The organism is Segatella hominis (genome assembly GCF_004535825.1).
Classification (GTDB): domain Bacteria; phylum Bacteroidota; class Bacteroidia; order Bacteroidales; family Bacteroidaceae; genus Prevotella; species Prevotella hominis.
On sequence record NZ_SGVY01000017.1, the window covers coordinates 1 to 57,671 of the forward strand.

Sequence of the window (57,671 nt, forward strand, 5' to 3'; positions counted from 1 at the left end):
AGTCTGGATTGGATAAGCGCTGAAAGCATCTAAGTGCGAAGCCAGCCGCAAGATGAGAACTCCATAGAGGGTCGTCATAGACGATGACGTTGATAGGATGCAGGTGTAAAGACAGCGATGTCAAAGCCGAGCATTACTAATTGCCCGAACACTTTCTTTTGAAAGTTCATAGTTTCAACTGTATGTTGAGTTCATTATTGTTTTGCTTGTGTGCAAATACGTCATAACCCATTATCAGGTGGTTATTGCGGTGGGGTTCCACCTCTTCCCATTCCGAACAGAGAAGTTAAGCCCACTTGCGCCGATGGTACTGCAATGCAATGCGGGAGAGTAGGTCGCCGCCTCCTTTCAATGAAGAGCCTCAGATTTCGAAAGATTTCTGAGGCTTTCTTGTTTTTCTTCCCGCGGATCTTTTTCTTCTCCGCTGGTTTTTTCTTCTCGCTGAATATTAGTTTGTCACGCAGATTTCGCAGATGACGCAGATTTTTTCTCATTGATTATTTTAGTCCCACAGATTTCACGGATTCCCACAGATTTTTTTCATTTATTATTTTTCTCATGGATTTACACGGATTTTCTCTGGTTCTCTTCTTTCCCTGTCATTTCTTCTTTTTCCTGTCATTTCTTTATTTCGCAGATTTTAGACCTGTCGGTCTGGGATAGATTTCGCAGATTTTTCTCACAGATTATTTTTCTCCAAATTTTATGAAAAATTTCTTTAGTTTTCTTCTTTCACCTTTTTGTGTTTTGTCTTTAAGTTTACGTTGTTTTCTTGCTCTCTTTTCTTTTCTCTTCTGTATCTTGATATCATTCTTTTATGTATGAATCTTTATTTTACTTCATAGTTTGTTTTATTCCTATATCTGCAATTGGGTTTAAAAACCTTGCTGAATTTGTTGATATTCGTCAATCTAATGTGTTTAAAAGTGTTTCTTAATTATAAAATAGTGCTGATAATCAATAGATTACTTGCATATTTGAGTTTTTTTTTGTACCTTTGCAAACGATAAGAATAAGGATAGTTTTTTCTATATTTTGAGATAACTGTCCGTTAAGGTATCTAACGGAACTGAGACTGACAACCGTTCTTTTTCTCATAAGTTGTCATCGCGAAATCACTGATGTTGTAGTTCAGCTTTTCAGGTTCCATAAAATAATTAATATGAAGAGAATAACAATGGTTTTAGTTAGCATTTTTATGCTGACATTAAAAGTAGTTTCAGCGTCGGCTGAAACAAATTCAATTGAAAATGCATCCTCTAATGAATTTGATTGGAATCCAGTGATGGAGGCGATAATTCAGGTAGAGAGTGGAGGTAACCGATACGCAAAAAGTGGTTCCTCTGTGGGAGTTATGCAAATTACTCCTATCTGTGTTGCTGAATGCAATAATATTCTTAAAAAAAGGAATAGCAAGAAGCGCTATAAACTATCTGATAGATTTAGTATTTCAAAGTCTAAGGAAATGTTTCTGCTTTTGCAATCAGCTTACAATCCTCTTAATAGTATAGAACGTGCAATTCGCGCTTGGAATGGTGGTAATCATTATAATGTGAAGAGAACGCAACGCTATTTTGAGAAAGTCATGAAACTTTTGAAAAAGTAATTAGTTTTTTGATATGATCCGATTTGCTTCTGGCAGATCGGATTTTTTTAATGATCTTCTTTAATATCAAGGTCATTCTATCATTTTATCACTTATTTTATATGAAATTTCTGTTTTTATGCTAATATAATTAAGGAAAAGGTTAAAAGCGGTTAAAATATTGATTTTTTGATATTTTTATTTGGTTAGATTAAAAAAAAATAGTACCTTTGCACTCGCAATTCAGAAATGAATGTTATATCGCGGTGTGGAGCAGTTGGTAGCTCGCCAGGCTCATAACCTGGAGGTCGCATGTTCGAGTCCTGCCGCCGCAACTAAATGATGGTAAGAAGTTTTCTTCTTACCATTTTTTTGTTTTATATCTCTATAGTTTTTCTTCATTGCCTAATAATTTTACCCATGTGCAAAGATTTAACACTTATTTTTTGTTTATGTCGAATAAAACTACTACTTTTGCACATTGATAAATTATTGTGCAACTAAAATCAATATGGAGGTATCTGATCATGTCAATATCCAAAACAAGACAGAAATTGGTAGATGTCGCTAGACAACTATTCGCTAAGAATGGTATTGCTAATACTACCATGAATGATATTGCTGTGGCTTCTGGTAAAGGACGTCGCACTCTTTATACATATTTCAGTAGAAAGGAAGATGTGTATTATGCTGTGATAGAGTCTGAATTGGAGCGCCTTTCTGATAAACTGGATGAGGTTGCTACAAGTAAAATCCGACCACAGGATAAGATTATTGAGTTGATTTATACGCATTTAAGTATGATTAAGGAAACCGTAGTGCGTAATGGAAACTTGAGAGCTGAATTCTTCCGTAATATATGGATGGTGGAAAAGGCAAGAAAAAACTTTGATGAAGATGAAATAGAACTTCTCAGACGTGTTTATGCCGAAGGCAAGGAAGAAGGAGAATTCGACATAGATAATGTTGACTTAGTGGCGGATATTACGCATTATTGTATTAAAGGATTGGAAGTTCCATTTATTTATGGCAGATTGGGACATGGATTGAATGTTGAGTCTAGTAGGCCTTTGGTTGCCAAAGTTGTATATGGTGCTTTAGGAAAATCCGGTCTGAAACTTTAATTATTTCGAGAATTTTTTATTATCTGATATTATCTGAATAGATAAAGAAGTACTAATTCAATTAAAATATTTACAAAATGGGATTATTAACAGGTAAGACAGCCCTTATAACAGGTGCTGCACGCGGCATTGGTAAAGCTGTCGCTATGAAATTTGCTTCTGAGGGTGCTAATATCGCCTTTACAGATCTTGTACTCAATGACGAAATGGCAGCTGGTTTGGAGGCTACCCGTAAAGAAATTGAAGCTCTTGGAGTAACTTGCCGTGCTTATGCAGGTAATGCTGCTGATTTTGAGGAGACACAGAAGACCGTTAAGCAGATTCATGAAGACTTTGGCTCTATTGATGTCCTCGTAAATAACGCAGGTATTACAAAGGATGGTTTGATGCTTCGTATGAGTGAGGCTCAGTGGGATGCAGTTTTGAATGTTAACTTGAAGTCTGCTTTCAATTTCATTCATGCTTGTTCTCCTATTATGCTTCGCCAGCGTGGTGGTTCTATCATTAATATGGCTTCTGTTGTAGGTGTACATGGTAATGCTGGTCAGTGTAACTATGCTGCTTCTAAAGCTGGTATGATTGCGCTTGCTAAGTCTATTGCTCAGGAGTTGGGTCCTAAGGGCGTACGTGCTAATGCCGTTGCTCCTGGTTTTATTGAGACTGCTATGACTGCACAGTTGCCAGAGGATATCCGTAAGGATTGGATGAAGAAGATTCCTTTGCGTCGCGGTGGTCAGACTGAGGATATCGCTAACGTTTGCCTTTTCCTCGCTTCTGATATGTCAAGCTATGTAAGTGGTCAGGTTATCCAGATCGATGGTGGTATGAATATGTAATCTATCCTTTATTAAAAAAATAATGCAGGTAGTTTACGAAGACAACCATATTATAATAGTCTCCAAGAGAAGTGGTGAAATCGTTCAAGGTGATAAAACCGGTGATGAGCCTCTCTCGGAGACTGTGAAAAAATATATTAAGGACAAGTACCACAAACCGGGAAATGTTTTCCTGGGTGTGGTACATCGCCTTGATCGCCCTGTTGCTGGGCTTGTAGTTTTTGCCAAAACGTCTAAAGCTCTTTCGCGTTTGAATAATATGTTCCGTGATGGAGATGTGCATAAGACTTATTGGGCAATAACAAAGAATACGCCTAAGGAGTCTGAGGCGACTTTGACTCATTGGATTGTTAGAAATGAAAAGCAGAATAAAAGTTATGCTTATGATCATGAGGTGAAAAATTCCAAGAAAGCAATTCTAAAATACAAAGTAATTGGTCGTACAGACAATTATACATTATTGGAAGTGAACCTTATGACTGGCCGTCATCATCAGATAAGATGTCAACTTGCTAAAATGGGGTGTCCTATCAAGGGAGATTTGAAATATGGTTCCCCACGTAGCAATCCTGATGGAAGTATTTGTCTTTTATCTCATCATGTTGAATTCCTACATCCTGTATCTAAGGAGTTGATATCAATTGAAGCTCCGTTGCCGGATGATAATCTATGGCGAGCGATAGCACCAATTTAGAAGTGTTTTAGTCATCTAAACCTTTATGCCTATGAAGAAGTATATCAAATGGAGTGTTTTCATTCTCTTTTCTCCGATACTCCTCATCATGATACTTGCTGTTATGCTTTATTTGCCACCCGTTCAGAATTGGGCAGTAAGGCATGTGGTAGCGTATGCTTCTGAATCTACGGGCATGGATGTTACTGTGGATCACGTAAAGCTGGTATTCCCTTTACGGCTTGGCGTGGAAGGTGTGCAGGTTCTGCAACCTATAGACTCTCTTAAAAATAGCACTAATCTTTCATTGCGTGGAAAAAAAGATACTATTGCTGACATTAGAAAAATGATAGTTGATGTTCAACTGATGCCTATTTTCCATAGTCAAGTGATGGTTGATCAGTTGGATTTCGATGGAATGAAAGTGAATACTGCCAATTTTATTCATGAGGCGCGTATCAAAGGAAATGTCGGAAAACTTAGTGTCCAGGCACATGGTATTGATTTAGCCAATGAGCATGTTTTAGTAGAGAATGCATTGCTCGCTGATGCTAAATTGGCTGTTGAACTAAGCGATACTGTACCTGCAGATACTGCCCCAAGTGAAAACTTTTGGAAAATCAATCTACAAAAGCTGAAATTAAAAAACACTAATCTTACGTTGCATATGCCTGGGGATACTCTTCAGGTAAGTGCTTATTTTGGAAATGCGTTAGCTCAAGAAACGTATCTTGATCTTTTCAAAGGATTATATCAGGTTAAGAAGTTGGATTGGGAAAACGGATGGGTCTCTTATGACAATAATTTCGAAAAGCCCGTTTCTGGTATAGACTTCAATCATCTGGCTTTATCTGGGATGAATTTGAAGGCGGATTCGTTCTATTATTGTGATTCCAAAATAGATGTCAAAATTCGTGAGGCGCAATTTAAGGAAAAGAGTGGCTTGTCTATATCGCAAATGAATGGTAGATTCGTGATGGATTCTACCAAATTAGCATTGCCGGATTTTTATCTCAAGACTCCTGTATCACAGTTGAAGGCTACTGTGGATATGGATATGGATGCTTTCGCTGAGAGTAATCCTGGACATCTCGCTGCATTGATTGATGGAAGTCTGGGTAAATCTGATTTGATGCTTTTTGCAGGCGATGCAATGCCTGAAAAAATGAAAAAACTGTGGCCTTATTACCCTCTTAAGTTGAAAGGATCGGTAAAAGGAAACTTGCAGCAATTGGCCTTTGATGGGTTGAAGGCTGTCTTACCTTCTGCCTTTGAAATTTCCGCCCATGGAACATTGGGCAGTTTGACAGATATGAATAAGTTGAAGGCAAATGTCAACTTAAATGCTCGTACCTACAACTTAGGTTTCATTACAGCCATGTTGGAGCCTTCTTTGATGAAAGAAATATGTGTTCCTAATGGTATTGGAATTAAGGGAAATATAAATGTTGATGGTCAACGATATGTTACCAAGTTGGCTTTAACTGAGGGTAGAGGTAGTTTGAATATAGATGCTTCTGTTATCGCAAAAACCAACTCTACTGGTGGAATAGATTTGGGACGTCTGGCTTACGATGCCAAAATTCAGGCCAAGAATGTTCAGGCGAAGCATTTCCTTCCAAAACAGGATTTGTATGCTTTTAGTGGTAATATAAAAGCCAAAGGAGTGGGTACTGATTTCTTGTCACCTTCCACCCGTTTGGCTGCTAAGGCTCAAGTATCTTCAGTTCATTATGGGAAATATAAGATAAATAATGTACTGGCGATTGCTCATGTTGCTCACGGAAAGGTGCATGCTGATGTGGATAGTAAAAATCAATTTCTTACAGGGTTGGTAAGTTTAGATGCACTGACTAATACGAAGAAGGTGCAGGCAACTATAAAAGCTGATGTCCGACAGGCAGACCTTTATCTGTTGCAATTGGTCGAAAAACCGATGAAGGCAGCTTTGTGTGGCTACATGGATGTCAATACTGATTTGAAAGATTTTTATAATCTTCAAGCTTCTGTGGGTGATATTACTTTGCGTACAGCAGATAAAGTTTATCGACCTGTAGATGTTCTCTTGGATGTGTTCACGCGTAAGGATACAACTCATGCTATTGTAGATTGTGGTGATTTTCATCTTAATATGGATGCTCATGGAGGGTATAAAAAACTGCTTGGACATATAGATGGATTGCAACGAGAAATATTCAGTCAGATGAAGAATCGCAAGATAGACCAGATTCGTCTTCGCCAGAATTTTCCTTTAGGGCATATTTATCTTTCTTCAGGAAAAAATAATTTTATTTCCCGTTACATCGAATATTGTGGATATCAGTTTAAAACTATAGAGATGGATCTGAGTGCCTCTCCTGTTATGGGATTAAATGGATTTTTTCATGTTGATTCTATGGTGGTCCAAGGTGTTCAGTTGGATACGATACGTGCTCTTGTGCATACTAAGGGTGACACCATCCGCTATTCTGCAAGAATTGAAAATAATAAGAAAAATCCACAATATGTTTTCCGTGCCTTGGTGGATGGTGAATTACAGGAAAAAGGTTCTGATATTAAGGCAAAGCTCTATGATGCCAATAATAAATTAGGTCTTGATGTAGGATTAGCGGCTTTGATGCAGGATAATGGAATCAAAGTTTCACTTACGGATACGCATCCAATTCTTGGCTATAAGAAGTTTAAGGCTAATGCTGATAATTACTTGATGCTCTCTGATGACCAGAGAGTATCGGCTAATCTGTTGTTGACAGCTTCTGGTGGTATGGGCGTGCGTGTCTATTCTAATGATGAAAATGAGGACGCATTGCAGGATATAACGGTCAGTTTGAGTAAATTCAACCTGGATAAGGTTCTGAGCGTCATTCCTTATATGCCTGATATTTCTGGCATCATGGATGGTGACTTCCACGTTATTCAGACAAAGGAAGAATTTTCTGTTTCTTCTAATCTGAAGATTGATAACCTTGTCTATGAGAAATGTCCGATGGGCGATGTTGGGTCTGAATTTGTCTATATGCCTAAGAGCGATGGTTCTCATTATGTAGATGGCATTCTGACTTATGAGGGTGAGGATGTGGCAACAGTTAAGGGTACCTATCAGTCTGAAGGAGCCGGATATCTTAATGCTACTGTAGGGCTTGATAAGATTCCGCTTCACTTTATCAATGGATTTGTTCCAGACCAGTTGCTTGGTTTGAAAGGATATGGGGAAGGTGAACTTGCAGTAAAGGGTGCTCTGAATAAACCGCATGTAGAAGGTGAGGTTTATCTGGATTCTGCATATCTGATAAGTGAACCGTATGGAATTTCTATGCGTTTTGACGATGATCCAGTGCGTATCGTAGATAGCAAGTTACTCTTCGAAAACTTCATGATGTATGCAAACAATGAGAGTCCGCTAAATCTGCAAGGAAATCTGGATTTCTCTAATGTGGACAGAATGATGCTCGACTTACGTATGAGAGCTCAGAACTTCCTTTTGATAGATGCTAAGGAGAATTTGCGCTCTGAAGCATTTGGTAAGGCTTATGTCAATTTCTTTGCAATGATGAAAGGGCCTTTGACCAGCCTTCAGATGCGTGGAAAATTGGATGTGTTGGGAAATACAGATATGACTTATGTCTTACGTGAATCAGAACTGTCAACCGATTCTCAGTTGGATGAGTTGGTGAAGTTCACTGATTTTAAGAGTGGTAAGGAAGAGACTATTGTGCGTCCAGCCATTGAAGGATTTGATATGATGCTCAGTATGTCTATTGATGAATCTGCTCATATTCTGTGTGCTCTGAATGAAGAAAAGACGAACTATATAGATTTGATGGGTGGCGGTGACTTGCAAATGAAATATAACCCTGTCGATAATATTCAGTTGACTGGTAAATATACATTAAATAATGGAGCGATGAAGTACTCATTGCCAATTATTCCATTGAAGACCTTTACCATACAAGATGGCAGTTACCTTGAGTTTACGGGTGATCCTTTCAATCCTATTCTTAATATTACTGCGACAGAAAATATGAAATCTACTGTTAATGAGGGACAGGGAACAGGTCGCTCTGTGGATTTTGTGTGTGGTGTGAAGTTGACCCAGACATTGAGTAAGCCAGGTATTCAGTTTATCATTTCTGCTCCTAATGATATGACAATGCAGGATGAATTGAATACAATGAGTATTGAGGAACGAGGTAAAATTGCAGTTACGATGCTTGCATCTGGTATGTATCTTTCTGGTGGAAATACCAGCGATTTCTCTATGAACAGTGCCTTGAGTAGTTTCTTGAACTCGGAAATCAATAATATTGCAGGTTCTGCCATGCGATCTTTGGGACTGGATCTTGGTATGAGCGTGGATAATTCTACGAACGCTTCCGGAGCTTCGCATACAGACTATAATTTCAAGTTTGCCAAACGTTTCTTCAATAATCGTTTGAGTTTCACCATAGGTGGAAAAGTTTCTTCTGGAGCAGAAATGGAGAATGCTGGAAATAACGATTCGTTCTTCAATAATGTAGAGCTGCAATATAGACTTAATGAAGGTGCTTCGCAGTATATCCGTGCTTTTTATAACAACAACACATATGATTGGTTGGAAGGCCTGGTCGGTGAATATGGCGTTGGTTTTATGTGGCGCAGAAAGTTACAACACTTCAAGGATATTTTCCGTTTCAAGACGGAAAAACAAGATGTTCCAGTTGAAATTGTCAGAAAAGATACTATAGTGAGAAAAAAAATGGAGGATAGTACTTCTGTAAAGCCTCGATTCTTTGATCCGTTGAGAGAGAAGCTGTAATAAAATACCTCTTGGTTATCTTTGGTTAATGAATGATTATGAGAAAGAGTAAATTATACATTATTATATATGTGTTGACATTAATAATGTCAATACCTTTTTTGCTGGCATGTTCTTCTACGAGTGCATTAAAAGAGGGGCAGCAGCTTTTTACGGGATTGAAGCCTATTGAATATTCTAATTACGAAAAATCGGGCTATGCAGATTCTACAATGTTGGAAATGGAGAATGTGCTGGCTTCGGCTCCAAATGGTGCTCTTTTTGGAAGTAGTTATTATCGTACTCCTTTCCCCGTAAGATTATGGATATGGAATGCCTTTTCGCAGTCAGAAGGAGGTGTTGCTAAATGGATAACAAAGGCTTTTGGTTCTAAACCGAAGCTGATGTCGAATGTAAATCCTCAACTTCGTGCGCAGGTTGCAGAAAATCAGTTGGACAAGTATGGTTATTTTAATGGTAAAGTTACTTACGATGTTGTTACTGACAACAATCCGAAAAAAGCTAAAGTTGCTTATCATGTAGATATGGGACATCTTTGGACGCTTGATACTGTCAAGTATCTTGGATTCCCGAATGAAGGTCAGCAACTGATAGATTCTACCCGAAACCTGGCTGTTATCCGAACAGGTTCGCCATTTAATGTCTCTCGGCTCGAAGAGGAACGTCAGCGTATTACCCGGTTGTTCCGTAATAATGGTTATTATTTTTATAAAAATGGATATGCATCTTATCTGGCTGATACTTTAGGAACGCCGGGTAAGGCAGAAGTTCGTCTGATTATGGCCGACAGCATTGATACTATGGCTTTGCGCAAGTGGTACATTGGTCATGTGAAATTCAATTTTAAAAGAAATTTTATGGAAGAATTGAAAGATTCTTTCGTAAGGGGCAAGCTGGAATTTTACTATAATGGACGAAAGATGCCGATACGTGCAGGAGTTGTTTTGAAAGACTTAAAGCTTTTCCCAAACCGTCTCTATAAGATAGAAAATGAGGAGGCTGCTAAAAATCATCTGCAGGCAATGGGATTGTTTAGCTATACCAGTATTCAGTTTTCGCCACGTCTTTCTTCTAATGACAGGGTGTTGGTAAATGATTCCTGTGTATCCCTGTGTGATACATTGGATGCGACTATCGATTTGGTATTTGACAAACCCTATGATTTCTATATAGAGGCGAATGCAAAGGGAAAGACTACAGGACGAGTAGGACCTGAACTTGTGATAGGTTTGACAAAGAGAAATGCCTTTAAAGGTGGAGAAAAACTGGATATCAACTTGCATGGTTCCTATGAATGGCAGACTATACAACAAGAAGGTGCAAAATCAACTCATATAAATTCCTATGAGTATGGTTCGGATATTTCATTATCTTTCCCACGAATCATAACTCCTTGGAATATGTTTCGCACAATGGCTCAGAACGAGCGACGCTTCAGGGCGGGGCGTTTTCCACGGCGTTTTTATGGAACTCCGACAACTACCGTCAAGACTTCTATGAATGTGCTAAATAGGGCAAGTTATTTTCGTCGTCATGTTGTGTCTGGCGAATTGACATATAACTGGTCCACTTCTTCCCAGCATCATCATTCATTCAGTCCTCTTGTCCTTTCTTACGAGTACATGAATGCTCGAACGGCAGCTTTTGATAGCGTACTATCAAAGCATCCGTATCTCCAGATATCTATGCGCGATCAGTTTGTGCCAAAGATGAGCTATACCTATACCTATAATAGTCCGCTCAACTATCGTCATCCTATCACCTGGTCTACTACGGTGAGCGAAGCTGGTAATGTCTTGGCAACAGGTTATCTGATAGCAGGCAAAAAATGGAATGATAAGGATAAGCAGATGTTTAAAAATCCTTTTGCACAATTTCTTAAATTAGAGACTGATTTCGTAAAATATTGGAAGTTGACCGAAAAATCCACGCTTGTTGGGCATTTGAATGCTGGTGTAGTCTGGAGTTATGGAAATACGGAAAAAGCTCCTTATTATGAGCAGTTCTATGTAGGAGGAGCCAATAGCATCCGAGCTTTCAATGTAAGAAGTATCGGACCGGGCAAATTTGCGCCTACTAATAGTAAGTTCTCATATATAGACCAGATGGGTGACATAAAGTTTGTTGCCAATCTGGAATATAGACCAAGAATTTGGGGTGATTTGTATGGTGCAATATTTCTGGATATGGGTAATGTCTGGAATATCCATGAAGAGGAGTATAGTGAAAATGGAAAATTTTATGCCCGAAACTTTTTTAAACAGATGGCTGTGGGTACGGGTGTTGGTGTCAGATATGACATGGGAATGTTTGTGATTCGTCTGGATTGGGGACTTGGATTGCATCTTCCTTACGAAACTGGCAAGAACGGATTTTATAATATTCACCGATTCAAAGATTCGCATAGTTTCCATTTTGCCGTGGGCTATCCTTTCTAGAAATGCCGGAATTTTAGAAATACCAGAATAAGTTTCTGCAGATATCGACAAAAGTTTCTATAGATGTCAAAAATTATTTTTGAACATCGCATTTAGAATGTTGTAGGCGTTTCTCGGAATACAGAAAAATGTTTTTCTGAATATAGTAAATTGTTCATTGAATGCTATAAAACGACAGAACTTTTACTTTTATTTGATTTAAATCAAAAAAAAAGGAGAAAACATAGTGGCACTCGCAAAATTTTTAGTACTTTTGCAGTCGGTATTAAACTATCAACTATTAATTAATAAATAATATGAAGCCAACACTATTGCTTTTAGCGGCAGGCATGGGTAGCCGCTACGGTGGTTTGAAACAGCTTGATGGTCTAGGTCCTAACGGTGAGACTATCATGGATTATAGCATTTATGATGCTATCCAGGCTGGTTTCGGTAAAATTGTTTTTGTAATCCGCAAGGATTTCGAGGATCAGTTCCGTGAGAAGATTCTTTCAAAATATGAAGGACATATTCCTGCAGAACTCTGTTTTCAGTCTTTGGATGCACTTCCTGAAGGCTTTTCTGTACCAGAAGGCCGTGAGAAGCCTTGGGGTACCAATCATGCCGTATTGATGGCTAAAGATGTTATCAACGAGCCTTTCTGTGTTATCAACTGTGATGATTTCTATAATCGTGATTGCTTTATGGTAATCGGCAAGTTCCTTTCTGAACTTCCAGAGGGTAGCAAGAATCGCTATGCAATGGTAGGTTTCCGTGTAGGCAATACTTTGAGCGACAATGGTACTGTTGCACGTGGTATTTGCTCTAAGGATGCAGATGAGAATCTGACTACTTGTGTAGAGCGTACAGAGATTATGCGTATTGATGGTAAGGTATCTTATAAGGACGAAGAAGGACAGTGGGTAGCTGTAGGTGACAATACTCCAGTTTCTATGAACGTATGGGGCTTTACTCCTGACTATTTCGAGCACAGTGAGGCTTATTTCAAAGAGTTCCTGAGCGATCCTAAGAATATGGAGAACAAGAAAGCTGAGTTCTTTATCCCGTTGATGGTCAACAAACTGATTAATGAAGGTACTTCTACAGTCAAGGTTTTGGATACTACAAGTAAGTGGTTTGGTGTAACATACTCAGCAGACCGCCAGAGCGTAGTTGAGAAGATTCAGAGTCTGATAGATGAGGGTGTTTATCCAAACAAACTTTTCTAATAAGTACTTTTGATAAGATAAATTCGTTTATCCTAATCTTTTTCAGTAAATATATTTCTTTCATGGAGATAAATATATTAAAAGAACAAGAAGCCGCTACCCTTCGAGAGATGATAGCGGCTTCTCATCGTATAGTAATATGTTGTCATAAGTCACCTGATGGTGATGCGATAGGTTCTTCCTTGGGCTGGTTTTATTATTTGCAGTCCTTGGGCAAGAATTCCACGATCTGTGTACCAGATATGATACCAGATGCCATAAGTTGGCTTCCTGGAACAGAAGAAATTATTCGCTATGATAAGCAACCGGAAGCAGTTAAAGCAGCCTTTACTAATGCAGATCTGGTTTTCTGTTTGGATTTCAATGGTGCCAGCCGTCTTGATGAGATGGAACCAGTTCTTACATCTTATCAGGGTAAGAAGGTGATGATAGACCATCATCTGGATCCTTTTATGTCTGTAGATTTACTTATTTCTCATCCTCATATGAGTAGTACGAGTGAATTGATATTCAGAATCGTTTGGCAACTTGATGGTTTTACTCAGATGGGTAACCAATGGGCTACATGCATTTACTGTGGCATGATGACAGACACAGGAGGTTTTGTCTATAATTCTAATGAACCCGTTATCTATCTTATTATCAGTGAACTGCTAACCAAAAACATAGATAAGGACAAAATTTACCGCAAGGTTTTCAATAATTATTCTACCAATTCTATCCGTTTCCGCGGGCATATCATGGATAAGAAACTGCGTGTTTTTGAAAATTTACATGCCTCTTATTATTGTGTTACTCGCAAGGAGATGGAGCAATATCATTTCATAAAAGGCGATTTGGAAGGATTGGTAAATGAACCGCTGCGTATTCGTGGCCTTAAATTCTCGATATCTTTGCGCGAAGACACAGAGGTAAAGAACCGTGTGCTGGTGAGTCTTCGTTCGGTAGACGATTTTCCTTGTAATGAGGTTGCTGCCAAGTTTTTCAATGGCGGAGGTCACCTTAATGCCTCAGGCGGTAAGTTGATGACTACGATAGAAGAGGCAGAACAGATAGCATGCAAGGCAATAGAGGCCTATGCTCATTTGTTGCAATAATAGCGATAATTATGTTAAGTATTGGATAAAGACTATCGTTTGGATGGTAATAAGTGATAAATAATAATAAAATCACCTATTATCTCTCGGTAGTCTGTTATCTTTTTTGTACCTTTGCCGCTAAAATGAATATAATTTAGGTAATGAAGAAATTTTTATTTATAGTAATAGCCTTTGCTGCCCTCTTTTCGATGGCGGCATGTAACGATTCAGAGACATACGCAGATCAGCGAAATAGAGAGCGTGATTCTATCAATGCTTTCCTCCGTAATGAAAAAATTACGGTGATAAACGAGAAGCAATTCAAGGAGCGCTGGGAAGCTAAGAAGACAAATCCTGCTATTGTTTTGACTGATACCTCTGCAGAAAAGAACGAATATGTACTCTTTGAGAGTAATGGTATCTATATGCAAGTAGTAGAGCAGGGCTGCGGTGACTATATACAGCAAGGTAAATCAGAGGAAGTTTTGGTACGTTTTGATGAGTATAATGTCAATACGCGTGCCAATATATCAGATGAGTCTCTTTGTCTGAGCAATAATCTTCCAGCGTATTCATACTATATTGATAAATTGAAGGTAACGAATACTTCCGGTACATTTACAGGCATGCTTGTTGAGCCTAAGAAGAGCGTTTTTGGCTTGGCTTATAATTACAGTTCTTATACTGGTAGTTATAGCAGTACTATTCCTTCCGGGTGGCTTATTCCATTCAGTTGGGTAAAGATAGGTCGTGGAAATGCTGAGGGCGAGAAAATTGCTCATGTGCGTCTTCTGATTCCTCATACTTACGGTTCTACTCAGGCATCAGCTAATGTGAATGCCTATTTTTATGATATGACATTGCAGAAGGGTCGTTAAAGGCCTTTCTGCATCTTTATTTTCTATAGTAAACGATAAAAATATTAAATAAGGTGTTTTATGACATTAATTAAGTCAATCTCTGGTATCCGTGGTACTATTGGCGGACCAGCAGGCGATACGTTGAATCCCCTCGATATCGTGAAATTTACTTCTGCTTACGCTACTTTCATTCGTCGTAGTGGTGCTTCTAAGAGTAATACAATCGTAGTAGGACGTGATGCGCGTATCTCAGGAGATATGGTAAAGAATGTAGTTTGCGGTACTTTGATGGGCATGGGCTACGATGTGCTTAACATCGGTTTGGCTACTACTCCTACTACCGAACTTGCTGTTACTATGAGTGGTGCAGCCGGTGGTATCATCATCACCGCTTCTCATAATCCCCGTCAGTGGAATGCTCTTAAACTTCTTAACGAGAAGGGTGAGTTCTTGACTGCTGCTAATGGTAATGAGGTGTTGAGTATTGCTGAGAAGGAAGATTTTGAATATGCCGATGTAGATCATCTTGGAAAATATACTGAAGACAATTCTTACAACAAGCGTCACATTGATTCTGTACTTGCTCTGAAACTTGTGGACGTAGAGGCTATTAAGAATGCTCATTTCAAGGTTTGTGTAGATTCTATCAACTCAGTAGGTGGTATTATACTTCCTGAATTGCTGGATGCTCTTGGTGTTGAATATACTTTCCTGAATGGGGTTGCTAATGGCGACTTTGCTCACAATCCTGAGCCATTAGAGAAGAACCTTGGTGGTATCATGGATGAATTGAAGAAGGGTGGATACAATATGGGTATCGTTGTGGATCCTGACGTTGACCGACTGGCTTTCATCTGTGAGGATGGCAAGATGTTTGGCGAGGAATATACCTTGGTAAGCGTTGCAGATTATGTGTTGAGCAATACTCCTGGCAATACAGTTAGCAACCTTTCTTCTACTCGTGCGCTACGCGATGTAACGGAGAAGCATGGTGGCAAATATACTGCTGCAGCAGTAGGTGAGGTGAATGTTACTACCAAGATGAAGGATGTCAACGCTGTAATTGGTGGTGAAGGCAATGGAGGTGTTATCTATCCTGAGAGTCACTATGGTCGTGATGCCCTTGTTGGTATTGCTCTTTTCCTGAGTAGTCTGGCTCATAAGGGATGCAAGGTTAGTGAGCTTCGTGCTTCCTTCCCTAACTATTTTATCGCAAAGAATCGTATCGATCTTACTCCTTCTACCGATGTGGATGCCATCTTGGTGAAGGTGAAGGAACTGTATGGTCAGGAGAAGGATGTTACTGTAACTGATATTGATGGTGTAAAACTCGATTTCCCTGATAAGTGGGTTCACTTGCGTAAGAGTAATACTGAACCTATCATCCGTGTATATAGCGAGGCTTCAACAATGGAGCAGGCAGATGAACTTGGTAAGAAATTAATGCAGGTAGTTTACGATATGCAGTAATCTGTATCTATCTGATGTTTAGATAAAAAAAGAAGAGGTCATACCGTAATTTACCGTATGGCCTCTTCTTTTTTATTATTTCCTTTTCTGTCTTCTTATTATTTTTTCTTCCTTTGGTCTTTTTGGGCTCTCTATCTCTATTTTTCTTTTCCTTGGTATGTTTTTCTTTCTTTTTTCTTTTGTAAGATTTTACTCTTCTGCCAGTTCCTTCATGGCATCATTCAGCGTATTAAATAATACGTTGATGTTCTCCTCTTCATTCTTGCAGGCTTCCTTGAAGAGTGCTACTGGGTCTTCCGTACTGCTTGTGAGCGGAGTTTCATTGAGCAGAATGTTCACATTGTTGAGAAGCATTCCATGCAGGGTAGGCATGTGGAGTTGATGTTGTTCGCCTTCCTTGCTACCGCATTTCAATCCTGCAGCATATGCCTTTACGATGATGCGTACCAACAGATGGATGGCCATAGGTTCGTCAGCGAGGCTGATGAGGATGCCATGGGTGTAGTCGCGCACATGCTCTTCGAGAGTAGTGAATTTACCTTGTAAGAGCCAGGTAAAATTGCGCTTATATTCACTTTCCATTGCTTTGTATAGTTGTGGACTCTTGCAGGCGATACGTAGGTAGTCGAGCATGCTTGGCTCAAAGGTGGGATCGGCTGCCTTCATTCCTTCGAAATTTTTCTTCATACGTTCGTTAGCTTCCTCTGCTGTCTTATAGTTGAGACGAACAAGTGTAGAGAACATAACATCGAAGAAATATTGATTAACCTCTCCATAGTGGTCGAGCATCAGCTGTTTGATTTCTTTCGGATCATTCTTTTTCTTGAAGTCATCTCCACCTACGGTAGCGTCGATGATACCGCGTGCGTACGCCTCGAAGAAAGCCCTCACAAAAGAAGCTACGGCCTTGTAACTATTTATTCTTTTCATTGTTTCTTATTCAAAAGTCTTAAATTCATAGCCTTGTTCTCTTAGCCATTCGATGGATTGAGGCAAGGCTGTTTTCAGTTTTTCTATACTTTTCAGTGAGTCGTGGAAGGTGATAATACTGCCGTTTCTGGCATATCTTTTCACGTTGTTTACCACATCTTCAGCTGTGAGCCATTTAGAATAGTCTCGTGTCACCAGATCCCACATGATTACCTTGTAGGTGCGGTGCAGCCACCAGTATTCGCTTGGTCTCATCCATCCATGTGGAGGTCTGAACAAGTGGGCGTGAATCAATTCGTTTGCTTTATTGGTATTCAGCACATAGGAGATGACACGGTGTTTGAAAGCTCCGATGTGATTGAATGTGTGATTTCCCACCTGGTGTCCTTCTTCTACTATCTGGTTGTACAAATCGTGATGGCGCAGTACGTTTTCTCCTACCATGAAAAAAGTTGCTTTCACATTGTATTTCCTCAAAATTTCGAGAATGATGGGTGTGGATTCTGGTATCGGACCATCGTCAAAGGTCAGATAAACGGAATGTTCTTTTTTGTCCATTCTCCAGATTGCCTTCGGATAAAGCCATCGGAGCCATTTTGCTGGTTGCTCTATGAACATTTGATTCCTATTTTTATGAATTGATAAAACTTATTGGCTCTATGATCTAAAGAAATCCTCTTGATGGGAGCCTTTTGCTTATAGACTCTTTTCCCGTGAGAAACCTCTTAATTAGAGTTTTTTTAAACTAATAGGCTCTATTACTTGTGAGTTTGGAACCTTTTAGTAAATTTATAGAGTTACAATACTTGATTGATGCCTGCAGTTTTTGGAACAGGGCCTTTATAATTATCTGTATAACATGATAGGGCAGTTTTCAAGCCGCCCTATCATGTTATTCTATATATAGAGATACATTTACTGGAAATTTTCTGGAATCTTGCCAAGAGAATTCTTTTAATAACTCTCTTTATAGGGAAACCTTGTTTAGGATTCCCATGAAAATCCCAGTTGAATTTTCCTAATGGCTTTCTTTATTAGAAAGTTTCTCCTTGTAAAAGTTTCTCTTAATTTCCTGCATTTGGCATCTGACCTCCTCTGCCGTGATACAAAGTATAGAGCTTGTTGAGTTGGTCTTCATACTTCTTGGCAGTCTTCTGATCTACCATGCTTGCTACCTCGCAGGTGCTCTGCATAATCATGATCTGACGGATGCAGTCGTTCTGTGCCTGAGCGAAACGGTTGGCATCGAGTGACAGATAGTAGCTCAGATACTGGCTGGCAGTTTTCCAAACCTTGCCTACGTATTCAGCAGCCTTCTGCTTCTGCCCAGCGAGAATCCATCCACGAGCCATATCAAGACCACCACTCATGTAATCGATTGGAACATTATAGTCTGGTATCTCAACATCAGCTTTCTTCAGAATGTCGATAGCCTTCTTGTTTTTATGCTCTGAAAGCAACTGGAGGGCTGTCTGGGCGAGCAGGCGACGGTGCGTATAGCACATACGCATAGTTGTCTCGTCGATGTAGAGTCCTTTCTGTTTCAGATTGCCGAACTTGAAACGGGTCATGATGTTATGATAAGCCTTCTCGGTATCGAAATTCTTAGCACCTGGTTTGTTGGTGGTGAAAGGAGTAATACGGTTTACGAGACCCTCCTGTACGAAGTTGTCACCCAGATTCATGTAGTTGTCCTCACCTACAGTCAGTGCTACGTAGATAGGGCGTACCCAGTTGCATTGAGCTATCATTTCCAGCATCATCAGGTCGCCCTTGTAGAGTGCGGTCTTTCCTGCGAGAGAGATAACCATCTTGTCTGGTATTGTATCAGAAGCCATCATCATGCCACTCTTCTTTACAGCCTCCTTGTCGATAGTCACGTAGAGGGTATCTGTTGGAATAATGTGCAGGTCTGGATTCTTGCTTCTTACCCAATATTTCAGCACATTCTTTAGTTCGAACGGTTCATCGCCAAACTGTTTCTTGGCTGCTTCTGGATTCTGCTTATAGAATTCGAGAATCTGCTGCTTTGCTCCTGGTTCTACAGTTACGTACTCATTGGTTCCAGAACAGAAATCAAGTCTTGGCCATGTGATTGGCACTGAAGGAGAGTTGTAGGCAGGGCGTTTCATCTGGTCGATGTACCAGTCGGTCTGCAAGTAGCTCAGGTTACAAACGCGTGCATCTGTACCTACGCCTTCTACTTCCTGATTGTACCAGAGTGGGAAGGTATCGTTATCCCCGTTAGTGAAGATGATAGGATTTCCCTTCTCCTGGAGTGACATCAGATAGTTCTGTCCGAAATCACGGCAAGTATAGCGGTTGCTGCGGTCGTGGTCATCCCATGTCTGGGAAGCCATTTGTATTGGCACGAGCAGAGTGATGACGGCAACGATGGCAGAGATGGCGGTACCGCTCAACTTTGCTTTCTCTTTCAATAGGTTGATGATAGCAAGTACACCCAGACCACACCAGATGGCGTATGCATAGAATGATCCTGCGTATGCGTAGTCGCGCTCACGTGGCTGCATTGGAGTCTGGTTCAGGTAGATGACGATGGCAAGACCAGTCATGAAGAACAGGAAGAACACTACCCAGAACTGCTGGATACCGATAGGAAGGATTTCTTCTACTTCCTTTCCGTTCTTGATTACCTTGCGCTTGCGTGTGTACCATGCTTGCCAGAAGAGACCGATGAGACCGAGTATCAGAGGCATGCAGTAGAATACGTTGTGCCCCTTGTTGTTCTTCAGGTCATCCGGAAGTTTACTCTGATCACCGTAGAGCGAGTCGTCGATGAATGAGAAACCGGTTATCCAGTTTCCGTGCTCAGGTTCTCCGTTGCCCTGGATGTCGTTCTGGCGACCAGCGAAGTTCCACATGAAGTAACGCCAGTACATAAAATTGCACTGGTAGGAGAGGAAGAAGCGGATGTTGTCCACCTGTGAAGGAACCTTCACCATGATGTTTTCACCGCATCTGTCGTAAGGCACTTCTGTGCCATCTACGCCACCCATCCAGTCCTCGTAAGCCTGTGCATGTGCTGCGTCATACATACGAGGGAAGAACATATTCTGAGCGTACTGGTATTTGTTCTTATGGCTTACGATGAAGTATGAGTCCTTCTCGTCTGCAGTTGCTTTTTCCTTGCGCTGATATACTGGTGCACCTTCCTTCATCTCAGGTTTGCACATGTCGCCTTCCACCTGGAGTGCCACCTGCGATGTGTATGCCTGACCGTAGAACAGCGGACGGTCGCCATACTGGTCGCGGCTCAGATAGCTACCTAAGGTAAAGATATCCTCAGGAGAGTTCTGATCCATAGGAGGGTTGGCAGAAGAACGGATTACGATGAGTGCATAGCTGGAATAGCCGATCATCAGCATCAGCATGCAGAGCAGAGCGGTGTTTTTGATGCGCGCAGAAACGAGAGGCAAGAGTTGCATCTTTTTCTTAGTGATGCCCGTTGTCTCGTCCACGCCTGTTGTTACTTCTTGCTTGCGCTTGTATCCCAGTATAAACCAGAGGATAGCCATTACTATCACACCGCAGATTACTGCGCTCCAGCCGTATCCGTAGAATGGAATGCCGAGCATGCCGAAGCCCAGAATGAAGGCGATATTCTGTCGCTTTACGTTCTTGTCTGTTGCATTGTATGTTTCGTAGATGCCCCAGATAACGGCAGCCACGAGGCAGATGATATAAACGATTTCTCCTGTATTGAATGGGCAACCGAGTACGTTGACGAAGAACAACTCAAACCAGCCGCCTACAGTGATGATACCAGGTACTACTCCATAGAGTACTGCTACAACTACTGCAAAAGAGAGAATCAATGCGAGCAGTGAACCCTTGAGATTGGCATGTGGCACCTTCTTATAATAATATACGAGTACGATGGCCGGGATACAGAGCAGGTTGAGCAGGTGCACACCGATACTCAGACCTGTCATATAGGCGATGAGTACAAGCCAGCGATCGCTGTGAGGTTCGTCGGCATGGTCTTCCCACTTCAGTATCAGCCAGAATACTACAGCTGTGAATGCAGATGAGAACGCATAGACCTCACCCTCTACTGCAGAAAACCAGAAGGTATCGCTGAAGGTGTAGATGAGTGCGCCCACCATACCTGAGGCTTCAATGGCAATCAGTTTGCTGGTGGTCATCTCTTTCCAGTCGCTGATGATGAGTTTACGTGCCAGATGTGTGATAGTCCAGAAGAGGAACAGAATACAAACGGCACTCAGGAGTGCGCTCATCGTGTTCACCATCTTGGCTACCTGTGTGGCATCGCTGGCGAAATGTGTGAAGAAATTGCCTAAAAGCATGAAGAATGGTGCCCCAGGAGGGTGACCGATTTCTTGCTTGTAAGCAGTAGTGATAAACTCAGGACAGTCCCAAAAACTGGCTGTCGGTTCAATTGTGGAACAATATACGAAGGCTGCAATGACAAATGCGACCCATCCAAAGATATTGTCCACTAATCTGTACTGTTTCATTATGGTTTATAAACTTTAATGTTTTATATTTCTATATAACTTTATTTTCTATGTATATAACTTTATTTCTATATAACTTTGCAAAGGTAATAAAAAGAAAAGATATAATTGTTGGCGAGTTGCGTTTTTTAGATTATATTATACATTTTCTGTTCTTTACCTGCCTTCGCTCCTAAATTTTGCTAATTCTCAATGCTACAATGTATGTAGCAAAGAGTAATGAGCATCATCAGTATTCTTTCTAAACCTTCAGGAAATGTTCCTCCAGTTTTTCTTTTGGCATATCTGTCGTGTCATGATAGTGCAGGTTGTGGTTTACACAGGCCACGTGTTTTACATTATTGAGAACCTCCGCTATGTCGTGACTTACGATGATGATGGCACATTCCTTGTTGATCTGTTCCAGCATTTCGTACATCTGCTTTTGAAATCTGCGGTCGATGTAGGTATTCGGCTCGTCGAGAATGACGACATCTGGCTTGGAAACGATGGCACGTGCCAGAAGTACGCGCTGGAGTTGTCCGCCGCTCAAAGCTCCTATGTGCCTGTCTTTTAAGTCGGATATCTGCATTCTTTCCAAGGTTTCTGCCACTTGTTGGTGGTGTTGCTTGGTATATCTGGCAAAGAGGCTCTTGCTCTTGCTCAGTCCTGAGAGAACTACCTCATATACAGAGATAGGAAATTGCTTGTCTAAGTCGTTATATTGTGGGAGATATCCCATTGATATTTCTTTTCCCTCGCTGCAGAAATGAATACTTCCCTCGGTTGGCTTCTTCAGTCCCAAGATGAGGCGCATAAGTGTGGTCTTGCCACCGCCATTGGGACCGATGATGCCAAGATAATCGTCCTGATAGACGGTCAGATTGATATCCTTGAGCACCTGTTTTCCGTCGTATTCTGCAGATACATGTTCGATTTGAATGATTGGTTTTGACATATTTCCCTTTTTAACAATAGCACTTATTTCTTTCCCGATTGGGCTATTTCTTTTGTAATCAGGAGCATCTGTCCCTCCCAGTCGTAGCTTAGCGGATTGATTTCCACGGCTTTCGAATGGGTAGCATCGATGAATACCTGAATATTTCGGTTTGAGAATTCTTTTTGTACGAAGATGAGGTTGATATCTTCGCTCTTGGCACGCTGTATAAGTTCTTTCAACTGCGTAATGCTTGGTTCCCTTCCTTCTTCTTCTATCGCATACTGCTTCAGTCCGTTTTCCTTGGCGAAGTAGGTTAGGGTAGGATGGTAGATAACGAAACTTTTCTGTTTCTCTCCCTTGATGGTGGACTGATACTTGTCTATCTCGTTCTGCAGTTTATCCAATTTGTTCTTTCTGAAATCCCTCAACCTTTTCTTGTATTCCTCAGCCTTTTCAGGATATTTGTCCATCAGGGCTTTGGCGATGTTGGAAGTGATGATATCAGCACTTTTGATGCTCATCCAGGTGTGTGGATCTATATTTCCGCTCTGCGTTTCGAGCATTCTGATACCTGTGGATGTGTCTATCACTTTCATATTGGGTGCATTCTGTTGCAGTTTCTTCATCCAAGTTTTTTCAAATCCTATCTGTCCTACTTTAAAATAGAATACGCTTTTCGAGAGATCAACCATTTGTTGTGGGGTAGGCTCGTAAGTCTCTGGACTGCTTCCGGCAGGCACCATCACGTTGACATTCACATCGTTGCCAGCTATTTGTTCCACGAAATATCTGAATGGTTCTATAGTTACAGTTACGGTAGGCTTGTTTGGATCTAAGCCATCCTTTCCATTGTTGTAGCTATTTACATTCTTGCAGCTTGCCAGCATGCAGATGCATCCTGTTATCATGCAGCTGCTTAATATAATAAGGTGTAGGAATCTTTTCATTTTATCTTCTCTTATTGTTTAATTTTTAATGTTGTAAAGTTTTTTAGATAAGACTTTCTGTCATTTCTTTGGTTGGACTTTCGTTCCTTTCCTCTTTTTAGAACTTTTAGCTCTTGTCTTATAATTCGCTTTTGCTTTATTCCTCTTATAGAATCATTTGTTTTCTACTCAGAAGCGTTTTATTCAGAAGATAAAGCTCAGCCCATATACAAGCAGCACATATCTCAATACTTTACCGATTGTTATGCTGAAGATAGAGATGGGGAGGTTGGCTCTTGTGAGTCCGAGTACGATCGTGATGGCGCTTCCTAGTAGCGGCAGAAAGGCGAAGAATCCCATCCATGCTCCGCGACCTGCCATGAATCGCTCCGCTTTGTCGAGACTTTCTTTCTTCACGTGGAGATATTTTTCTATCCATTCCATCTTTCCCATCCTTCCGAATCCATAGTTGAACATAGAGCCGAGTACGTTTCCGATGCTTCCGTAGATGATGAGTGGCACGGGCTCGAGTCCGGCTGCCTGTAGGCCTGCCATTACAGCCTCGCTGCTGAATGGAAAAAAACTGCCTGCCAGAAATGCTGCCAAGAGCATTCCCCAATATCCCCATTCTACTAATAATCCTATAATCAAATGCACTTTATTTACTTTTTAAAACTGATATTGACTTCGCTCTTTTATCTTTTGCTCATCCTTTTCTGCTTTATTGCAGCAATACTACAGGCGGCACGAAGATGTTGAACAACGTGATAAACATCGTGATCAAGATAATGGCGATGAAAGCAATATTGGTAATCTTTCCTTTGGTAAAGGTGATAAAATGGGCGATGAGTGGAGCCGTGTTGGCTATCATGATGCCGCAAAGTTCGTTCTCGTGCTGGGGCTGAAGTATCATGAATACCCAAGTCACAATGCTCAGCGTGATGAATGAATCGTAGATCATGCGTGTGCGTATCTTATCGGCATAGCTTGAATGGATGAAATGAATGGTTCCGAGAAGACCCAAAATGACAATAAAACCGTAATTGATGAGCTGATGAAGGGTGATCTGGGAGTAATCGAACAGTTCCTGATAATCGATGATAGCCGTAAAGTGGTCGGAAAGTGCCTGAAGATTGTCTGTATAGGCGAAATAGCCGGATACAAACCAGTAGGGAGCTATTACTCCTATCAGCGAAGCTAAGAATGTGCGGGCACTGAAACAGTTGGAGAAGAATATCATGCAGAGCCAGAGTATCGGCAGATAGTAGAAGACCTGTATGAACACCAGAGAAGCCAGACCGATGCAAAAATAGGCATAGAAAGCCCATCCCGCTGCATGACGGTCCTGATAACAGTTCCAGATGATCAGCGTGAAGGCGATGAAGCACATGGTCACGATGCTGGCTTTCATCGATGGATTGGGCAGGCTGGCCATGGTGATGAGCACCAGAAAACTGCAAGATACCATGCGGCTATAGGTGCGCATGAGTGAATTGCGATTATTCAACTCTACCATGAGCAGGGTAGAGATGATGGTAAAGGCGAACTGTGCCCAGATGTTATCCATTATAAAGCCTACTGCAACCCAAACCAGAGCGGCAAGGGTTGCAGTGACAGGTAATGAGAAGCGGCTTGCCGCTATCTTGTTTTGTAATCTTTTCTTTCTTAACATCTATATCAATGTTAAATGTCAAATGCTAAGTGCTAAATTGTTAAATTTCTAAATTCACATTAAAAACTAAAGGTCCTGACCGATATCAGAGCGGAAGTACTTGTCGGTGAACTGAATCTTCTGAGCCTCTGCGAAGCTCTTCTTCAAAGCCTCCTCCTTGTCCTTGCCATAGCTGCTTACGCAGATTACTCGACCGCCGTTGGTTACCACCTGACCGTCTTTCATGGCTGTACCGGAATGGAATACTACAGAGCCTTCTACCTGGTCGATGCCTTCGATAGGGTATCCCTTCTTGTATGCCTCAGGATAGCCGCCGCTCACGAGCATCACGCAGACTGCTGCACGCTCGTCAAACTCGATGGCTCTCTGGTCGAGGTTGCCTTCTGCTACTCCCTCAAAGAGGTCCACGATGTCGCTCTTCAGTCGGAGCATTACGCTCTCGGTCTCTGGGTCGCCCATACGGCAGTTATACTCGATGACCATAGGTTCGCCCTCTACATTGATCAGACCGAAGAAGATGAAGCCCTTATAGTCGATATTCTCCTCTGCCAGACCCTCTACGGTAGGACGGATGATGTGGTCTTCCACCTTCTGCATCCACTCCTTGGTAGCGAAAGGTACTGGGGTTACGCTGCCCATACCGCCTGTGTTCAGACCGGTATCGTGCTCGCCGATGCGCTTGTAGTCCTTAGCTTCTGGCAGAATCTTGTAGTTCTTGCCATCGGTAAGTACGAATACTGAGCATTCGATACCGCTCAGGAATTCCTCGATTACTACGCGGGCAGAAGCATTGCCGAACATACCTCCGAGCATCTCTTTGAACTCCTTCTTGGCCTCTTCGAGGGTAGGGAGGATGAGTACGCCTTTGCCAGCGCACAGACCGTCGGCCTTCAGTACGTAAGGAGCCTTCAGGGTCTCCAGGAACTTCAAACCTTCCTCTACGTGCTCGCCGTCGAAGGTTTCGTATTGGGCTGTCGGGATGTTGTGGCGCTTCATAAACTGCTTGGCGAAGTCCTTGCTGCCTTCCAGTACGGCACCTGCCTTGGATGGTCCGATCACAGGGATGTTGTGGGTGCGAGGATCGTTTTTGAAGTCGTCGTAAACACCCTTTACCAATGGGTCTTCCGGACCAACGATTACCATATCGACTGCATTTTCTACTGCGAAGTTTTTGAGAGCTTCGAAGTCGTCAGCCTTGATATCTACGTTCTCGCCGACATTCTGTGTACCGGCATTACCTGGAGCGATAAAGAGTTTCTCCACTTTCTCGCTCTGAGCGATTTTCCATGCTAAGGCGTGCTCACGGCCACCGCCTCCTAACAATAAAATTTTCATTTGCTGTAAGTTATTGTTTGTTATTGATGTAGGAGTAAACTCCTCTTTCTCGGGGAGCTTACTCCTAAGTATTTACTTGAGATAATCGAAGAAATAGTTGCTGATGCGCTCATGCAGGTGAGTGCTCTGGTGTCCGCGCATATTGTGAGGCTCACCTGGATAGACGAAGAAGTCTGGCTGAGTGCCGGCTGCGATGCAGGCTTTCAGGAAGGTGAGACAATGCTGAGGCACCACTGTTACGTCGTTGAGACCCTGGATAATCTGCAACTTGCCTTTCAGATTCTTGGCCTGATAGAGCAGAGAGGTCTTCTTGTAGCCCTCAGGATTGGTCTGAGGAGTATCCATATAGCGCTCGCCATACATTACCTCGTACCAGTGCCAGTCGATGACTGGGCCACCTGCCACGCCTACCTTGAATACCTCTGGATAGTGGGTCATCAGCGAGATGGTCATGAATCCGCCGAAGCTCCATCCGTGTACTCCGATTCTGTCGGCATCCACGTATGGCAGGGTCTTCAGATATTCCACGCCCTGCATCTGGTCTTGCATCTCCACCTGTCCCAGCTGGCGGAATGTAGCCTGCTCGAAAGCCTTGCCACGGTTCTCGCTGCCTCTGTTGTCGAGGATGAAGAGCAGGTATCCCTTCTCTGCCATGTAGGTTTCCCATCCGCGGCTGGAGTAGTTCCAGCGGGCATCCACATTGTGGGCGTGAGGACCACCATATACATATATTATAGTAGGATACTTCTTGTTAGGGTCGAAGTTCACTGGCTTCACCATGCGGTAGTAGAGGTCTGTCTCGCCGTCGTTGGCCTTGATGGAGCCGCAACTGTACTCTGGCACGTTGTATCCCTTCCAAGGGTTTTCGGCTGTGAAGTAAGCCGTGCGCTTGCCGTTGGCAGTATTTACGATAGCTATCTTGCGAGGCAGGGTCGGTGTGGAGTAGTTGTCGTAGATATACTCTCCGTTCTGGCTCAGCGTAGCGTTGTGCCATCCCTTGCCGCAGTCGTCTATCATCTTTCGCTTGCCGGTCTTGGTATCCACGCTGAAGATATTGCGCTGGATAGGTGAGCACTCGTTGCTGGCGATGATGATGCTCTTGTTCTTGGCATTGAAGCCGAGCACGTCCATCACTTCCCACTTGCCGCTTGTCAGCTGCTTGATTTCGAGCGACTCTGTGTTGCTTGCCATGCGGCTGCCGTGCTTGCCTAAGGTGCAGAGATAGAGGTGGTTGTAGCCATCCTTGCGGCTCTGCATGATGAAGCTGCTGCTGTCCCAAGGCAGGAACTGGATAGGGTGGCATGGCTCTACGTATTTCTCGTCGGTCTCGCGGTACAGTTCGCCTGTCTTCTCACCCGTCTCTGCGCTGTAGGCAGTCAGGCGGCAGTCGTTCTGGTCGCGGTTCAACTCAAACATATAGATGGTCTTGCCGTTTGGGCTCCATGCGATATTGGTGAAGTAGCGGTCTGTAGGGTCGCCAGCTTTCAGATAGATGGTCTTTCCGGTGAGGCAGTCGAATACGCCTACGGTCACCTTGTGTGAGGTCTCTCCTGCCATCGGATATTTGTCTGGTGCCGGAGTAGCGATGCAGCTCTGAGTCTCTAGATGGTCGAATCCGATTTCCGGGATGTCCACCTGCGGATAGTCGGTCACCATGCTCTGATCCATGCGGTAGAATGCCAGCTTCTCTCCGTTCGGGCTCCAGAATGTGCCCTTTGAGATGCCGAATTCATCGCGGTGAACGCTCTGCCCATATACGATTTCGCGGCTTCCGTCGGTAGAAATCTGGAAATCGTGCGATTTCTTGTCCTTGGTCATGGCATTGTAGTTGGCCACGTCGAAGGTGCGCACGTACAGGTTGCTGCCCTTGAGATAGGCGAATGCATTCTGCTGGGCATTGGCTTCCAGCAGGCTTTCGCCTTCAGCATATTCCATTTCGCTGATGAGCTTGTGCTTCTTGAAGTCGATGGTGAACAGCTTGCTGCCGTTGCTCACCATTACGATGCTTTTGCCTGCGAATGGGAACTGTGCATTGTATAGAGCTCTTACCTTGATATCCTTGGTAGGGGCTATCCACTGGTTGATCTGGTCGATGCTGAAGAGCTTGGTCTCCTTGCCCGTCGTCTTGTTGACGAGATAGCAGGCGTCGATGTCCTGTCTTACGAGTTCATCGCCCCACCAGGTGCACCAGCGGTTTTTCGCTACCATGTTGCGGTAGTTGTTGCCTCCGAAGTTCAGGTCTTCCAGTGTGAAGGCCTTGTCTCCCTTCTGGGCAGCCACTACTGGGAATGTTTCTGTATGAGTCTTTGAAGCCTTGCCCTGTGCCGAAGCCTCGCCGGCATTCATAGCCATCATTGAAATCATAGCGGCGAAAGTTAATTTATAAATTGAATTCTTTAGAATCATACTTTTTTGAAAATATTTTTGTTATATTCTCTCATCATGCAGCGTAACATTGCGTCATGTATGATAACCAGCTGATAATCAGATGGTTGGTACGTGACACCCTATTTCGCTGCATGAGGTCTTAACTTATTCTTTCTTAATCTTCATCGTAGTTGGAGAAGTCACGCTTTCCTCCGCGCTTGAAATCTCTGCCGCCCTTACGGTCGCCCTTGAATCCGCCGCGCTTTCCGCCGAAACTCTTTCCTCCAAAGTCCTTTCCTTCGAAATCTCTGCCACCCTTACGGTCGCCCTTGAATCCGCCACGCTTTCCGCCGAAGTCCTTGCCGCCTTTACGGTCGCCTTTGAATCCACGGCCTCCGCGCTTGTCGTCGTCATCATCGCCTCTGCGGCTGTCGCTGATGCGAGGTCTGCCTCCACGGCGAATTTCCTCGCGGCGCTTCTCGAAGTCCTCGAGTCGGTGGGTATGGAACTTGAATGAACGGATGTCGTCTTCCTCGTTCTCAGTCTCCTCAGTGATGCGCTTCTTGAATTCGCGTTCCTTCTTGAATCTGTGCTTCTGAGCCATCTCTTTCTTCTCGGCATCAGTCTTCACTACGCCGCCCTCAGAGCGGAAGTCCTTCATCTTGCCGTCGAACATTACGTACTTTCTGAATTCGCATTCCAGACTGCCGTTGAATACCGGAATCTTGATAGAAGGCTTCAATCCTATCTGCTCGAAACATTCCTCGCGGTAGCTCAGCACCCAAGCCTCGTTGCCGGCAAAAGCCTTCTTGAATCGCTCGCCTATCATCTTATAGGTGTTGAGGAGGTTAGGGGTAGAGATGCGCTCTCCGTATGGAGGATTCATTACGATGATGCTCTTCTCGGCAGGCTGCTGGAAATCCTTGAAGTCCTGGTGCTGGATGGTGATATCCTTGGTGAGACCTGCTGCACGCACGTTGAGGTTGGCAGTATTCACGGCCTTCATATCCACGTCGTAGCCGTAGATGTGGTGCTCGAACTCGCGCTCCTGTGAGTCGTCGTTGTAGATGGCATCGAAGAGATCCTTGTCGAAATCATTCCACTTCTCGAATGCGAATTCCTTGCGGAATACACCTGGAGAGATGTTGCGGGCTATCAGGGCAGCCTCGATGGCGATGGTGCCTGAACCGCACATTGGGTCGATGAAATCGCACTCGCCCTTCCAGCCGGTCATCAGGATCATGCCTGCTGCGAGCACCTCGTTGAGCGGTGCTTCTACCTGCTCCTGGCGGTATCCGCGGCGGTGGAGGCTCTCGCCACTTGAGTCGAGGCTCAGTGTGGCCTTGTCTTCAGCGATGTGGATATTGAGACGGATGTCTGGGTTGGAAACGCTGATGTTAGGACGTGTGCCCATCTTCTCGCGGAACCAATCTACGATGGCATCCTTTACCTTATAGGTTACGAATCGGGAGTTGCGGAACTCCTCTGAATAGACTACAGAATCTACCGAGAAAGTCTTCTTTACGTCGAGGATGTCGTCCCACTTGATTTTCTGCACTTCGTCGTAAACCTCCTCTGCGCTACGAGCCTTGAAGTGCTTGATAGGCTTGAGAATACGGATGGCAGTGTGCAACTGGAAGTTGGCACGATACATCATTTCCTTGTCGCCTGTGAAAGATACCATGCGGCGACCTATTTGTACATTGTTGGCACCCAGCTGGGTGAGCTCCTCAGCCAAGACTGGTTCCAGACCCATAAAGGTCTTGGCAATGAGTTCAAATTCCTGTTCCATTATTGAATTCTATATCTAATAAACTTTGTTTTTCTTTCTTATACTTTTTTGTTTTCGGCTGCATATCCTTGGTCACCCATACGTTGGCTCCCACTACGCATCCCTTGCCGATAGTGATTCTGCCCAAGATAGTGGCGTTGGCATATACGATGACGTCGTCTTGCAGGATAGGGTGGCGAGGTATTCCCTTGATAGGGTTGCCGTCCTTGTCGAGCGGGAAGCTCTTGGCTCCGAGGGTTACGCCCTGATAGAGCTTCACATTGTCTCCGATGATGCAGGTGGCTCCTATCACTACACCCGTACCGTGGTCGATGGTGAAGTGCTTGCCGATGGTGGCTTCCGGGTGGATGTCGATGCCCGTTTCAGAGTGGGCCAGCTCGGTCATCATTCTCGGTATCAGCGGTACGCCCAGCTTGTAGAGCTCATGCGCCAGTCGGTAGTTGGTGATGGCCTTGATGACGGGGTAGCAGGAGATGATCTCTCCCTGGCTCACTGCCGCCGGATCGCCCTCGTAGGCAGCTTCTATGTCTGTGGCGAGTATCTTTCTGAGTCTCGGAAATTCCATGATGGCTTTGGCGGCGATGACTCCGGCTTTAGCCCTCTGGTGCTGCAGCTCTGCAGGGGTTTCGTGCTCGCAGTCGTTGGCAAAACAGAGACCGGCAAGAATCTGTTCGCTTAGCTTTTCATAGAGTTTTTCAACTCTTACTCCGATGTGATACTTGATAGTGGAGATATTGACGGATGAGTTGCCGAAATATCCCGGGAAAAGGATGGAGCGAGACAGACTGATGATTTCTTCGAGCGCCTTGCCCGAAGGGAGTGGATTTCCGTCTCGATGCTGATGAAACAGACCTTTCAGTGACTCTGGGCATGAAAGTTCCTCGATGGTCTCAGTCAGCTGATGAGTTAATGTATCTTTACTCATTGTTATTCAGTGTGTCAATAAATTCGTTGCAAAATTACAATAAAAGATTGAAATCTCCAAATCAAAAAGCCGAGATAAGCGATTTTTTTTCAAAACTGACTTTAAAAATATGTTAAAGAGTAGAATATTGGGGATATTTTGCTGGATTTGCTTGTTTTTCTGAGTGTTTTTTGAGCATTAGGGATGTTTTTTTTGATTATTTGTGTAGTTTGTTCTTCACCAGTTTTTGAGTTATTTCACCGGAATCTCTCCTGCTTTCTTTAATCTGTTCATATCCCTGAAAGCACTCCAGGCGATAGGAATGGCCATGGTAAAGCTGCATGCATCTGCCCAAGCCTGACACATTTCCACGCCCAGCAGATCAAAGAAATGAGGCAATATAAAGATGAGCGGAATGAAGAAAAGTCCGCTTCTGGCTGCTGCCACAAGATTGGCACGGATAGGTTTGCGGATGGTCTGCATCAGCATATTGGTGAGTACAATGGTTGATACAAGCGGAAAGCTGAGCACCTGCCATTGCAGAGCTGCAGCTCCTACATGGATCACGTCTGGATCGCTACGGAACAGGCCGATGATGGACTCGGAGAAAACAAAGCCTGCCAGCGCACATACAGAGAGAAATACTGTACCGCATTTGATACAGAAATAGAAGGCTTCCTTCACTCGCTGGTACAGATGGGCGCCATAGCAGAAACCGCAGAGTGGCTGGAAGCCCTGTCCCAGTCCGATGACGATTGCATAAGTGAAGAAAGAGATGCGCGTTACGATGCTCATGCCCGCAATGGCAGCATCACCGTAGGCTCCGGCTGCCACGTTGAGCAGAATGGTGGATACACTGCCCAATCCCTGTCGCGAAAGGGAGGGCGTGCCGCCAAAAATGATTTCCTTCGCAAGTTGTTTATTAGGAGTAAAGTCTTTTAGGCGGATTCTGATATTCTGCCCCCTTCTACTCATCAGAAAGAGCATCAGGCAACCGAAAATCTGGCTGATGAGGGTGGCAATGGCGGCTCCGGTAATGCCCATACAGAAGTAGATGATGAGCAGCGGAGCGAGTACCAGATTGAGCAAAACTCCCGACAGGATGCCCTTCATCGCCGACATTGTGTTGCCCTGAAAACGCATCTGATTGTTCAGTGTGAGCGACATTGTCATGAAGGGAGCGCCGAGCATGACGATGCCTAAGTAGCGCTCTGTATAGGGCAGGATGGTGGGTGTGGAACCCAGGAAGATGGCGAGCGGAGTGATGAAAATCTGTCCCAGGATGGCGATGAGAAGCCCGGCAAAGAAGCTCAGTATAAAGCCCGTAGAGGCCATCTGCTCTGCTTTCCGGTGCTCCTTGGCTCCCAACTGGCGGGAAATATAATTGCCTGAGCCGTGACCGAAGAAGAAGCCTACTGCCTGAATGATGGCCATCACCGAGAAGGAAATGCCCACGGCAGCTACGCTTTGCGTATTGATAGTGCCCACGAAATAGGTGTCGGCGAGGTTGTACATGCTCGTCGACAGCATACTGATGATTGTAGGGATTGCCATCGTGAAAATGACTCTATGAACTGGTGCATGAGTCAGGAAAGTGTAGTTGTCTCTCTCTCTTTTCATGCTGCAAAGGTAAGAAGTTTTGTCGTAAGAGCCAAGAAAGTATGTTTAAATTATCTGAAATGAAAAATAATTTAGTTATTTAGGTTTTATTCTTGCGGACAAGTGTTTGTCGTATCAGAAATTTATTGTACCTTTGCATCCGTTAAAAATATTAGTTTGTGTCATTAAAGGGGTGTCTGCGTCTCTATGAATGTTGTTTTGTATCCAAAGTATGTTCAAAATACAGGAGTGCTGATACGTTCCTTTATATACATTCTACTGAACTTTCGCATATCAGGAAGTTTAAGGAGTTAAGGAAGTTAAGGAGTTAAGACGTATGTCTTGTAGCTTAATAACTACGCCAAAAAGCCTATTGTCTTAACTCCTCAGCGACCGTAGGGAGCGATAACTCCTTTAACTTCATTAACTTCTGAACTTGCGAAACTTGAATAAAAAATATATTAAACAACAATATAATATGAAATTTGCAATTATTGCTGCCGGTGAGGGCAGCCGCCTTGCGCAGGAAGGCGTAGAGGAGCCAAAGCCCTTAGTTTCTGTATGTGACCAGCCGATGATAGAGCGCCTGATGCGTATCTTCGTGGATTGTGGAGCATCAGAAATCGTGGTCATCATCAACGAACAGAGTACCAGCGTGCATCGTTATCTGAAGAAGCTGGATCTGCCTGTGCCGCTCAAAATCATTGTGAAAACTACCCCAAGCTCTATGCACAGCCTTCATGCCCTGTCGCCTTATCTCAGGGGTGAACGCTTCTGCCTGACTACTGTTGATACGATTTTCCGTGAAGAGGAATTCAAGAAATATATCCGCCATTTTGAGCGCGTCAAAGATATCGACGGCTGCATGGCTGTGACTCCTTACGTGGACGACGAGAAGCCTCTCTGGGTAGGCGTGAAGGAGCAGACCGGCGCGGAGGGGGAGAGTCTCATAGACCAGCAGGGATACCGATGCAAGCCGCTTATCACCGGTTTCCACGACCAGTGCGAGGGCGACGACCATCTGATTTCTGGTGGCATCTACTGTCTGGGCGACAAGGCCCTCGATGTGCTCGATCATTGTATGGAGCAGGGCATGAGCCGAATGCGCAACTTCCAGCGCCAGCTTGTGGCTGAAGGGCTGCGCCTGGAGGCTTATCCTATCGATAAGATTCTCGATGTGGATCATAAGGAGGATATCGCCAAGGCAAGAAAATTCCTGCTGCCTTTGGAAGGCAAGATTATCGATGGTATCATGCGCGATAGCAGTTTCTCACCCAACTGTGTAAATAGCGACGCTGCCATCTTTAATGCTGTGAGTGAGCAACTGAAGGCTCTCGGAGCGACAGTTTATCCATGCCGTGAGTATTCTAATGATGAGCAAGTTAGTCACTTTACAAAGCCTGAAGAGTATTCTGAGTTTATGAACACGGTTTGGTTTGTGAACGATGTGGCTGGCTATTTCAGTATGGCTCGCAGCAACAATGCACTCAAGATGTTGGAAGTAGCTATGGCCGATGGCCTTCCTGGACTGAACACTCCGGTGGGCGTGATGAACTGCGTGAGATCGGAGATGACCAGCCTGCTGATGGAGGACGGTATCCCGATGCCGAAGAGCAAGATAGTGGAATCTTTTGACGGTCTGGGCGACTGGGATATCTATCCATGCTGGCTGAAGCGTGGGAATGCCTGTGCACAGCAGAAGGAGGATACCTGCTATGTGGAGACCCGCGAGGAAGCTGAGAAGGTATTGCAGAGTTTCGATATGAGAAACATTTCTCCGGTGGTTCTCAATGAACATCTGAAGGGTGACCTCGTGAAGTTTTATGGCGTGGAAGGCACTGATTTCTTCTACTGGTTCTATCCGTCAAAGTGCGGTCATCGCAGCAAGTTCGGTCTTGAAGTAATCAACGGCGATGCGCAGGGTATTCCATTCGTGGTGGAGGATTTGAAAAAGACTGCCGACAGGGCTGCCACGGTGCTCGAGACTCCTATCTACGGCGGCGACTGCATCATATCCGAGGATGGCAGTTTCAGAATTATCGACTTCAACGACTGGCCAAGCTTCGCTCCTTGCCGTGATACTGCTGCTTATTATATAGCCAAGCGTCTCTGCATGGAATTCGAAAAGCATCCGTTTATTGAGGGCGTAACGGATTTCGAGAAAGCAGAATAGAGAAGGGAATCCCTGAGATAATCTCTTTCTGAAGTCCTTGAGATTGTTTCTTGCGAAGGTCTCAGAGATTATCTCTTTCGAGACTCCTTGAGATGATCTTTTTCGAGAATTCAGTAAATATAGAAAAAAAGAAAATCCTTTATAATATATAAATAGGTATAGCTATTATTTATTAAGGTATAGTGATAATATATAAATAGGTAGATAATATATAAATAGGTATAGTAATTCAAAAAGAAATGGCAAATCAGGAATATCAAGCTTCTCTGAAGTCTGCAGACACCGAGGAGCATATTGACATTTATTTCTATCGCCCCATAGGCTATCAGTGGGCGAGATTTTTCAGAATGCTGCACGTTACGCCGAATGTAGTAACCATCCTCTCCATCTTCCTGGGGGTGGGAGCGGGTATCTGCTTCGGTTTCAACGATTTGAAAATCAATATCGTGGGCATTCTGCTGCTCGTATGGGCGAATATGTACGACAGTTGTGATGGACAGCTGGCGCGACTCACCAATCAGAAAAGTGCGCTGGGACGTATCCTCGACGGTGCTGCCGGCGATCTGTGGTTCATCTCCATCTATGTCTGCATCTGCATCCGTCTGATGCCAGAGTGGGGCTTCTGGATATGGGGACTGGCTGTCGTGAGCGGTCTGCTCTGCCACTCCCGCCAGTGCCGTCTGGCCGACTACTATCGCCAGATACACCTCTTCTTCCTGAAGGGCAAGGAGGGGAGCGAGATGGATGATGCCATCAAGCAGGTGGCTATCTACAAGCAGATGAAGTGGAAAAGGGAGCCGCTGCAGAAGTTCTTCCAGTTCTTCTACAAGAACTATACGCTGGCGCAGGAGAAGGAGACACCATGGTTTCAGAAACTCAAGAAAACCATTCGCCACAAGTATCCTAACCAGTTGCCGGATAATCTGCGTGCCGACTTCCGCAAGGGCAGTCTGCCGCTGATGAAGTATGCCAACTTCCTGACTTTCAACTGGCGCAGCTTTACGCTCTTTGCGAGCATCTTAGTGGGTATGCCATGGATATACTTCTGTGTGGAGATTGTGGTCTTCACAGCCGTATATTTCTATATGCATTATCGCCACGAAAAGCTCTGTTGTGAGATTTTAGTTAAAATAGCTTCTTATGAATAATCGGTTCAGAAATATCTTCATGGCCTTCGGTATCATCGCCATCGTCATCATGCTCTGTACGATGGATATGGACTATACCGACATCTGGCGATATCTGAAGCAGGCGGGCATCTACTTTCCGCTGATACTCGCCCTGTGGCTGGTGGTGTATATGGTGAACACGCTCTCTTGGTATCTCATCATCAATGACGAGGGCAAGGTGAAGGGGCTTTCCTTCTGGCGTGTGTACAAACTGACTGTGAGCGGATTTGCACTCAACTATACTACGCCCTGCGGACTGATGGGCGGCGAGCCTTACCGCATCATGGAGCTGAAGCCTTATACGGGAGTGAGCAAGGCCACCTCGTCGGTTATCCTCTATGTGATGATGCACATCTTCTCGCATTTCTGGTTCTGGTTCTTGTCGATATTCCTCTTCGTGGCAATGTATCCGGTAGGCGTTCCGATGGGCATCATGCTGGTGCTGATAGGCGCATTCTGTCTGCTGGGCATCTACTTTTTCTCTCGCGGTTATCGTACGGGCATGGCTCAGAAGGGCATCCGAATCCTTACGCATATCCCGATGGTGAAGAAATGGGCGAGAGGCTTTGCGGAATCTAAGAAGGAAACGTTGGAGCAGATAGACGACCAGATAGCGATGCTCCACGGTCAGCACAAGCGTACGTTCTATCTCTCGTTGTTTTCCGAGGTGGCAGCGCGCGTGCTTCAGAGTGTGGAAATCTATCTCATCCTGAAGGCTTTCGCTGCGGATGTGAGCATTCTCGACAGTATTCTGATATTGGCATTCTCTTCGCTCTTCAGCAATCTCATCTTCTTCTCTCCGATGCAGTTGGGAGCGCGTGAGGGTGGTCTGGCTCTGGCGGTGGACGGGTTGCATCTTACGGGTGCATTAGGCGTCTATACGGGTCTCATTACCCGCCTGCGAGAGTTGTTCTGGATAGCTGTCGGCATCCTGCTTATCAAGATAGGAAATAAGGATTTGAAACAGAAAAATGATGAATAAGAAACTGGATGTAAAGGGAATTATTTTCGACTATGGCGGTACGCTCGATACCAGGGGCGACCACTGGTCGGAGGTGTTGTGGAAAGGCTACGAGCACTTCGGTATCGGCGTGAATGCTGATGAGGAGGTGGAGCCGGGTGTATCCATCGGCAAGTCTTCTTTCCGTGATGCTTACGTGTATGGTGAGCGTGTGCTGGCAGTGCATCCGCTGGTGAAGGCTGAGGATCACTTCGAGGATATCCTCCGCTTGAAGATACATTTCCAGTTGTCTTTCCTCGCCGGTGCACCTTTGTTGGAAACCGGTAAGGACGATGCCCAGAAGCAGCAGGCACTTGCTGAAAGGCTCGAGTTGAGTGAGTCGGAGATAGCAGAAATCTCTGCATCGATGGCTGCCTATATCAATAGTGAGACCCAGCAGCTTTTGGCTGAAAACAAACAGGTGCTGGAGCATCTGAAGCAGGCGGGTTATCCGATGGTTCTTGTGTCCAATTTCTATGGCAATATCAATCAGGTGTTGAAGGATGCGGGCATCGACGGTTATTTCTGTCGCGTCATAGAGTCGGCGGTAGTGGGTGTTCGCAAGCCAAATCCTGCTATCTTCGCCCTGGGTGTCTGTGCTTTGGATTTGCCGGCTTCGCAGGTGCTGGTGGTGGGAGATACCTTCAGCAAGGATATTCTTCCGGCCCGTCAGCTGGGTTGCTATACGTTGTGGATTAAGGGATTGCAATGGGAAAAGAAGGAATATGACGAGAGTGTGCCTGACGGGCTTCTGACGAAACTCTCTGATATGGAGGCTTATCTGCTGTAATACATTGCTTGAGGTGGGCTGATGGCTCTCTCTCTTGAGCTCAGTTGGTTCCTTCTCTCTCTCTTGAGTTTAGTAGGTTCCTTCTCTCCCTCTCTTGAGTTCAGTTGGTTCCTTCTCTCTCTCTCTCTCTTGAGTTCAGTTGGTTCCTTCTCCCTCTCTTGAGTTCAGTTGCAGACTTATTTTTTAAGTTGAATTTTAGATTCAGCGATATCAATATCAGTAATATCAGTTTTAATTTGGATATAAATCTGAAAAAATAGGCGGCAAAGCATTTAAATCTTATAAAAAACTTAAATTACTAAATAGTTTTCGCAGATTTTCAGAAGAATATTCTTAACTTTGCAGCCAGAAATAGAAAGTTGACGAAAAAACAGTTAGTAGTCAAGAGTTAAGTTAAGGGTGGGGCATCGCAGTTATGCCCTCCTATATATTAATAAGGTATGAAGGTTTTTAGAAAATTGTATTTTGTAGTTGTGCTGCTGCTGGTTTCTACACTCCAGCTGATGGCCCAACAAAAGATAACAGGACGAGTCATAGATGAGGATGGATTTGCCGTTTCCTATGCCAGCGTGCAATATCGCGGGCATAAGATAGCCGTGTCCAGCGACAGTCAGGGTAAGTTCTCCATCGAGAAACATCCAGGCTGGGTGCTCACAGTATCTGCCCTGAGCTACAAGTCGCAGACCATCAGCGTAAACGAGAAAATGGATTTCATAGAAGTAAAGCTGAAGGACGACAGCCATAAGCTCAACGAGGTGGTGGTGAAGACCAAGCGAAGCAAATATAGTCGTAAGGACAACCCTGCCGTGGAGCTGATGAGGCGAGTGATAGCTGCCAAGAAAAAGACCGATCTCAGCAATCATGATTACTATCAGTATGACAAGTATCAGAAGATAACGCTTGCCCTCAACGACCTAAAGAAAGAGCAGCTGGAAGGCAAGTTCTTCAGCAAGCGACAGTATCTTCTGGACCAGGTAGAGACCTCTCCCTATAACGGAAAGCTTACCCTTCCGGTGAGCATCGACGAGACGGTTTCGCAGCACATCTATCGCAAGGATCCGAAGACAGAGAAAGACATCATCAAGGGCCAGCAGAGCAATGGTATCGGACAGGTAATCCAGACCGGCGAGATACTCAATACAGCCCTCAAGGATGCCTTCACCGATGTGGATATCTACGACGACTACGTGCGCCTGCTGCAGTATCCGTTCCCTTCGCCTATCGGTAGAACGGGCATCTCCTTCTATCATTATTATATAGAAGACACGGTGTATGTAGAGCGAGACCTCTGCTATCATCTCCAGTTTATACCTGCCAATTCGCAGGACTTCGGCTTCCGTGGAGAGCTGTACGTACTCGCAGACAGTTCGCTGCACGTGAAGAAATGCAATCTCTACATGCCTCACAATACCGACGTGAACTATGTGAAGAATATGAAGATAGAGCAGGAATACACCAGGCTCGACAATGGCGAATGGGTGCTCTCGAAAGACGATATGATAGCCGAACTGCATGTGAACAGTATGCTGCAAGACCTGCTCGTGGTGAGGAACACCCGACTTACCGACTATGCCTTCGATGAACTGCCGAAGATACTCTTCAAGGGTAAGGCCAAGGTAAGGCACGATATGGATGCCATGAACCGCGACGAGGCCTACTGGAACAAATACAGGCAGGTGGACCTCACAAAGAGTGAATCGTCGATGGACAGCTTTATCCACCGCATGGAAAACTCGAAGGGATTCAAGTATATCATCTTCTTCGTGAAGGCCCTGATGGAGAACTACGTGGAGATAGGAGGCGGTACAGACGGCAAGAAGAGCAAGTTCGATCTCGGACCGGTGAATACCTACATCTCCAAGAACTTCGTGGATGGTATCCGACTGCGACTGGCCGGTAGAACCATGGCTGCCCTCAATCCGCATTTCTTCTGGGACGGATATGCAGCCTACGGTACCAAGAGCAACGACTGGTACACGGGCAATATCTTCACTTATTCGCTCAACAAGAAGAAGAACAGTCCGTTTGAATTCCCGATGCGCAACCTCACTTTCGAGGTGGCCCGAGATGTGACTTCTCCTTCAGACGAGAACCTGCTGCACAATAAGGACAACTTCTTCATGACCTTCCGTGCAGCCACTCAGGACGAGATGTTCCTCTACCACCGCCAGAAGTTGGCATTCACCTACGAGACCGACTGGGGCTTCCGATTCAATACGAGTCTACGCTTCCAGAGCAACCGCACGGTGGGCAATCTCCACTACTATCATCTGGATGGTACCGAGGTGAAGAAGATCCGCATGACCGACCTCAACGTGGGCATCAACTATAATCCGGGTGTTACCTATGTGAATACCAAGCAGCAGCGACTGCCAATCAATCTCGACAGTCCGGAAATCGGACTCTCGCATACGATGGGCTTCAGAGGCTTCATGGGCGGTCAGTATCACAGTAATATCACCAAGTTGAGCATCTACAAACGCCAGTGGCTCGGCAGTTGGGGTTATCTCGACTTCCATGCCATCGGACAGGCACAGTGGAACAAGGTGCCGTTCCCGATGCTCATCCTGCCTCCTATCAACCTCTCTTACTTTGAGCAGGAGACAACAATCAGTTTGATGAAAGACTGGGAATTCCTCAACGACCGCCAGGTGTTCTGGGCACTCTCTTGGGATATGAACGGCAAGCTGCTCAACCGCATTCCGCTCATCAAGAAACTCAAGTGGCGCGAGTGGTTTGCCATCAAGGGCGTGTGGGGCCATCTTACCGACAAGAACAATCCATATCTGGAGAAGAACCAGGGAGACGGAAGGCTGTTTAAGTTCCCTAAAAACTCTCATGTGATGAATGATACACCTTACTGGGAGTGCGTGGCTGGTGTGCACAACATCTTCAAGTTCTTCTCAGTAGAGTATGTGAGACGACTCACCTATCTGAATAACAACAACATCGACAAGTGGGGTATCCGTTTCGGCTTCATGATGTCGTTCTGATATACGAGAAAAATAACCCATAGGCGACTCCTCAAAGTAGCCTATGGGTCGTTTTGCATTATAGAGATATATCAATGGTATAAAAATCGAATAAATATCAGTTGAATATCGAACCGGTATCATCATCCTCCAAATCAATCGGGGAGCGATGGCTACAGTGCGCAAACAGAATATATAAGGAGAATAACAACATAAAAAAATAGGAGAGAATATAACTATGAGAATTTTATTAGCAGACAGACAGGACATCACCCGTGCGGGCATGATATACGTGCTGCAGGGGATGGAAGGACTGGAATGGAAATATACGGATGACAAGGCCGAACTGATGCTGGCGCTGAAGGAGAACGACGATACGGTAGTGGTCTTAGACTACACTTCATTCGATATCAACGATGCCGATGAACTGCTGATACTCCAGCAGCGATTCACTCACACACGCTGGCTGCTCTTCAGCGAAGATCTGAGTGCCGAGCTGGTAAGGGTATTGATAGCTAGTAGCATGCAGTTCAGTATTCTGCTGAAGGAGTGTCCGCTTTCAGAAATCAAGGAAGCCATCAAGTTCTGCGTGCATGGCAACCGGTTCATCTGTCAGCGCATGATGGAAGTGCTTCTGGCTCCTAAGCATGAGGTAGAGGAGAAGGTTAACCTGACGAAGACAGAGACGGAGATACTGAAAGACATAGCTCTCGGCATGACGACCAAGGAAATAGCAGACAAGCGATTCTCAAGTTTCCATACCGTGAACACCCATCGCAAGAATATCTTCCGCAAGCTAAATGTGAACAATGTTCATGAGGCTACCAAGTATGCGCTGAGGGCAGGACTCGTGGATACTGCAGAATACTATATCTGATTTTGGGAGAAAGTTCTTCTGAAAATAGTAGATTATTCTGAAAAGGAGTTCGGAGAAAGAAACTAAAGATAATTCTCAAGGGGAACCTCACGGGGTCTCCTCGAAAGTTTCTCGCGGTTCTCTTCAAGGGATTCTCAAGAGGACTCTTCAAGAGGCTCCTCGGAAGTTTTTTTCAAAAAATAAGAGGATAAGTTCTCGAAAGAGGATTAAAAAAGATTCTTCAAGGAATTCAGAGTAAATCCAGAATAAGAGAGAAATCAGAAGAGAGAATTCAGAAAAAAATAGGCTTAAACTTGTCCTCACGACAAATCTAAGCCTTACCTGTTTCTAACTAACTTATTATCAACTATTCATTACTTTCATTTGCAAAATTAGTACATTTTTAGTGATAATCTTTCTAAATTTGTGAAAAAACACACGTAAACGTTTGCGCCTTTAGAGAAAAAATACTATCTTTGCAGAGGAAAAAGTGTACTCACTGGTTTGATAAAGTTTTTACTAAACAAAGATGCTTGTGAGGTGTAATTAAATGAACTCTTATTTGACTACAAATCAGCAACTATATGAAACAACGTAGAACCTCTTTGAAGGATTTGGCAGCCCAGCTTGGTGTCAGCATTGCTACCGTTTCACGGGCTTTGCGCAACAGCCACGAAGTGGGCGAGGAGATGACCAAGAAGGTCAAAGATCTGGCCAAGGAACTCAATTATAGACCTAACCCGTTTGCGCAGAGCCTCCGCAAGGAAGCACCGCACGTGATAGGTGTCATCGTCCCTAATCTGGTGACCCACTACTATGCTGCCGTTCTCGATGGTATAGAAGATTATGCAACCAAACACGGTTATTCCGTTATCAGTGCCAACAGTCATGAAGATTATGAGCGAGAGGTAATGGCACTCGACAACTTCCTCAATATGCACGTGGAAGGCATCATTGCCTGTCTGGCGCAGGATACCATAGACTATTCTCATTTCGAACAACTTCATAAGATGTCCATCCCGCTTGTATTCTTCGCCCGCTGCTGTTTGGAAGACAAGTTCTCTCAGGTGGTAGGAAATGGAGATGTGGCAGCGCAGGAAGCCACGCAGCACCTCATCGAAACCGGTTCGAAACGTATCGCATTCATCGGCGGTCCTAACCATCTCGATATGGTGCGCCGCCGCAAGCACGGCTATCTGGAGGCTCTCAGAGATAATCATATTCCGATAGATAGAAACCTGGTTGTCTGTGACAAAATTGATTTCGATGTGGCCCGCAACGCAACTCTGAAACTCCTGGAGGGCGACAATCGGCCGGATGCAATCTTAGCTTTCAACGATATCATCACCTATGCAGCCTTTGACGCCATCAAGGCCAAAGGGCTTCGCATTCCGCAGGATGTTGCCATCATCGGCTTTACGGATGGAGACACGGCTGCCTTCGTTACTCCTCGTCTCACAGCCATCATGGACAAAGCCCACGAACAGGGAACCAAGGCATGCGAACTCCTGATGAGAAGTATCAATGGAGATGAGAAGATATATAAAGAGGTGGTGCCGATGATTCTGAAAATCAGAGAAAGTTCTGAAAAACAGGAATCGCTATAAAACGACTGATTTTCTTCTCATCTGATGCCCACATTCTTGGAACAGATAATGGATGCCAAACCTCTTTAGAGCGTTTTACCGGTCCGAAGCGTAAGGCTTTCTTTGGAAAATGCATCGTAGTTCTGAAGGGAAAAGGTACACTTAAAGCACAGGCGCCTGACTTGAAAGAAGCAATGTTGAAGTTCTGAAATAGAGGTTGTTACACGCTAACAAAACTGTTTTTTTATTTTTCACAATATCTTTAAAAAATAACCAAGACAAAATTCGTTTGTCTTGGTTATTTTGCTTATCTTTGCAGGCATTATGAAGATAAAAATAGAAAATGCTACGCCTGACATGGCTTCTCATATTGCATCGCTTATCATGGAGGCGATGAATGCTGAGTGTTGTCAAAACTTTGCTGGACCTAAGCATACATTGGTTGACTTTCATCGTATGATGACCCGTTTGGTCGAGATGGAAGATAGCCAATATAGTTATCGTAATGTCTTGGCTGCCTATACCTCCAGTGGTATATTGGCTGGTATCTGTGTCGCTTATGATGGTGCAAAACTGCATCAGCTCCGTCGTCGATTCTATGAAGCTGCATTGGAAGCTTTTGGAATTGATTATACAGGCATGACAGATGAGACGGAAGATGGTGAGTTCTATATTGACAGTCTCGCTGTCTCCAGTAATTTCCGTGGAAAGGGCATTGCTTCTCAGTTGCTTCAGGCTACTATTGAGCGTGGGGCAGAACTTGGAATACCAACAGTCGGTTTGCTTGTCGATAAAGGTAATCCTAAAGCTGAGGCTCTCTATCAGCGTCTTGGTTTTGTTTATGTCAATGATTCCACATGGGGTGGACATCCGATGAGACATTTACAGTATAAGCAAAACTGATATCTGATATTTTGTTGCATAATGTCTTTGGCGTGATATTCATCATGCTAACGCACTGTTGTGCAAAGAGTTGTGCAATCGTTTGCTCAAGTAAAAATGCAAAAAACTAATATAAATGCATCCAACTTATTACTTTTTGTCGTACCTTTGCAATCAGAAAAAGGTTTTAGGTTTTTCATATAGGTAAAGTATAGGTTATAGCTGAATTACTGTAGGTATTCAGTTTCTCAGTAGAAAGTAAGTTTTTAGGTTTAGGTTGAATAAAATTTTATTAGTTTTTGTTGATTTAGTAAAAAGAATTGTCCTGACTGCGTGATGTAGTCAGGACAATTCCTTTTTATATGGATGCAAGATTTTATTTCTTTGGATGTACTTCTTCCATCTGTGGTTGAATCTTTTCGATTTCTTCCAGTTCCTCTATCTCGTTTTCTTCCATATCCCTATCAAGTCTGTCTCTCCAGAGATACTTTCTGGTTTCGTGTACGATAATTCCGCTGAGGCATAGCAGGGATACCAGGTTTGGAATGGCCATGAGTGCATTCATGCAGTCTGCTATGTTCCACACGAGACCGAGGCTGATAACACTTCCTGCAAAGATACTTGCGATGTATAGCATTCGATAGCATAACATCCACTTTTTGCCCTTAAGATATTCCACGCAACGCTCTCCGTAATAGCTCCATCCCAATGTTGTACTGAAAGCAAAAGTCGCCAGTCCGAAAGTTAAAAGAGGGGCACCGATATAAGGGATTTTACTGAATGCGGCTTTGGTAAGTGCTGCACCATTATGATAGTCTATATCTGGATAGGCAATGATACTGGAGGTAATTACTAAACCTGTTAATGCACAGATGATGACAGTGTCCCAGAATGTACCAGTAGATGATACCAATGCCTGGCGTACAGGATTGCGGGTTTGTGCAGCTGCAGCAACAATAGGGGCAGATCCCAAACCAGACTCATTAGAAAAAAGGCCACGTGCGATACCATAACGTGCAGCCATCATCAATGTGCTACCCGCGAAGCCGCCTCCTGCAGCTTTGGTAGTAAAGGCTGACTCCAGGATAACCTTGAGAGCAGGCAACAGATAGGCATGGTTGACAAAGAGAATGTATATGCATCCGATGACATAGAAGAGTGCCATGAAAGGGACTAACATACCGCATACATTTGAGATTGTCTTTACACCACCGAGAATTACGGCTGCACCAAGAATAGTAACGATGGCTCCCGTAATGTATGGTGATATTCCATATTGGTTTTCTACCAGAGAAGATATAGCATTAGCCTGTACGGTACTTCCTATTCCAAAAGAAGCCAATGCAGCAAAGATTGCAAAAAGAATGGCCAGCCATTTCCAGCCCAATCCTTTCTCTAATGCATACATAGGTCCACCCAGCATGCGTCCTCGTCTCGTTTTTACTCGATATTTTACTGCAAGTAATCCTTCTGCATATTTTGTGGATATACCAAATACACCTGTAAGCCAGCACCATAGTACAGCACCCGGACCACCCAGCGCAATGGCCGTGGCAACACCGATGATATTACCTGTTCCGATAGTTGCAGCAAGCGCTGTAGCCAGGGCACCAAACTGTGATACGTCTCCTGTTGCGTTCTTATCCTTCTTGAGGGAAAGCTTGATAGCTTTCAATATCTTACGTTGCGGAAAACGTAATCGGATAGTCAGGAATATATGGGTTCCTAACAGAAGGATAATCATAGGCCATCCCCAAAGGAATGAACTGAAAGCTAAGAAAAAATCGTTGATTGCATCCATAAGTCTCTCTTAATTTACCTTATTATTTTGTGTTTATATTTATGTAATTGAAGTTTTGGAAAGTGAATATTTGTTCTATCACTTATTTTTTATGTTCTTCTTCAAATCTTACCTTTACATTTGTAAATCCCATAGCCTTGAGCATCTTGTAGAATTGAATCCGAGCATTTTCTTCTGCTGTTGATATGTTTGTATTTGATAAGCATCGTATTCTCATTGCATTGTAAGCTCGCTCATAAAGTTTTTGCCTGTCTTTTCCTGTCCAGTCACCGGTTTCAAAAAAAGACTGGGTTCTTGCTTCGTCAATAAAATTATGATCCAGTAGTTTGATAGGAGGTAGTGTACAGACAATCGTATCTTTCTCTGTTTCTATCCAACCTTCCTTTACTTCTTTCATATCAATGCCAAGCCGAAGTGTACCATAATAGATACGTACTAACTTGTCGTCACCGAAGAAGCCATGCCTTGTTGTATCAATGAGTTCTTCGTCACTGATTGATAGAAATTCCCATTGCCCGATGTTCTCTATAGTGCGGATTTGTGTAGGAGACAGTTGTGTCTGCCCCACGTTTTCTCCTTCCACATGAGTATCTCTTGCCAACCAATATAGACTTCCACCTATTATAATGACAAGTACTAATATAATGATGAATTCTATTCGCTTCATTGTATATTGCCTTTTTATTATCTTTATTTCTTCAGGTTGATCTTTACCTAATTAATATCTTTGTTATATGGCTACCCTCCGGCTTTTTTATCTGATTATTAGAACCTTCTCTTTAAATCAGATACTTTTATAACCTGTTCCTTTAGTTCGTCTTCTTTTCAATAGTCGAATAGTCCAGGATGGTCTTGAGATCGTCCAAAGAAAATTTCTTTCTAAAAGTTATCTTTATATTTTCTTCTTTGAATCCCATTTCTATGAGCATAGGAATTAGAATGTTGGCAGCATTTTGTCTTGCTGTTTCAATGACTTCCATATTGGGAATGTCCTTGATGATTCCTTCCCGGCCCTGCTGTTCATATAGACTGAGTTCAGCATCGCTAAAGTTACGTCGGGTGAGAGAAACAAACTGCTTGACTCCTTCATGATCTATTTTGCTGCTTGTCAGCATTATTTTTGGGTCAGGCAATGTAATCTCTATTTTTTCTTCCTTTCTGTTGATGTTCTGTGCCCCAAAATCCTTGAAATCTATGTATGCTTTTAGTGTGGCATCCATCGGAATTGCAACTTTTCTGTTGGAACCTGGTACATTGATATTAAAATCTTTTTTGAATATAGAGCCTTTCAATTTCAGTTGGTCGTCATGAGTTACTATTTTATGGACATGTATTTCTGTCGTGTAAAGTCTGTTGCATTTTTGTATCTGCATTACCATCATGGGAATAGTATCAATGACAGTCTTCTTTTCCTCTGTTTTCTTTTCTGAGCAAGAGGAAAAGGTGTATATGATAGCAACTAATAATAAAAAAAATAACTTTTTCATACGAATTGTCTTGTTTTGGATGCAAAGTTACATCAAAATGTTTGAAAAACCAAATTATTTCTTTTCTTTTGTTTCTTTTTAATAGTGATTCATTGATCATATGCATTTTTCCTTCAGAAAGATATCTTCTTGGAAGATTGTTTTTGTGTTGAAATATGTTAAAAACGAAGAAAAATCAATTTCGTATTAAACCTTTCTGCTTTCAAAGTGTCTATATAAACGATTAGAATTCATAAACTGAACTTTTATAATATCGTGTGAGAACAATAGGTTTTTAGTTAGTAAAAAGGTTAAGAAGCACTCTCTTGTGAAAGAGGGTGCTTTTTTTATTCTGTTTTTTTTGTCAATTGATAATTTTTTCTTAATTTTGCCACATAATCTATAAAAATGTAATGATGAATAGAATATTTCCTTTACTTTTGGCTGCATGTCTTGTCACAGGCTTCACATCTTGCAGTGAAAAGAAAAAGAGTGATGTTATCATCGCTCCAAAGCCTCAGGCTCCAAAGCCAAAGAAAACTCAGCAGATGAGTGGATATGAACAGGCTCGTGAGGTTGAATGGCTGGGTTCAACCTATAAAGTTATAGTTAAGCGTGAAGCAGACAATAGTTTGCCTTTAGCTGTCGGTGATGATAATACCAAATATTTTGATAATAAGATTACGGTTAGAATTCTGCGTAAAGATGGTACTGAATTTTTTAATCGTACCTTTCTGAAGACCGATTTTACGGGATATTTAGATAAAAATACCCAGCAAAATGGGGCATTGCTTGGTTTGGTCTATGTACAGGCTGAGGGTAACAACCTGGTTTTTGCAGGAAGTGTTGGATCTCCAGATGTAACAAGTGATGAGTATGTGCCTTTAGTAGTTAAGATCTCTCGCATGGGTGCTGTTTCCGTTGGTAAAGATACCAAATTGGATACAGGTAGTGATGAAGAAGATGATGATAATACTAATGAGCAACAAAAAACCTCATCCGATGAGGATGAGGTCTAATGCTTATGTGAATTGATTATCAATCTTGCAGAATAAAGACTACTTGAAAAGTTTTCGGTAGTCTTTTTCAAAGCTTAGAGGGTGTCGGCCAAGGAAGAGTATATTGAGCAGACAATTGGCTGCTAATTCTTCATCATTGAGGCTAGCACCCTTTCCTTTTTTGATTTCTTTACCGAGGCAAGCATCCCAGGTTGTATTGAAACTGGTGTCATCTGCTCCCACAATCATATCCTTGCTATTTGGATCTTCCTTAAGTTCGTATCTGATGGTTTTCTTTGAAACTACAGGCTGGATGTTGCAAAGCATATTGAATGCTTTTTCAAATATATCACGATGCAGGTATGCATTTGGATACATTTCATTCACTGCAGGGAATAACTCTTCAAATTCGAATGATTGTAATAACTGATATAGTTTCATATACCTTATTATATATAGTACGTTATTATTATATATAGTTAGAATTTTGCCATTTTTATAGCATCTATAGCACATTCGTCACCCTTGTTTCCAAGTTTACCACCGCAGCGGTCTTGAGCCTGCTGCAGGTCATTTGTTGTTAACAGACCATAGATGACAGGGATTTCCTGTGTGGCATTTAAGCGAGCTATACCATAGGTAACTCCTTGACAGATATAGTCGAAATGTGGAGTTTCACCGCGTATTACGCATCCAAGTATGATGACTGCATCGTAACCACCGTTGAGTACCATCTGGTGAGCACCATAGATGAGTTCAAAACTGCCAGGAACAGTCTTTACATGAATGTTTTCAGAAAGAGCGCCATGCTTTTCCAAAGTCTTGACAGCTCCGTCAAGCAAGGCACCTGTTACCTCTGGGTTCCATTCTGCTACCACGATGCCAAAGCACATATTGCTTGCGTCTGGCACCTTGGTAAAGTCGTAGTCTGATAAATTATGAAGTGCTGTTGCCATAATTAGTTGGAAGCTCTTTCGATGTATTTATCAATCTCTGAACTCTGAACGAGCATAGAGTTTACATATTTTTTCTTGATGTCCTGGTAGATGCTCAAAGCGTCTGCCTTCTTTCCTTGACTTTCAAGGATTTCACCTGCTTTGATGAGGAAAGTAGGAGAGAGACTGTTGTTAGCACCGTCTTGTGCTTTGTCATCAGCCATGCTTGCAGCATTCTTAAATGCTTCTACTGCCTTGTCGAGCTGGTTAAGATGTGCATAAGCATCACCTAAAGCAGCCTGAGCTGCAGGACTAATCATCTGATCGCCTTTAGAAGAGAATGCATCAAGGCTTTTCTGTGCTTCAGCCCATTTGCCAAGGTTTGCATAGCAAAGACCAGCATAGAGATTGGCCAGGTTTGCAGCTTTTGTACCGCTGTAGTCATTTGCAATTTTTGCAAAACCTACATAGCCAGCACCATCGCCATTGAGAGCCTGATCGTACATCTCATTGTTGAAGTAAGTCTGACCTTTACCCAACATAGTGCTTGCTTTGTCCTCACGTGGACCAGCAATCTGATTGTTGTAAACGAAAATACCTGCAATAATTACAATGATAGCAACTATTGCGCCGAGAATCAACTTCTTGTTCTTCAAGAAGAAGGCCTCATGAATGTTAAGGCTCTCGCTTTCTGGAGCCTGTACGTTGTTGTTTGCCATTTTTTTATTTTGTTTTTTTTATTATTCGAAGTCCGTTGGATAAGCGCATCATCCTTAGAATCCTTTAGTAAAAGGAAAGTAATCATTTATATAAATGAATGCTCATCACCCTTTATGTCTTTTTATGAATCGATTGCGCCTAATTTTTTTGCAAAAATACGCAATTTTATTTATATATTGAAATTTCTAGCGTACTTTTTTCGTTTTTTGCGGTTTTTCTGCTATCTTTGCAGTCCAAAAGCTATAAAGAGCCTATGATTTTAGAGAATATTTCCATCATAAACTATAAGAATATAAAGGGAGTGAACTTGAATTTGTCCCCAAAGATTAATTGTCTTATCGGCCATAACGGTGTAGGTAAGACTAATTTTTTGGATGCTATATATTACCTCTCTTTTTGTCGCAGTGCCAATAATCCTATTGACTCTCAGATTATCATGCATGATGAGAATTTCTTTATGCTTGAAGGTAACTATCGCACAGAACAGGGTGATATAGAGAATATCTATTGTGGTATGAAGCGAGGTACGAAGAAACATTTCAAGCGCAATAAGAAGGAGTATAAGCGATTGTCTCAGCATATCGGTTTGGTTCCCTTGATTTATGTTTCCCCTTCTGATTCTTCCCTTATAGAAGGGGGAAGTGAGGAGCGCCGTCGCCTGATGGATGTTGTCATTTCTCAATATGACCATTCTTATATAGAATTGTTGTCTAATTATAATAAGGCACTCCAGCAGCGTAATGCTCTTTTGAAGATGGAGGAGGAGCCTGATTCGTCCTTGCTTGATATATGGGAACAGGAGATGGCTCGTAATGGTGAGTTGCTCTTTCAGAAACGTCTTGCTTTTGTTGATGAATTGGTTCCTGTTTTTCAACAGATTTATCAGCAAATTTCTGGCCAGCGGGAAATAGTTAGCCTTCGCTATATCTCTCATTGTCAGCGTGGGCCGCTACTGGATGTTATCCAGCGTGATAGATTCAAGGATCGGGCTGTTGGTTATTCTCTTCATGGTGTACATCGTGATGATCTTGAGATGCTTATTGGTGATTTCCAGATGAAACGGGAAGGTAGTCAAGGCCAGAATAAAACTTTTGTGCTTGCATTGAAACTTGCTCAATTTGATTTCTTGCGCCGCACTTCTTCTACAACTACACCTTTGTTGTTGTTAGACGATATCTTTGACAAATTGGATGCGCAGAGAGTAGAATCTATTGTCCAACTTGTTTCTGGTGATAACTTCGGACAGATATTCATTACTGATACGAATCGTGATCATTTGGATAAAATCCTATCTAAAAGCGATGGTGAATATAAAATATTTACTGTTGAAGGTGGAGATATAGGGCTGATGAATAATAGTTGAGAAAGACTCTTTCTCTCTGGGGTTAAGTCTATTTCGCTGTTGCAAAGTCCTTGCTTCTGTTGGCTTGGGACTAATGCTCTGTTTGATTCACATTAATTATTAAAATCATTTATATCATGTTTAGAAGAAAAGTACAATCCATACAGACCTTATTGCCAGATTTCTTGCGTCGTCAGGGATTGGAATCTCCTCTGCGTCAAAGGAGACTTTTAACTTCTTGGGATGAAGTGGTAGGGGAGCCTATTGCCCGATATACCAGTGAGCGATTTATCAAGAACCAGACTCTGTACGTAAAGGTTCATAATCCTGCCTTGCGTGCAGACCTGTCTATGGGGCGTAGTCTTTTGGTGAAACGTCTGAACGAACGTGCCGGTGCACAGGTCATTGTTGATATTAAATTCTATTAGATATCAGTAATGATTTCATCCATGACTTTATCATGTTTTTCATAAGGAATTAAAGATTCTTTCTGAAAACTATAGCAGACTCCGATTTTATAGATGGATGGAACCCTTTCTAAGAATCGGTCGTAATATCCTTTGCCTCTGCCCAGTCGGTGTCCTTTGTCATCAAAACTCATACCAGGAATGATTCCTACTTCGATCTCTCCGTATCTTTTTTCTGAAAATAGAGTTCCGCTTGGCTCTAAGATATGAAAATTACCTTCCTTCAGATCCTTTTTCCCTGTATATTCTCTTAAGATCATATTTTCTCCGTCTGTAACTACAGGGAGCAGGACTTTCTTCCCTTCGGCTACGAGTTCATCTATCCATTCATGTGTATTTACTTCATCCGGTAAAGAATAGTACAGAAGAATGGTTTGTGCTTTTCTTAGATGGGGGCTTTTCTTTAGTTGCATAATAATAGAGAGCGACAGCTCTCCCAGTTGTGCTTGGGTAAACTGTCGCTTCCTATTTCGTATCTCTGTTCTGAGTTCTTGCTTATTCATGCTAATAACGGTTCTTATGATAGCAATGTCTTATTTCTTTTTTCGATTATCTTTTTTTTGATAACTTTTTCTGTTTCCCAGCCACTGGCTTTTTAGGGAATGCCGCATGGCTTTCGAATACTTCCAGTGTTTTCTTGATGACAGGGTCATCCTGATTGATGTATTGAGACCAGGCCTGCTCGTTCAGCATATTGTAAATGATGCGTCCATTGAGCACACGCTCTAAAAGTTTGTGCGACTTTCTTATCAGCAGATTGCGACGTTGTAGTCCATGCTTGTCAGCATAAGTAGCGAACTTGTCAACCATGTCTTGTTTAGAAAGATAATCTGAAAGTTCCATCATCTCCTTAAAGTTATTCAGCTTAGGACGATTATTGTCCGTATAGATGAATGCGTATTGAAGGATCAGTCCACTCATGCTGGCTTCTTTGAAATATGAGGTCATGCCCAGCGTATCTTCTGGTACGAAGATGTCTGGTGTAATACCACCACCGCCATATACCACTCTGCCCAATCCTGTATGGTAGGCAGGTCCTGTGTGCTTGATGCTGTCTTTTGAGAAGAACTCACCATGCTGATAGCGATCCAGTAAGTCTTGCTCATAATCTTTATCATCACCCATGCTATATGGCTTCTGTATGCAACGTCCTGAAGGGGTGTAGTATCTTGCAATAGTCAGTCGGATGAGACTGTGGTCTGGGAATTCCAACTGTTGTTGTACCAGACCTTTTCCAAAAGAGCGGCGACCGATGATTGTCGCGCGGTCGTTGTCCTGCATGGCACCCGCAAAGATTTCTGCAGATGAAGCTGAACCTTCATTAATCAGTACTACCAACGGTATATTCTGATAGGAACCTTTACCATCGCTGCGATATTCCTGACGTGGTGACTTGCGTCCCTGTGTATAGACGATCAGTTTCTTGTCAGACAGGAATTCATTAGCCATGTTTACAGCTGCAGAAAGATAACCGCCGGAGTTGTCTCGTAAGTCAATGCAAAGATTTTTGAAGCCTTCCTGTGACAACTTAGCTAAAGCGATCAGCATCTCAGGGTAGGTATTCTCACCGAAATTCTTAATGCGAATATATCCAGTAGTGTTATCCAACATATATGCAGCGGTGACGCTCTTGGTTGGAATCTCACCACGGGTTACAGTATAAGTTTGTACCTTATTACTGCCGTAACGCACAATACCAATCTTGACTTTCGTGTCTTTTGGACCTTTCAGACGGTGCATCGCTTCCTGATTGGTGACTATTTTGCCCACAAAAGGTTTGCCATCTACTGCTACGATTTTATCACCAGCCAGCAGACCGGCTTTTTCTGCAGGTCCGTTTTGGATGACATTCTGAATATGGATGGTGTCGTCTCTGATGACAAATTCTACACCTACTCCGGAGAATGAACCTTTGAGGTCGTCTGTTGCAGCAGCCGCATCTTTTGCGCTTATATAGACAGAGTGTGGGTCTAATTCTGCCAAGATTAATGGAATAGCCTCATCTACCAACGAGTCGATATTGACAGCATCAACATATTGGTCATCTATAATGTGCAGCAGATTGTTGAGTCGGTTGCTTCCACTATTGATGATGTTGAGTCGGTTGCCAGAGAAGTGGTTGGAGAAAAAAGAGCCAAGAAATATGCCCACCACGACACAAGCGGCCATGATGATTGGCATAAATCGATTGTTCTTGTTTTTATTCATATTCATGTTTTATACTAACGTTATTTCTACTATTTGCTCTTGTCTGCATTCTGCATGAAAGCTTATTCCTTTGCTTCTGCTTGAGCATTTTGTTTGTCTATATCCAGAAATTCAACCTTTATTCCAGCTCTTTCCATGAGTTGGATTCCATCATTGAGTCTGTATTTTTCTGCATATACTACGCGCTTGATTCCTGCTTGAATGATGAGCTTGGCACATTCTATGCAGGGAGAAGCGGTAACGTAGAGTGTACTGCCGTCGCTATTATTGCTACTTCTTGCCAATTTGGTGATGGCATTAGCTTCTGCATGGAGAACATACGGCTTGGTAATATCATTTTCTTCGCAGATATTCTCAAAGCCGCTTGGAGTACCATTGTATCCGTCACTGATAATCATTTTGTCTTTGACTACCAGTGCACCCACCTGTCTGCGCTTGCAATAACTGTTTTCCGCCCAAATGCGTGCCATTCTTAAATATCGCAAATCCAGTTTTGTTTGCTTGGATAGTTCGTTCTCCATAATTTTTTTATTAACATTCTCCATTTTTCTTTATTTCATTTCTCTCAAGCAGGGCATCTATTGTTGGCTCTTGACCACGGAATCGTTTATACAGCGTCATTGGATGCTCGGTTCCACCTTTAGACAGAATATTGTCTCTGAAACTTTTTGCTGTAGCTTGATCAAAGATGCCGTTTTTCTTGAAAACGCTGAATGCATCTGCGTCCAGTACTTCTGCCCATTTATAGCTATAGTATCCTGCCGCATATCCACCAGCCATGATATGGGAGAAGGTTACAGTCATACAGGTATCTGGTAACTGAGGTAGAATCATGGCCTTTTCCCATGCTTTCTTTTCGAATGGGATGATGTCGTCTGTGAAAGCATCTTTTTGGGTGTAATATGCCATATCAAGAAGTCCAAAACTTACCTGTCTCAAGCATGCATAAGCCGTCATGAAGTTGCGGCTTTTGACGATGCGCTCTATCAGTTCGTCAGGTAAAGGTTCGCCTGTTTCATAATGGAAGGCAAAGGTGCGGAGGAAATCTTTTTCTATGGCATAGTTCTCCATGAATTGGGATGGTAATTCTACGAAGTCCCACCAAACGTTCGTACCTGAAAGGCTTTCAAAACGGGTGTTAGCAAACATACCATGTAAGCTATGACCAAATTCGTGTAGGAAGGTCTCTACTTCTCCTAATGTCAGAAGCGCAGGCTTTTCCTCTGTTGGCTTGGTGAAATTAGTCACTACGCTGACATGAGGTCTTACATTCTTGCCTTTATGGTCTATCCATTGACCTTGGAATTCCGTCATCCATGCCCCTCCTTGTTTACCCTTTCGTGGGAAGAAGTCTGCATAGAATACAGCGAGATAACTGCCGTCTTTATCGAATACCTCGTATGCTTTTACGTCTGGGTGATATACCTGTATTTCCTTGTTTTCTTTGAAGGAGATTCCATACAACTTGTTTGCGAGACCGAATACTCCCTCTATCACTTTGTCCAACTGGAAATATGGTCGTAGCATTTCGGCATCCAGATTGAATTTCTTCATCTGTAGTTTATGTGAATAGAAACTGAAGTCCCATGGCTGCATATCGAAATCCTTACCTTCTATCTCCTTTGCCAGTTCTTCGATTTCCTTGACCTCCTTGATAGCAGTTGGCTTATAGGCATCAATGAGGTCATTCAGAAGTTTATAGACATTTTTTACATTGCTTGCCATGCGATGCTTGAGTACATAGTCTGCATAGGTGGTGAAACCTAACAGCTGAGCCAGTTCGCGGCGAAGGTTGATGAGGCGCTTGCAGATTTCCAGATTATTGGAGTCGTTGTCATGGGTACACTCTGTATTTCGTGCCATATACATTTCCTTTCGCAACTTTCGCTGTGTAGAGTAAGTCATGAACGGAGAGTAGCTTGGATAGTCTAATGTAAATATCCATCCCTCTTTTTCTTGCTCTTTGGCATTCTGGGCGGCAGCTGCTATCGCTGTATTTGGAAGACCGTCCAACTGGGCCTCGTCTGTTATATGCAGTGTATATGCTTTGTTCTCCTTCAATACATTTTGGGAAAACTGAAGAGTAAGCATACTGGCTTCTTCTGTCAGTTTGCGGAGTTTTTCCTTTCCTTCTTCATCGAGCAAGGCACCACTCCTTACAAAACCGTCATAACTGGTATCGAGCAGCATCTGTTCTTCTGCAGTCAACTCTCGATTAGGATGATCATGTACAAACTTGATTCTTTCAAATAACTTCTTGTTCAGAGTGATGTCATTGGCATGCTTGGTGAGGATAGGACTTAGCTTCTGTGCCAAAGCTTCCATTTCGTCACAGGTTTCTGCACTCATCATGCAGGAAAAAACGTTGGAAACTCGACTCAGAAGGTCGTAATAATGTTCTCCCTTTTCTGTATCTACACGCGCAATGGTATTCTCAAAGGTTGGCTCTGCGGGGTCGTTGATAAGCTTGTCTGTAGCTTCATCATCACGACGGATTCCCTCCATGAAAGCCTCTTCGTAATCTTCAAGTTTTATACGATGGAATGGCACCGTATTGTGCGGTGTGTTATAAGATTCAAAAAATGGATTTATTCTCTTTTCTATATTCTTATCATCAAGCATACTAACTTTATTTTTGTTTTAGGTGCAAAGTTAGCAAAAAAAGATGTGATTCTCTTATCTGTAATTGAGAATTTAACTAATATTACACTCTTATTTGGCAAATCATCATTTTTTTCTTATCTACTTAACAGTTTCTCAAGGGCTGGGATAAAAATCCTTTCTCTTTGTAAGTGTAATAATCCTTCTGCTTCCAGATTGTTCAGAGCCTTAGAAATGTCAAGTCTGCTGTCGTTGAGCTCCTTTGCCATTCGGGTCATCTTGATGTGGAATATTTTCTCTCCACCCGGACGGACACATCGGGCTTCAAAAAAGCGGATGATGAGTTCTTCTATGTTTTTGGGTGGCACACGTAGGGCTCTTCTGCTGATCTTTTGAGTCTGCGCAGAAAATAAGTTCAGTAAGTTGATACGGAAAATCTCAAACAATTCGGAAAGTTTCAGTATCTCCTGCTTTTCGAGTCGCATGATACTGCAATCGGTTTTTGCAATATACGTATGGGTAAATCTTTGGTTGAGTCCGAAGATTCTCTCGGGTTGGAATATTTCGGGAGCAGATATGTATTCTTCGATATTGTAGCCATGGTCGTCTGCATCTGTGAAGACTTTGATTTCTCCTGTGAGAAGAAAGAAGAGTGATAGGCATCGTTCCCCGTCTTTTACGATAGTTTCTCCTT

At 43.2% G+C, this 57,671-nt stretch carries 45 protein-coding genes, 1 tRNA gene and 2 rRNA genes (1 of these 48 running past the window's edge); 25 read left to right on the plus strand and 23 right to left on the minus strand.

Annotated features, from left to right (window positions below; translation table 11 throughout):
• The 13 genes from EXN75_RS07970 to glmM form a co-directional block, all read left to right on the plus strand.
• A 23S ribosomal RNA gene (locus EXN75_RS07970) occupies positions 1-160 on the plus strand; the annotation flags it as partial.
• Between the two features lie 74 nt (positions 161-234).
• Positions 235-347, plus strand: a 5S ribosomal RNA gene (gene rrf, locus EXN75_RS07975).
• A gap of 815 nt (positions 348-1,162) precedes the next feature.
• Positions 1,163-1,606, plus strand: a complete 444-nt coding sequence (locus tag EXN75_RS07980) for a lytic transglycosylase domain-containing protein (RefSeq protein ID WP_118119431.1) — start codon at positions 1,163-1,165, stop codon at positions 1,604-1,606.
• Positions 1,607-1,847: 241 nt separating this feature from the next.
• Positions 1,848-1,920, plus strand: a tRNA-Met gene (locus EXN75_RS07985).
• 192 nt (positions 1,921-2,112) lie between these two features.
• Positions 2,113-2,709 carry a TetR/AcrR family transcriptional regulator gene (locus EXN75_RS07990; RefSeq protein ID WP_022109936.1) on the plus strand — a complete coding sequence of 199 codons (597 nt, stop codon included), beginning with the start codon at positions 2,113-2,115 and terminating at the stop codon, positions 2,707-2,709.
• 77 nt (positions 2,710-2,786) lie between these two features.
• Positions 2,787-3,545, plus strand: a complete 759-nt coding sequence (gene fabG / locus EXN75_RS07995) for a 3-oxoacyl-[acyl-carrier-protein] reductase (protein WP_134843392.1) — start codon at positions 2,787-2,789, stop codon at positions 3,543-3,545.
• 22 nt (positions 3,546-3,567) lie between these two features.
• Positions 3,568-4,239 carry an RluA family pseudouridine synthase gene (locus EXN75_RS08000; protein WP_022109938.1) on the plus strand — a complete coding sequence of 224 codons (672 nt, stop codon included), beginning with the start codon at positions 3,568-3,570 and terminating at the stop codon, positions 4,237-4,239.
• A 31-nt stretch (positions 4,240-4,270) separates the two neighbouring features.
• Complete coding sequence (locus EXN75_RS08005) at positions 4,271-9,013, plus strand: translocation/assembly module TamB domain-containing protein (RefSeq protein WP_134843393.1); 4,743 nt, start codon at positions 4,271-4,273, stop codon at positions 9,011-9,013.
• Between the two features lie 38 nt (positions 9,014-9,051).
• Positions 9,052-11,451: a translocation and assembly module lipoprotein TamL gene (tamL, locus tag EXN75_RS08010; protein WP_134843394.1), complete on the plus strand. Its 2,400-nt coding sequence runs from the start codon at positions 9,052-9,054 to the stop codon at positions 11,449-11,451.
• Positions 11,452-11,747: 296 nt separating this feature from the next.
• On the plus strand, positions 11,748-12,659 hold the full coding sequence (locus EXN75_RS08015) for a glycosyltransferase family protein (RefSeq protein WP_022109941.1): 912 nt from the start codon (positions 11,748-11,750) through the stop codon (positions 12,657-12,659).
• 62 nt (positions 12,660-12,721) lie between these two features.
• A complete protein-coding gene (locus EXN75_RS08020) occupies positions 12,722-13,756 on the plus strand; it encodes a DHH family phosphoesterase (protein WP_134843395.1) in 1,035 nt (344 codons plus the stop codon).
• A gap of 143 nt (positions 13,757-13,899) precedes the next feature.
• On the plus strand, positions 13,900-14,616 hold the full coding sequence (locus tag EXN75_RS08025) for a DUF4827 domain-containing protein (RefSeq protein WP_134843396.1): 717 nt from the start codon (positions 13,900-13,902) through the stop codon (positions 14,614-14,616).
• Positions 14,617-14,676: 60 nt separating this feature from the next.
• Positions 14,677-16,068: a phosphoglucosamine mutase gene (gene glmM / locus EXN75_RS08030; RefSeq protein WP_134843397.1), complete on the plus strand. Its 1,392-nt coding sequence runs from the start codon at positions 14,677-14,679 to the stop codon at positions 16,066-16,068.
• Between the two features lie 189 nt (positions 16,069-16,257).
• Here glmM and EXN75_RS08035 read toward each other — a convergent pair whose 3' ends face one another.
• From EXN75_RS08035 to EXN75_RS08090, 12 genes are all read right to left on the minus strand, one after another.
• A complete protein-coding gene (locus tag EXN75_RS08035) occupies positions 16,258-16,998 on the minus strand; it encodes a hypothetical protein (RefSeq protein ID WP_118116892.1) in 741 nt (246 codons plus the stop codon).
• Between the two features lie 6 nt (positions 16,999-17,004).
• On the minus strand, positions 17,005-17,616 hold the full coding sequence (locus EXN75_RS08040) for a polysaccharide deacetylase family protein (RefSeq protein ID WP_022109951.1): 612 nt from the start codon (positions 17,614-17,616) through the stop codon (positions 17,005-17,007).
• A 446-nt stretch (positions 17,617-18,062) separates the two neighbouring features.
• Positions 18,063-21,497, minus strand: coding sequence for a glycosyltransferase family 117 protein (locus EXN75_RS08045; RefSeq protein WP_134843398.1), 3,435 nt, complete (start codon positions 21,495-21,497; stop codon positions 18,063-18,065).
• Positions 21,498-21,738: 241 nt separating this feature from the next.
• A complete protein-coding gene (locus EXN75_RS08050; protein ID WP_134843399.1) occupies positions 21,739-22,434 on the minus strand; it encodes a metal ABC transporter ATP-binding protein in 696 nt (231 codons plus the stop codon).
• Between the two features lie 23 nt (positions 22,435-22,457).
• Positions 22,458-23,363 (minus strand): metal ABC transporter solute-binding protein, Zn/Mn family, encoded by a 906-nt coding sequence (locus tag EXN75_RS08055; RefSeq protein WP_246031331.1) that lies wholly within the window; start codon positions 23,361-23,363, stop codon positions 22,458-22,460.
• Positions 23,364-23,546: 183 nt separating this feature from the next.
• Positions 23,547-23,954, minus strand: coding sequence for a YqaA family protein (locus EXN75_RS08060; RefSeq protein WP_187349080.1), 408 nt, complete (start codon positions 23,952-23,954; stop codon positions 23,547-23,549).
• Between the two features lie 109 nt (positions 23,955-24,063).
• Complete coding sequence (locus tag EXN75_RS08065) at positions 24,064-25,014, minus strand: hypothetical protein (protein WP_134843400.1); 951 nt, start codon at positions 25,012-25,014, stop codon at positions 24,064-24,066.
• A 66-nt stretch (positions 25,015-25,080) separates the two neighbouring features.
• Complete coding sequence (purD, locus tag EXN75_RS08070; RefSeq protein WP_134843401.1) at positions 25,081-26,349, minus strand: phosphoribosylamine--glycine ligase; 1,269 nt, start codon at positions 26,347-26,349, stop codon at positions 25,081-25,083.
• Between the two features lie 72 nt (positions 26,350-26,421).
• A complete protein-coding gene (locus EXN75_RS08075; RefSeq protein WP_134843402.1) occupies positions 26,422-28,755 on the minus strand; it encodes a S9 family peptidase in 2,334 nt (777 codons plus the stop codon).
• A 136-nt stretch (positions 28,756-28,891) separates the two neighbouring features.
• Positions 28,892-30,508: a THUMP domain-containing class I SAM-dependent RNA methyltransferase gene (locus EXN75_RS08080; RefSeq protein ID WP_022109959.1), complete on the minus strand. Its 1,617-nt coding sequence runs from the start codon at positions 30,506-30,508 to the stop codon at positions 28,892-28,894.
• Positions 30,492-31,433 carry a serine O-acetyltransferase EpsC gene (gene epsC, locus EXN75_RS08085; protein ID WP_134843403.1) on the minus strand — a complete coding sequence of 314 codons (942 nt, stop codon included), beginning with the start codon at positions 31,431-31,433 and terminating at the stop codon, positions 30,492-30,494. Before epsC ends, EXN75_RS08080 begins: the two co-directional genes overlap by 17 nt.
• A 231-nt stretch (positions 31,434-31,664) precedes the next feature.
• Positions 31,665-33,032 carry an MATE family efflux transporter gene (locus EXN75_RS08090; RefSeq protein WP_134843404.1) on the minus strand — a complete coding sequence of 456 codons (1,368 nt, stop codon included), beginning with the start codon at positions 33,030-33,032 and terminating at the stop codon, positions 31,665-31,667.
• Between the two features lie 457 nt (positions 33,033-33,489).
• Between EXN75_RS08090 and EXN75_RS08095 the strand changes: the two genes are divergently transcribed.
• The 9 genes from EXN75_RS08095 to EXN75_RS08130 all read left to right on the plus strand — a co-directional run bounded on the left by EXN75_RS08095 (position 33,490) and on the right by EXN75_RS08130 (position 44,460).
• Entirely contained in the window at positions 33,490-35,184 is a 1,695-nt protein-coding gene (locus EXN75_RS08095; protein WP_134843405.1) for a nucleotidyltransferase family protein, read from the plus strand.
• 239 nt (positions 35,185-35,423) lie between these two features.
• Positions 35,424-36,332, plus strand: a complete 909-nt coding sequence (locus EXN75_RS08100) for a CDP-alcohol phosphatidyltransferase family protein (RefSeq protein ID WP_134843406.1) — start codon at positions 35,424-35,426, stop codon at positions 36,330-36,332.
• A complete protein-coding gene (locus tag EXN75_RS08105) occupies positions 36,325-37,335 on the plus strand; it encodes a lysylphosphatidylglycerol synthase transmembrane domain-containing protein (RefSeq protein ID WP_134843407.1) in 1,011 nt (336 codons plus the stop codon). Before EXN75_RS08100 ends, EXN75_RS08105 begins: the two co-directional genes overlap by 8 nt.
• Positions 37,325-38,143: an HAD family hydrolase gene (locus tag EXN75_RS08110; protein ID WP_246031332.1), complete on the plus strand. Its 819-nt coding sequence runs from the start codon at positions 37,325-37,327 to the stop codon at positions 38,141-38,143. Before EXN75_RS08105 ends, EXN75_RS08110 begins: the two co-directional genes overlap by 11 nt.
• Positions 38,144-38,583: 440 nt before the next feature.
• Positions 38,584-41,136 carry a DUF5686 and carboxypeptidase-like regulatory domain-containing protein gene (locus EXN75_RS08115; protein ID WP_187349079.1) on the plus strand — a complete coding sequence of 851 codons (2,553 nt, stop codon included), beginning with the start codon at positions 38,584-38,586 and terminating at the stop codon, positions 41,134-41,136.
• 217 nt (positions 41,137-41,353) lie between these two features.
• Complete coding sequence (locus EXN75_RS08120; RefSeq protein ID WP_118116878.1) at positions 41,354-41,992, plus strand: response regulator transcription factor; 639 nt, start codon at positions 41,354-41,356, stop codon at positions 41,990-41,992.
• Between the two features lie 563 nt (positions 41,993-42,555).
• On the plus strand, positions 42,556-43,578 hold the full coding sequence (locus tag EXN75_RS08125) for a LacI family DNA-binding transcriptional regulator (protein ID WP_118116877.1): 1,023 nt from the start codon (positions 42,556-42,558) through the stop codon (positions 43,576-43,578).
• A 32-nt stretch (positions 43,579-43,610) separates the two neighbouring features.
• Positions 43,611-43,766: a hypothetical protein gene (locus tag EXN75_RS17660; protein ID WP_233524635.1), complete on the plus strand. Its 156-nt coding sequence runs from the start codon at positions 43,611-43,613 to the stop codon at positions 43,764-43,766.
• 115 nt (positions 43,767-43,881) lie between these two features.
• A complete protein-coding gene (locus tag EXN75_RS08130) occupies positions 43,882-44,460 on the plus strand; it encodes a GNAT family N-acetyltransferase (RefSeq protein ID WP_118116875.1) in 579 nt (192 codons plus the stop codon).
• Between the two features lie 355 nt (positions 44,461-44,815).
• Here the strand turns inward: EXN75_RS08130 and EXN75_RS08135 are convergent, their stop codons facing one another.
• From EXN75_RS08135 to EXN75_RS08145, 3 genes are all read right to left on the minus strand, one after another.
• On the minus strand, positions 44,816-46,240 hold the full coding sequence (locus EXN75_RS08135) for an alanine/glycine:cation symporter family protein (protein ID WP_134843408.1): 1,425 nt from the start codon (positions 46,238-46,240) through the stop codon (positions 44,816-44,818).
• An 82-nt stretch (positions 46,241-46,322) separates the two neighbouring features.
• On the minus strand, positions 46,323-46,907 hold the full coding sequence (locus EXN75_RS08140; RefSeq protein ID WP_118116870.1) for a DUF4230 domain-containing protein: 585 nt from the start codon (positions 46,905-46,907) through the stop codon (positions 46,323-46,325).
• A gap of 142 nt (positions 46,908-47,049) precedes the next feature.
• On the minus strand, positions 47,050-47,727 hold the full coding sequence (locus EXN75_RS08145; protein WP_134843409.1) for a DUF4230 domain-containing protein: 678 nt from the start codon (positions 47,725-47,727) through the stop codon (positions 47,050-47,052).
• Positions 47,728-48,119: 392 nt separating this feature from the next.
• On the opposite strand from EXN75_RS08145, the gene EXN75_RS08150 reads away from it, so the two are divergent.
• Positions 48,120-48,725 (plus strand): DUF4738 domain-containing protein, encoded by a 606-nt coding sequence (locus EXN75_RS08150; protein ID WP_306666679.1) that lies wholly within the window; start codon positions 48,120-48,122, stop codon positions 48,723-48,725.
• A gap of 39 nt (positions 48,726-48,764) precedes the next feature.
• Here the strand turns inward: EXN75_RS08150 and EXN75_RS08155 are convergent, their stop codons facing one another.
• From EXN75_RS08155 to EXN75_RS08165, 3 genes are all read right to left on the minus strand, one after another.
• On the minus strand, positions 48,765-49,082 hold the full coding sequence (locus EXN75_RS08155) for a hypothetical protein (protein ID WP_306666678.1): 318 nt from the start codon (positions 49,080-49,082) through the stop codon (positions 48,765-48,767).
• A 101-nt stretch (positions 49,083-49,183) separates the two neighbouring features.
• On the minus strand, positions 49,184-49,660 hold the full coding sequence (gene ribH / locus EXN75_RS08160) for a 6,7-dimethyl-8-ribityllumazine synthase (RefSeq protein WP_022111439.1): 477 nt from the start codon (positions 49,658-49,660) through the stop codon (positions 49,184-49,186).
• Between the two features lie 2 nt (positions 49,661-49,662).
• Positions 49,663-50,358 carry a tetratricopeptide repeat protein gene (locus EXN75_RS08165; protein ID WP_134843411.1) on the minus strand — a complete coding sequence of 232 codons (696 nt, stop codon included), beginning with the start codon at positions 50,356-50,358 and terminating at the stop codon, positions 49,663-49,665.
• 254 nt (positions 50,359-50,612) lie between these two features.
• Between EXN75_RS08165 and recF the strand changes: the two genes are divergently transcribed.
• Both recF and EXN75_RS08175 read left to right on the plus strand, forming a co-directional pair.
• Positions 50,613-51,722 carry a DNA replication/repair protein RecF gene (gene recF / locus EXN75_RS08170; RefSeq protein WP_134843412.1) on the plus strand — a complete coding sequence of 370 codons (1,110 nt, stop codon included), beginning with the start codon at positions 50,613-50,615 and terminating at the stop codon, positions 51,720-51,722.
• Positions 51,723-51,838: 116 nt separating this feature from the next.
• Entirely contained in the window at positions 51,839-52,129 is a 291-nt protein-coding gene (locus tag EXN75_RS08175; protein ID WP_118116860.1) for a DUF721 domain-containing protein, read from the plus strand.
• Here EXN75_RS08175 and EXN75_RS08180 read toward each other — a convergent pair.
• From EXN75_RS08180 to EXN75_RS08200, 5 genes are all read right to left on the minus strand, one after another.
• On the minus strand, positions 52,126-52,671 hold the full coding sequence (locus EXN75_RS08180; RefSeq protein WP_134843413.1) for a 5-formyltetrahydrofolate cyclo-ligase: 546 nt from the start codon (positions 52,669-52,671) through the stop codon (positions 52,126-52,128). The two genes, EXN75_RS08175 and EXN75_RS08180, sit on opposite strands and share 4 nt — an antisense overlap.
• Before the next feature lie 46 nt (positions 52,672-52,717).
• Complete coding sequence (locus EXN75_RS08185) at positions 52,718-54,376, minus strand: S41 family peptidase (RefSeq protein WP_134843428.1); 1,659 nt, start codon at positions 54,374-54,376, stop codon at positions 52,718-52,720.
• Positions 54,377-54,438: 62 nt separating this feature from the next.
• On the minus strand, positions 54,439-54,897 hold the full coding sequence (locus EXN75_RS08190; protein WP_118116855.1) for a deoxycytidylate deaminase: 459 nt from the start codon (positions 54,895-54,897) through the stop codon (positions 54,439-54,441).
• 10 nt (positions 54,898-54,907) lie between these two features.
• Positions 54,908-56,998 (minus strand): M3 family metallopeptidase, encoded by a 2,091-nt coding sequence (locus EXN75_RS08195; protein WP_134843414.1) that lies wholly within the window; start codon positions 56,996-56,998, stop codon positions 54,908-54,910.
• 116 nt (positions 56,999-57,114) lie between these two features.
• Positions 57,115-57,671 carry the 3' portion of a Crp/Fnr family transcriptional regulator gene (locus tag EXN75_RS08200; RefSeq protein WP_134843415.1) on the minus strand. Its footprint extends 118 nt past the window's final position, so 557 of the gene's 675 nt are visible here — the last part of the coding sequence; its start codon lies beyond the right edge, outside the window; the stop codon is at positions 57,115-57,117.

Coding starts and splice junctions, on each gene's coding strand:
- EXN75_RS07980 (WP_118119431.1), top strand. CDS start 1,163: ATGAAGAGAATAACAATGGTTTTAGTTAGCATTTTTATGCTGACATTA.
- EXN75_RS07990 (WP_022109936.1), top strand. CDS start 2,113: ATGTCAATATCCAAAACAAGACAGAAATTGGTAGATGTCGCTAGACAA.
- fabG (WP_134843392.1), top strand. CDS start 2,787: ATGGGATTATTAACAGGTAAGACAGCCCTTATAACAGGTGCTGCACGC.
- EXN75_RS08000 (WP_022109938.1), top strand. CDS start 3,568: ATGCAGGTAGTTTACGAAGACAACCATATTATAATAGTCTCCAAGAGA.
- EXN75_RS08005 (WP_134843393.1), top strand. CDS start 4,271: ATGAAGAAGTATATCAAATGGAGTGTTTTCATTCTCTTTTCTCCGATA.
- tamL (WP_134843394.1), top strand. CDS start 9,052: ATGAGAAAGAGTAAATTATACATTATTATATATGTGTTGACATTAATA.
- EXN75_RS08015 (WP_022109941.1), top strand. CDS start 11,748: ATGAAGCCAACACTATTGCTTTTAGCGGCAGGCATGGGTAGCCGCTAC.
- EXN75_RS08020 (WP_134843395.1), top strand. CDS start 12,722: ATGGAGATAAATATATTAAAAGAACAAGAAGCCGCTACCCTTCGAGAG.
- EXN75_RS08025 (WP_134843396.1), top strand. CDS start 13,900: ATGAAGAAATTTTTATTTATAGTAATAGCCTTTGCTGCCCTCTTTTCG.
- glmM (WP_134843397.1), top strand. CDS start 14,677: ATGACATTAATTAAGTCAATCTCTGGTATCCGTGGTACTATTGGCGGA.
- EXN75_RS08035 (WP_118116892.1), bottom strand. CDS start 16,998: ATGAAAAGAATAAATAGTTACAAGGCCGTAGCTTCTTTTGTGAGGGCT.
- EXN75_RS08040 (WP_022109951.1), bottom strand. CDS start 17,616: ATGTTCATAGAGCAACCAGCAAAATGGCTCCGATGGCTTTATCCGAAG.
- EXN75_RS08045 (WP_134843398.1), bottom strand. CDS start 21,497: ATGAAACAGTACAGATTAGTGGACAATATCTTTGGATGGGTCGCATTT.
- EXN75_RS08050 (WP_134843399.1), bottom strand. CDS start 22,434: ATGTCAAAACCAATCATTCAAATCGAACATGTATCTGCAGAATACGAC.
- EXN75_RS08055 (WP_246031331.1), bottom strand. CDS start 23,363: ATGAAAAGATTCCTACACCTTATTATATTAAGCAGCTGCATGATAACA.
- EXN75_RS08060 (WP_187349080.1), bottom strand. CDS start 23,954: ATGCTCTTGGCAGCATTTCTGGCAGGCAGTTTTTTTCCATTCAGCAGC.
- EXN75_RS08065 (WP_134843400.1), bottom strand. CDS start 25,014: ATGTTAAGAAAGAAAAGATTACAAAACAAGATAGCGGCAAGCCGCTTC.
- purD (WP_134843401.1), bottom strand. CDS start 26,349: ATGAAAATTTTATTGTTAGGAGGCGGTGGCCGTGAGCACGCCTTAGCA.
- EXN75_RS08075 (WP_134843402.1), bottom strand. CDS start 28,755: ATGATTCTAAAGAATTCAATTTATAAATTAACTTTCGCCGCTATGATT.
- EXN75_RS08080 (WP_022109959.1), bottom strand. CDS start 30,508: ATGGAACAGGAATTTGAACTCATTGCCAAGACCTTTATGGGTCTGGAA.
- epsC (WP_134843403.1), bottom strand. CDS start 31,433: ATGAGTAAAGATACATTAACTCATCAGCTGACTGAGACCATCGAGGAA.
- EXN75_RS08090 (WP_134843404.1), bottom strand. CDS start 33,032: ATGAAAAGAGAGAGAGACAACTACACTTTCCTGACTCATGCACCAGTT.
- EXN75_RS08095 (WP_134843405.1), top strand. CDS start 33,490: ATGAAATTTGCAATTATTGCTGCCGGTGAGGGCAGCCGCCTTGCGCAG.
- EXN75_RS08100 (WP_134843406.1), top strand. CDS start 35,424: ATGGCAAATCAGGAATATCAAGCTTCTCTGAAGTCTGCAGACACCGAG.
- EXN75_RS08105 (WP_134843407.1), top strand. CDS start 36,325: ATGAATAATCGGTTCAGAAATATCTTCATGGCCTTCGGTATCATCGCC.
- EXN75_RS08110 (WP_246031332.1), top strand. CDS start 37,325: ATGATGAATAAGAAACTGGATGTAAAGGGAATTATTTTCGACTATGGC.
- EXN75_RS08115 (WP_187349079.1), top strand. CDS start 38,584: ATGAAGGTTTTTAGAAAATTGTATTTTGTAGTTGTGCTGCTGCTGGTT.
- EXN75_RS08120 (WP_118116878.1), top strand. CDS start 41,354: ATGAGAATTTTATTAGCAGACAGACAGGACATCACCCGTGCGGGCATG.
- EXN75_RS08125 (WP_118116877.1), top strand. CDS start 42,556: ATGAAACAACGTAGAACCTCTTTGAAGGATTTGGCAGCCCAGCTTGGT.
- EXN75_RS08130 (WP_118116875.1), top strand. CDS start 43,882: ATGAAGATAAAAATAGAAAATGCTACGCCTGACATGGCTTCTCATATT.
- EXN75_RS08135 (WP_134843408.1), bottom strand. CDS start 46,240: ATGGATGCAATCAACGATTTTTTCTTAGCTTTCAGTTCATTCCTTTGG.
- EXN75_RS08140 (WP_118116870.1), bottom strand. CDS start 46,907: ATGAAGCGAATAGAATTCATCATTATATTAGTACTTGTCATTATAATA.
- EXN75_RS08145 (WP_134843409.1), bottom strand. CDS start 47,727: ATGAAAAAGTTATTTTTTTTATTATTAGTTGCTATCATATACACCTTT.
- EXN75_RS08150 (WP_306666679.1), top strand. CDS start 48,120: ATGATGAATAGAATATTTCCTTTACTTTTGGCTGCATGTCTTGTCACA.
- EXN75_RS08155 (WP_306666678.1), bottom strand. CDS start 49,082: ATGTATCCAAATGCATACCTGCATCGTGATATATTTGAAAAAGCATTC.
- ribH (WP_022111439.1), bottom strand. CDS start 49,660: ATGGCAACAGCACTTCATAATTTATCAGACTACGACTTTACCAAGGTG.
- EXN75_RS08165 (WP_134843411.1), bottom strand. CDS start 50,358: ATGGCAAACAACAACGTACAGGCTCCAGAAAGCGAGAGCCTTAACATT.
- recF (WP_134843412.1), top strand. CDS start 50,613: ATGATTTTAGAGAATATTTCCATCATAAACTATAAGAATATAAAGGGA.
- EXN75_RS08175 (WP_118116860.1), top strand. CDS start 51,839: ATGTTTAGAAGAAAAGTACAATCCATACAGACCTTATTGCCAGATTTC.
- EXN75_RS08180 (WP_134843413.1), bottom strand. CDS start 52,671: ATGAATAAGCAAGAACTCAGAACAGAGATACGAAATAGGAAGCGACAG.
- EXN75_RS08185 (WP_134843428.1), bottom strand. CDS start 54,376: ATGAATAAAAACAAGAACAATCGATTTATGCCAATCATCATGGCCGCT.
- EXN75_RS08190 (WP_118116855.1), bottom strand. CDS start 54,897: ATGGAGAACGAACTATCCAAGCAAACAAAACTGGATTTGCGATATTTA.
- EXN75_RS08195 (WP_134843414.1), bottom strand. CDS start 56,998: ATGCTTGATGATAAGAATATAGAAAAGAGAATAAATCCATTTTTTGAA.